General features: G+C 59.0%; 34 protein-coding genes (1 of these 34 only partly in view). 17 read left to right on the forward strand and 17 right to left on the reverse strand.

The genetic code is table 11. The annotated features are described in order from the left end of the window. The 3 genes from OQ248_RS23545 to OQ248_RS23555 form a co-directional block, all read left to right on the forward strand. Window positions 1-150, forward strand: partial view of a hypothetical protein gene (locus OQ248_RS23545; RefSeq protein ID WP_007941320.1) — the 3' portion only. 30 nt of this gene lie to the left of the window's left edge; the window shows 150 of its 180 coding nt (coding positions 31-180); its start codon lies beyond the left edge, outside the window; the stop codon is at window positions 148-150. Between the two features lie 254 nt (window positions 151-404). Next, on the forward strand, window positions 405-617 hold the full coding sequence (locus OQ248_RS23550; RefSeq protein ID WP_265814186.1) for a hypothetical protein: 213 nt from the start codon (window positions 405-407) through the stop codon (window positions 615-617). Further along, window positions 614-871 (forward strand): hypothetical protein, encoded by a 258-nt coding sequence (locus OQ248_RS23555; RefSeq protein ID WP_085711324.1) that lies wholly within the window; start codon window positions 614-616, stop codon window positions 869-871. Before OQ248_RS23550 ends, OQ248_RS23555 begins: the two co-directional genes overlap by 4 nt. A 5-nt stretch (window positions 872-876) precedes the next feature. On the opposite strand, the gene OQ248_RS23560 is transcribed toward OQ248_RS23555, so the two are convergent. Genes OQ248_RS23560 through OQ248_RS23570 form a run of 3 tightly spaced genes read right to left on the reverse strand, consistent with a single transcriptional unit; the run spans window position 877 to window position 6,340 of the window. Further along, a complete protein-coding gene (locus tag OQ248_RS23560) occupies window positions 877-1,461 on the reverse strand; it encodes a glutathione S-transferase (RefSeq protein WP_265814187.1) in 585 nt (194 codons plus the stop codon). Continuing rightward, entirely contained in the window at window positions 1,458-5,099 is a 3,642-nt protein-coding gene (locus OQ248_RS23565) for an AAA family ATPase (RefSeq protein WP_265814188.1), read from the reverse strand. Before OQ248_RS23565 ends, OQ248_RS23560 begins: the two co-directional genes overlap by 4 nt. Continuing rightward, window positions 5,096-6,340 (reverse strand): exonuclease SbcCD subunit D C-terminal domain-containing protein, encoded by a 1,245-nt coding sequence (locus OQ248_RS23570; protein WP_265814189.1) that lies wholly within the window; start codon window positions 6,338-6,340, stop codon window positions 5,096-5,098. Before OQ248_RS23570 ends, OQ248_RS23565 begins: the two co-directional genes overlap by 4 nt. 439 nt (window positions 6,341-6,779) lie before the next feature. Here OQ248_RS23570 and OQ248_RS23575 point away from each other — a divergent pair, with 439 nt between their 5' ends. From OQ248_RS23575 to OQ248_RS23610, 8 genes are all read left to right on the forward strand, one after another. Next, complete coding sequence (locus tag OQ248_RS23575) at window positions 6,780-16,841, forward strand: hemagglutinin repeat-containing protein (RefSeq protein ID WP_265814190.1); 10,062 nt, start codon at window positions 6,780-6,782, stop codon at window positions 16,839-16,841. 4 nt (window positions 16,842-16,845) lie between these two features. After that, window positions 16,846-17,388: an immunity 42 family protein gene (locus OQ248_RS23580; protein WP_265814191.1), complete on the forward strand. Its 543-nt coding sequence runs from the start codon at window positions 16,846-16,848 to the stop codon at window positions 17,386-17,388. Between the two features lie 221 nt (window positions 17,389-17,609). After that, window positions 17,610-17,972, forward strand: coding sequence for a ribonuclease toxin immunity protein CdiI (gene cdiI, locus OQ248_RS23585; protein ID WP_265814192.1), 363 nt, complete (start codon window positions 17,610-17,612; stop codon window positions 17,970-17,972). Window positions 17,973-18,464: 492 nt separating this feature from the next. Next, entirely contained in the window at window positions 18,465-18,770 is a 306-nt protein-coding gene (locus OQ248_RS23590; protein ID WP_265814193.1) for a hypothetical protein, read from the forward strand. A 141-nt stretch (window positions 18,771-18,911) separates the two neighbouring features. Further along, on the forward strand, window positions 18,912-19,442 hold the full coding sequence (locus OQ248_RS23595) for a hypothetical protein (RefSeq protein ID WP_265814194.1): 531 nt from the start codon (window positions 18,912-18,914) through the stop codon (window positions 19,440-19,442). A gap of 96 nt (window positions 19,443-19,538) precedes the next feature. After that, the gene (locus tag OQ248_RS23600) at window positions 19,539-19,802 is read left to right on the forward strand and encodes a hypothetical protein (RefSeq protein WP_265814195.1); all 264 of its coding nucleotides are present in this window, start codon (window positions 19,539-19,541) and stop codon (window positions 19,800-19,802) included. 98 nt (window positions 19,803-19,900) lie between these two features. Next, window positions 19,901-20,290, forward strand: coding sequence for a contact-dependent growth inhibition system immunity protein (locus OQ248_RS23605; RefSeq protein ID WP_265814196.1), 390 nt, complete (start codon window positions 19,901-19,903; stop codon window positions 20,288-20,290). Window positions 20,291-20,308: 18 nt separating this feature from the next. Beyond that, window positions 20,309-20,782: a hypothetical protein gene (locus OQ248_RS23610; protein WP_265814197.1), complete on the forward strand. Its 474-nt coding sequence runs from the start codon at window positions 20,309-20,311 to the stop codon at window positions 20,780-20,782. Between the two features lie 344 nt (window positions 20,783-21,126). Here the strand turns inward: OQ248_RS23610 and OQ248_RS23615 are convergent, their stop codons facing one another. The 7 genes from OQ248_RS23615 to OQ248_RS23645 form a co-directional block, all read right to left on the reverse strand. Further along, window positions 21,127-22,767, reverse strand: coding sequence for a protein BatD (locus OQ248_RS23615; protein ID WP_265814198.1), 1,641 nt, complete (start codon window positions 22,765-22,767; stop codon window positions 21,127-21,129). Beyond that, window positions 22,764-24,500 (reverse strand): tetratricopeptide repeat protein, encoded by a 1,737-nt coding sequence (locus tag OQ248_RS23620; protein ID WP_265814199.1) that lies wholly within the window; start codon window positions 24,498-24,500, stop codon window positions 22,764-22,766. The genes OQ248_RS23615 and OQ248_RS23620 overlap by 4 nt, the downstream gene beginning before the upstream one ends. After that, complete coding sequence (locus tag OQ248_RS23625; protein WP_114883579.1) at window positions 24,497-25,576, reverse strand: VWA domain-containing protein; 1,080 nt, start codon at window positions 25,574-25,576, stop codon at window positions 24,497-24,499. The genes OQ248_RS23620 and OQ248_RS23625 overlap by 4 nt, the downstream gene beginning before the upstream one ends. Continuing rightward, window positions 25,569-26,066, reverse strand: coding sequence for a DUF4381 domain-containing protein (locus OQ248_RS23630; RefSeq protein WP_085734027.1), 498 nt, complete (start codon window positions 26,064-26,066; stop codon window positions 25,569-25,571). Before OQ248_RS23630 ends, OQ248_RS23625 begins: the two co-directional genes overlap by 8 nt. Beyond that, window positions 26,063-27,007, reverse strand: coding sequence for a DUF58 domain-containing protein (locus tag OQ248_RS23635; RefSeq protein WP_085711312.1), 945 nt, complete (start codon window positions 27,005-27,007; stop codon window positions 26,063-26,065). Before OQ248_RS23635 ends, OQ248_RS23630 begins: the two co-directional genes overlap by 4 nt. A 5-nt stretch (window positions 27,008-27,012) precedes the next feature. Further along, on the reverse strand, window positions 27,013-27,972 hold the full coding sequence (locus tag OQ248_RS23640) for a MoxR family ATPase (protein ID WP_007913915.1): 960 nt from the start codon (window positions 27,970-27,972) through the stop codon (window positions 27,013-27,015). Window positions 27,973-28,241: 269 nt separating this feature from the next. After that, window positions 28,242-28,595 carry a hypothetical protein gene (locus tag OQ248_RS23645; protein ID WP_085711311.1) on the reverse strand — a complete coding sequence of 118 codons (354 nt, stop codon included), beginning with the start codon at window positions 28,593-28,595 and terminating at the stop codon, window positions 28,242-28,244. Window positions 28,596-29,099: 504 nt separating this feature from the next. Here OQ248_RS23645 and OQ248_RS23650 point away from each other — a divergent pair. Beyond that, window positions 29,100-33,986, forward strand: a complete 4,887-nt coding sequence (locus OQ248_RS23650) for an NAD-glutamate dehydrogenase (protein WP_265814201.1) — start codon at window positions 29,100-29,102, stop codon at window positions 33,984-33,986. 269 nt (window positions 33,987-34,255) lie between these two features. Here OQ248_RS23650 and OQ248_RS23655 read toward each other — a convergent pair whose 3' ends face one another. The 4 genes from OQ248_RS23655 to OQ248_RS23670 all read right to left on the reverse strand — a co-directional run bounded on the left by OQ248_RS23655 (window position 34,256) and on the right by OQ248_RS23670 (window position 37,691). Then, complete coding sequence (locus OQ248_RS23655; RefSeq protein ID WP_265814202.1) at window positions 34,256-34,969, reverse strand: ATPase; 714 nt, start codon at window positions 34,967-34,969, stop codon at window positions 34,256-34,258. A 241-nt stretch (window positions 34,970-35,210) separates the two neighbouring features. Continuing rightward, the gene (locus OQ248_RS23660; protein ID WP_265814203.1) at window positions 35,211-35,612 is read right to left on the reverse strand and encodes a cupin domain-containing protein; all 402 of its coding nucleotides are present in this window, start codon (window positions 35,610-35,612) and stop codon (window positions 35,211-35,213) included. 228 nt (window positions 35,613-35,840) lie between these two features. Next, window positions 35,841-36,134: a putative quinol monooxygenase gene (locus OQ248_RS23665; RefSeq protein WP_085711307.1), complete on the reverse strand. Its 294-nt coding sequence runs from the start codon at window positions 36,132-36,134 to the stop codon at window positions 35,841-35,843. 120 nt (window positions 36,135-36,254) lie between these two features. After that, on the reverse strand, window positions 36,255-37,691 hold the full coding sequence (locus OQ248_RS23670) for a PLP-dependent aminotransferase family protein (RefSeq protein ID WP_265814204.1): 1,437 nt from the start codon (window positions 37,689-37,691) through the stop codon (window positions 36,255-36,257). Between the two features lie 321 nt (window positions 37,692-38,012). Between OQ248_RS23670 and OQ248_RS23675 the strand changes: the two genes are divergently transcribed. Further along, window positions 38,013-38,456: a carboxymuconolactone decarboxylase family protein gene (locus OQ248_RS23675; protein ID WP_265814205.1), complete on the forward strand. Its 444-nt coding sequence runs from the start codon at window positions 38,013-38,015 to the stop codon at window positions 38,454-38,456. A 46-nt stretch (window positions 38,457-38,502) separates the two neighbouring features. Here OQ248_RS23675 and OQ248_RS23680 read toward each other — a convergent pair whose 3' ends face one another. Further along, on the reverse strand, window positions 38,503-38,817 hold the full coding sequence (locus OQ248_RS23680; RefSeq protein ID WP_265814206.1) for a hypothetical protein: 315 nt from the start codon (window positions 38,815-38,817) through the stop codon (window positions 38,503-38,505). A gap of 123 nt (window positions 38,818-38,940) precedes the next feature. Between OQ248_RS23680 and OQ248_RS23685 the strand changes: the two genes are divergently transcribed. The 3 genes from OQ248_RS23685 to OQ248_RS23695 are packed head-to-tail and all read left to right on the forward strand — an operon-like array spanning window position 38,941 to window position 41,219. Next, window positions 38,941-39,687 (forward strand): secretin and TonB N-terminal domain-containing protein, encoded by a 747-nt coding sequence (locus OQ248_RS23685; protein ID WP_265814207.1) that lies wholly within the window; start codon window positions 38,941-38,943, stop codon window positions 39,685-39,687. Further along, entirely contained in the window at window positions 39,684-40,235 is a 552-nt protein-coding gene (locus tag OQ248_RS23690; protein WP_011334580.1) for an RNA polymerase sigma factor, read from the forward strand. The genes OQ248_RS23685 and OQ248_RS23690 overlap by 4 nt, the downstream gene beginning before the upstream one ends. A gap of 45 nt (window positions 40,236-40,280) precedes the next feature. Further along, a complete protein-coding gene (locus tag OQ248_RS23695; RefSeq protein WP_265815138.1) occupies window positions 40,281-41,219 on the forward strand; it encodes a DUF4880 domain-containing protein in 939 nt (312 codons plus the stop codon). Between the two features lie 141 nt (window positions 41,220-41,360). On the opposite strand, the gene OQ248_RS23700 is transcribed toward OQ248_RS23695, so the two are convergent. Then, the gene (locus OQ248_RS23700; protein WP_265814208.1) at window positions 41,361-41,969 is read right to left on the reverse strand and encodes a prepilin-type N-terminal cleavage/methylation domain-containing protein; all 609 of its coding nucleotides are present in this window, start codon (window positions 41,967-41,969) and stop codon (window positions 41,361-41,363) included. Next, window positions 41,966-42,418 (reverse strand): type II secretion system minor pseudopilin GspH, encoded by a 453-nt coding sequence (gene gspH, locus OQ248_RS23705; protein WP_011334577.1) that lies wholly within the window; start codon window positions 42,416-42,418, stop codon window positions 41,966-41,968. Before gspH ends, OQ248_RS23700 begins: the two co-directional genes overlap by 4 nt. A gap of 133 nt (window positions 42,419-42,551) precedes the next feature. Here gspH and OQ248_RS23710 point away from each other — a divergent pair. After that, a partial coding sequence (locus OQ248_RS23710; RefSeq protein WP_265814209.1) for a general secretion pathway protein GspC occupies window positions 42,552-42,864 on the forward strand: 313 nt, incomplete at its 3' end.

The raw sequence follows: 42,864 nt of genomic DNA on the forward strand, positions 1-42,864 counted from the left end.
GCTTCTGCCATCTCCGCCACCGTTGCTCTGCCAGCCAGCGCCAACGTTGAAATCAGCGACAAAAAATCCCACACCCAGAGCTACACCCAGAAATACCTGCAACAGAGCGCCAACTTCTACGCCGCGCTGGATCACAAAGCCCAACACTGAAATTTCCGTCACGCCCTGGAACTGCCCAAGGCTGCGATCCTTTGATCTTGTTTATCAAAAGCAAAATCAAAAGATCGCAGCCTTGGGCAGTTTTTTACGTGCGCGGTATCAAGCGATAGGTATTTTCAAACGGCGAGATAGACCGGCTAAATAATCAACGAAGCTGATGGTTACTATGGCAAACGCTGAGTGGTTACCCCGGCTTTTTTGATTGATTCTGTGGGCGTCGAAACATTGTCCACGGAGCACACATCATGGCCAGTTCAATCATCACTTCCGCTAAACGCGGCGCCTACCTGGCCATCGGTCTGTACCTGGTCATGGTGCTGTTCGTCAGCCTCGCGTCCCAGTCGCAACACAGCTTCGATGCGCCGATCCAGGTCGCGCATCCCGGCGTCCAGTTCGAACTTCGCTCGCAAAGCGCAGCGGTGGATTCAGTCGAACTCGCGGGAGCCGTCGGAGCATGAAAGGCTACAGATTCTGGGTCATCGCCGGTCTGGCGATCATGACCAATGGCGCCTCCCTGCTGGGATTCGGCCAGGGCTCGGTCGGCGGGCTGGCCCGCGCCATAGAGGCCAACCACACCATCGCGCACAACATCGAACGGGCCAATGCGCTGGGGCTGCTGGCCGGCAATCCACCGGTGAAAACCGAAGTGAGTTTTCTCGGACCATTCCAAGTGGATTGCTCGGCCATCGGCATGTGCCAGGTACTGGCGTAAGGCGCTTACTTTTTCATGACGCTGGTAAACAGCTCCGATTCCAGAAACCGCTGCAACCAGGTCTGCAATCGCTGATAGGGCGTCGTCGCAAACCACTCGCGATCGACATGGGCGAACTGGCGGACGAAGGGCAGCAACGCGATATCGGCCAGGCAGGGATGATCGGTCAACAAGTTGTCGCGGCCCTCGAGTAATTCATCGAGTTGCTGCAGGAACCGCGCACCTTCCGCGCGATAAACCTCCATCGGCTGTTCCGGATAACGCTCGGCGTACTTGTAGCGATTCAAGTGCACCTTGAACACTTGATCGTTGGCTTCGATCAACTGGGCAATCCTTGAATCGCCACCCAGCAACCAGTCCTGCGGATCATTCTGCGCCAAGGCCCAGCGCATGATTTCCAGGCTCTCATCGATTACCTGACCACCGGCATCCAGCACCGGCACCGTACCCTTGGGCGAGATCGCCAGCATCTCCGCCGGTTTGGCCTTGAGGCTGACTTCGATGATCTCCACCGGCACGCCCGAATAACGCAGAGCCATCCGTGCCCGCATCGCGTACGGGCAGCGGCGGAACGAATACAGCGTGTTCATTTCACCTCCAGTGTGCTTAAACCATTGCCCTGGCGCTGCACCTGAATCTGCACCGGAATCCGCTCGTGCATTTCCTGCACGTGGGAAATCACCGCGACCTTGCGGCCCTGTGCCTGCAAGCCGTCGAGGGCGTCCATGGCCAGTTGCAGGGATTCCGGATCGAGGCTGCCGAAACCTTCGTCGATGAACAGCGATTCGATCTTCAGCGTGCTCGAGGCCATCGAGGCCAGACCCAATGCAAGAGCCAGCGACACCAGGAAGGTTTCGCCGCCGGACAGCGAATGCACCGAGCGCAGTTCGTCGCCCATTTCCGTGTCCATCACCAGCAGACCGAGCATGCTGCCGCCCCGTTTGAGGCGATAGCGCTTGACCAGTTGGCGCAGTTGCGCGTTGGCGTGATGCACCAGCAAGTCGAGGTTGTAGGCCTGGGCGATCTTGCGGAAGGTGTCGCCGGTGGCCGAACCGATCAAGGCATTGAGGCGCGCCCAGCGCTGATATTCGGCATAGGCATCGGCGATCTGCTGCGCCAGCGCGGAGTTGGCGTTCTGTCGGCGCTGATCTTCGACTTGCTCCGCACGCAGTTCGGCGCAGAGCTGTTCACTGGCGTCGCACTGGTTCTGCAAGTCGGCGAGGGCAGCGGCGAGTTGTTCGGCTTCGAGGTTGCCGTTGTGTTGCGCCTGATGTTCAAGCAACTGCCGATCGCGTTCCTGCAACAGCACTTTGGCGTGTTCCAGGGCTTTTTCGTTGCGCTGCAAACGCTCGCGCAGCTCGCCGACCTGCGCGTCATCGACCCGCAACAGATCTTCGAGACCGCCGTCATCCAGTTCCGGGTGCCGAGCTCGCCAGTCGGCAATCTTGCCCGCCAGATCGCGGTCTTCGGTTTCCAGCGCCTGCAAACGCTCTTGCTGCGCTTTAAGTTCGGCGGCGATTTGCACGAGTTGCGTGCGCACGCCTTGCAGGGCCTGAGTCGTGGTGGATTCGGCGTTGCGCGCCTGTTCTACCGCGAGTTCAAGCTGCTGCTGCCAGTGCTCGGCACAGTTGTGATCGCCCAACAATTGCGCCAGTTTCTCCTGGCTGGCCTGTTGTTGAGCGGTCAGCGCGTTGAGCTGTTGCTCAGCGGTTTGCAACTGCTGGACACGGCTCTGCTGACGATCCTGCTCCTTCTCGAGCGTCTGCTGGCGTTGCTGTTGTTCGGCCAGCTCTTCCTTCTGCTGATCGACTTGCGCCAGACGCTCGGCAATCTGCCGGTCGAGCTGCATGAAGGTCGCGGCCGGTTCGGCGCGCAGGGCTTCAAGGGTCTCGCTCGGTAACAGCGTGGCGAAGGCTGCGAGTTCTTCGTCCAGACGCTGGCGGTCAGCGCTCAACTCGCGCTGCTGATTGTTCAGGTGCTGGGCCGCTTGCTGGTGCGCGGTTTCGGCGTGACGCAATTGCTGGGTCAGGCGCGCCGCGTCCTGTTGCAGTGTGAGCAGGGCGGTCTGACGCTGTTCGTCCTGGGTGATGCTCTGGTTCAGTTGATCGTTCTGGCGCGTCAGCCAGGCACCGCGCTTGTCGCTGTCCTGATTCATCAATTGCGCGGCCAGCGGATGAGACTCAATGCTCGGCGTCAGCGCTTGCTGTTGTACCGCCAGTTGTTCCTGCTGTTGCAGCAGCTCTTTCTGTTGGGCAATCACGCCCCCGACGCTGGTACGCAGCTCGGTGAGTTTTTCCTTCAGTTGATCGACCGCTTGCTGCGCGCTGGCCTGCTCGCTTTCATCGTGACGGCCGAGGCTTTGCAGCAGGGCTTCCGGCTGGTGATACGGGTGTTCGTTGCTGCCGCAGACCGGACACGGCTGGTCATCCTGCAATTGCGCACGCAGTTCTTCGACACTGGCGCTGCGAGCCAGACGCTGGCGTTCGAGCAGTTCGCGGGTGACGTTGAGGGTCTGTTCGGCGACGGTCAGCTCGGACTTGGTTTTCACCCCGTCCTGGGTCAGGCGCTCGCGCTCCTGTTGCGCATCGAGCTGGCGCTGTTGCAACTCGGCACTGCGTTTGTCCAATTCCTGTTGACTGGCCCACAGGCGCGTCAGGTCTTCGACGGCGCGCAGTTGTTTGCGGTTGTCCTGCAACAGGGTGCCAAGGATGCCGATCTGTTCGGCGACGGCATCCGGTTCGGCGCCGGCCTCCTTGAACAGCACTTCAAGCTGCTGCTTTTGCGTGGCCAGTTCTTCGGTGGCGCGCGTGGCGTTCTGTTCGAGACTCGCCAGTTCGCTTTCGCCCTTGTTCAACCGGTTGCCGATCAGCATCAGTTGCTGCAAGCGGTCACGGTAGGCATTCCAGGCTTCACTCAACGGTGCCAGATGAGCGCTTTGCTCCAGATCGGCGGCGATGCGTTGCAGGCGTTCCTCGACCTGCTTTTGCTGGTCGAGCAGGGTCTGGATCGTGCTTTGGCCCTCAGTGCTGGCCTGTTCGGTGGCCTGCTTTGCCTCGGTGCCGGAAGCAACATCCTTGGCCAGACGGGCGAGGGTGCTTTGCTCATCGAAGGCCTGACGCAGCAGCGGAGCACTGTCGCTCTGTTGCTTCTGCGCTTCGGTCAGGGCGATTTGTGCAGCACTCAGCGCTTGTTCAAGTTGAGCCTGGCGTTCAGTCAGCTCGGCTTGTTGCTGAGTGTGCGCGCTGATTTGCGCCGCCAGCGGTGTCAGCTGTGCATCGATTTCAGCCTTGCGGGCGAACTGGTGCCGTTGCGGGGCGAGTTGTTCCAGGCGTGTCAGGCGCAAGCGTTCGCCGGCCAGCGTTTCGCGCTCCTGTTCGGCGTTCTGCAGTTGCTCGGCGGCTGCCTGCTGCGCGTCCTGCAACAGGTGCAGATCCTTGAGCCAGGTGTGCTGCTGCTCAAGCTGTTTGAGCTGTGCCTGTTGCAACTTCAATTGCTGCTGGGCAGCGTTGAAGCGTTCGTCGAGTTCGGCGCGGGCCTCGGGCGGCAGCGGGGTCACGCCGGTGGCCTGATCCTGCAACTGCTTGTGGGCTTCGCGGGCTTCTTTGGTCTTGTCGAACGCGCGTCGGCCAAGGCGGGTGTAGAGCGCCGTGTCGGTGAGTTTTTCCAGCAGCTCGCTGCGGTCGTTGTCATCGGCCTTGAGGAACGCACTGAACTCGCTCTGGGCCAGCAACACGGCGCGGGTGAACTGTTCGAAGTTCAGGCCCAGCGCGGCTTCGAGTTGAACCTTGTACTCGCCTTTCTGGCTGGCGAGCAGTTGATCCTGATCGATGTCGCGCAGGCTCTGACGGCTGGCCTGCAACTTGCCGCCGGCCTTTTCCCGGGCACGGTTGGCTTCCCAGCGCGCGCGATAACGGCGGCCATCGACGCCGACAAAATCCACTTCGGCGAACCCCTCGCCCGTACCGCGACGCAGCAGGGTGCGCGGGTCGCCGGTGGCGATTTCGCCGTCGGCGTCCGGCACCTTGGCGTCACGCCCGGTGTTGTTCAAACGCGGCACGGCGCCGAACAGCGCCAGGCACAAGGCATCGAGCAGGGTGCTTTTGCCGGCGCCGGTGGGGCCGGTGATGGCGAACAGACCGGCGCTGGCCAGCGGTTCAGCGGTGAAGTCGATCTCGAACGGGCCGGCCAGTGAGGCGAGGTTCTTCAGGCGAATGGCGAGAATCTTCATGGCTGCTCGCCCTCCATTTGTACGTCTTGCAGCAGTTCGGCGAAGTCCTTGAGGGTTTGCTCGTCGACCTCGTTGCCGTAATTGTCGAGCCAGGCGCGGCTGAACAATTCCTGTGGCGTGAGCTGGTCCAGTTCGATCAGTGCGCTGCCGTCCTCGGCGCCGTCAGCGCCACGGTTGCCGGCGTATTCGGCGGCGATTCGCACCAGTCGCACAGCCTTGCCTTGCAGGGCACTTTCGACCTGATGGCGCAGATCCGGTTGCGGCTCGTCGAGGGTCACGCGCACTTCCAGCCACGGCTGGCGCTGGGTTTCGGCCAGCAGATCAATGTTCGGCAGGTCGGCCAGTTGCAACAGGATTTCCGCCAGCGGCGCAGGGCCGAGGCGTTGCAGGTTGACGGAACGGGGGATCAGTATCGGCTCGACGCTGACCAGGGTTTCGCCGTCCAGAACGACGTCGAGAATCTGATGCTGATAACTGATTTCCGAGAACGACAACGGAATCGGCGAGCCGCTGTAGCGAATCCGCTCTTCGCCATTGACCTTCTGCGGTTTGTGCAAATGGCCGAGGGCGACATAGCTGATGCTCGGCCCGAACAGGCTGGCGGGCAGGGCTTCGGCGTTGCCGATGATCAGGCTGCGTTCGGAGTCTTCCGACACCGACCCGCCAGCCATGTGCGCGTGGCTGATGGCGATCAGCGCCTGGCCCGGCTGGCGCCTGGCGTTGGCCGCTTCGATCAGCCATTCATGCACCTGGCCAATGCCACGCAAATAGTTGTCGCCCAGATGTGCGCCGGTCACTTCGGCCGGGCGCAGGAACGGCAGCGCCAGACACCACGCGGCGATCTCGCCGGACGCATTCGGCAACGGCAACAAAAGACGCTCTGAATCGAGCTGGCCATCGTCCAGCCACAACACCCGGCCCAACGCATGGGTACGCAAACGCCGCATCAACGGCGCGGGCAGCTCGATCCGCGAGCCGGAATCGTGGTTGCCGGCAATCATCACGATGGTCAGCAACGGCTGCTGCTCGTGGGCACTGACGATGAAATCGTAGAGGCGTTCCTGGGCTTTGACCGGCGGATTCACCGTATCGAAGATGTCGCCGGCGATCAGCAGCACGTCCGGCTGCGCCAGCTTCAATTGACGCAGCAGCCACTCGAGAAAACAGCTGTGTTCGAAATCGCGCTCCTGGCCGTGCAGGTTCTGCCCAAGGTGCCAGTCGGAGGTGTGAAACAGACGCAAGGCTGACTCCGCAATATAAAGAGGTGATGGCCGCGTGGAAGGAGAGGGCGGCGAAAGAGGGGGAGTTTACAGATTATTGGGACAGGCGGGCTTATGCGGATGGGGCGGATTCCTGTTGGCTGAAAGTTCCTGCGCAATTACCTGTCAGTCATTTCTCTTTCGGAAGCGTCGACGGCGTGTTTGTCGGATTTCGCTACTTGATCTGCGAAATATCCTGCGCGTCTGCCGGAGTCGGACGATTTTCCGGATGCCGTTGATCGATAACACTGTTTCGGTGAAACCATTAATTGACGCCAAAATGATGGCTATCTAGTATCGCGCCACTATTTTGATGTCACTTTTCTGGTCGAGTGATCGGGTGTGTTTACCCGGTGCAATACCTGGTCCTGTTGACGCCCGGAATGTACTTCCGGTTCATGCCTGCTCCCGAGATTCTGAAATGGATATTCGCCTCCTGACCTTCATGGCTGGCCAGCCTTCTGCGGCCGTAAAAAATCGCGAAACCTTTTTGGGCATGCCCAAACGTGGTCTGGCGTTCCTGCTGGCCAACGTCATGTTCTGGCAACCGATGTGGGCGCAGGCGGACGGCATTGTGGTAGCCAATCCGGGCACGAGCCTGGGCCAGGCGGGCAACGGCGTGCCGGTCATCAATATCGCCACGCCCAACGGCGCGGGGCTGTCGCACAACCAGTTCCACGATTACAACGTCGGAGCGCAGGGCGTCATCCTCAACAACGTGGCGGCGCAGACCGGGCAGACGCAACTGGGCGGGATCATTGTCGGCAACCCCAACCTGAGCAACCGGGCCGCGGCCCAGGCGATCCTCAACGAAGTCATCAGCGGCAACCCGAGCCAGTTACGTGGCTACACCGAGGTGGCGGGACAGTCGGCGCGAGTGATCGTCGCCAACCCGTACGGCATCACCTGCAACGGGTGCGGTTTCATCAACTCGCCGCGTGTGACCTTGACCACCGGTAAACCGGTGCTTGATGGCTCGGGTCGACTGGACCGTTTTCAGGTCGATCAGGGCAGCATCGCGATCGAAGGCGCGGGGCTGAACGCCAACAACGTCGACCGTTTCGAGATCATCACCCGCAGCGCGAAAATCAACGCCGAGATCCAGGCGAAAAACCTCGACATCATCGCCGGTCGCAACGACGTCAACGCCGACAACCTCAATGCCACGGCCCGCGCCGACGACGGCAGTGCCAAACCGCAACTGGCCATCGATTCTTCGGCGCTCGGCGGGATGTACGCCGGGGCGATCAAGCTGGTCGGGACCGAGGCCGGTGTCGGGGTGAAACTGGCGGGCAACGTCGCGGCCAGCGGCGGTGATATCCAGATCGATGCCAACGGCCAACTGACCCTGGCACAGACCTCCGCCGCGAACAACGTGAACATCACGGCGGCCAGCCTCGACGCTCAAGGACCGGTGTATGCCGGTGTGAACGTCAATGTGCAGACCCAGGGCAACCTGACCAACCGCCAGACCCTCGCCGCGCGGGACAACATCAGCCTGACCGCCGGTGGCCAGTTGACCAACAGCGGCATCATCGAAGCCGGGGTCAATGCGGACAACAGCCGCAACGCGGCAGGCAACGTCGCCATCAGGGCGCACAACATCGACAACACCGGCAAAAGCGTGATTGCCAGTCGCAACCTGACGGTCAACGCAACACAGACCGTGAGCAACCAGGGCGGCACGCTGACTTCGCAGAACACGCGGGTCACGGCCGCCACCCTTGATAACCAGAACAAGGGGCGGGTGCTGAGTACGGGCTCTCTCAGTCTCGATGCGAGTCAGGTACTCAACACCAACGGTCTGATCAATAGTGCCGGGCGTCTCGATGGCAGCGTCGGCCAGTTGAATAACCGCGGCGGCGAAGTGTCGAGCCTGCAAGATGTGACCTTGCGCATGGCAACGCTGGACAACGTGGCGGGTCTGGTGAATGCCGGCAAGGCCTTGAGCATCACCACCACCGGGTCGATCAATAACCAAAACGGCAAACTGACCTCACTCGGCAGTCTGTCGCTCAAGGCGGGTCACATCAATAACAGCGATAAGGGCAGGATCGCCAGCAACGGAGCCTTGTCGGTCAATGCCGCCAGCCTCGATCAGCACGATGGCGGGCAACTCACGAGCGACACGTCGCTGACGGTGGATCTGAACAATGGCGCCTTGAACAATCAGAAGGGGCTGATAAACGCACCGTTATTGGTGCTGAAAAACCTGCAACAGGTCGATAACCGTAGCGGTGAAATCTCCAGTGCCCAGGCGTTCACTCTGGCTGCCGACAGCCTCGACAACAGCAATGGCAAACTGTTGAGCAATCAGGCGTTGACCCTGCAGGTGCAGCACGCACTGACCAATATCAAGGGACTCATCGGCGCGAGCCGCATCGATGCCCGAGTGGGCAGCCTGAACAACAATGGCGGTACTTTTACCAGTCGCGCCGACCTGGATCTGCATGCTGACGGTCAGCTCGACAATCAGGACAAGGGCCTGATCAACGCCACGCAAAATCTCACCATCACCGCCGCCAATGTGAACAATCAGAATGGCGGCTCGCTGCTCGGTAGCGCCATCGCCATTGATTTCAGCGGTTCGATGGGCGACCTCAATAACAGCAATGGCCTGATTACAACCAAGGGCCAGTTGAGCATCAATCATCTGCGGGATCTGAACAACCAGGGCGGTGAACTCTCCAGCGACCTGAGTTACACCCTTGTCGCGCGAAATCTGGACAACAGTGACGGCAAGCTTTTCAGTCGTCAGCGGCTGGATCTGAACGCTGACAGCACACGCAATCTCAATGGCCTGATTTCCGGGTGGCAAAACCTGAGTTTGCTTGGCGGCAGTCTCGATAACCGTAATCACGGCACGTTGTCCAGCCGTGATGGCGACCTGTTGGTCGACCTCACGGGCGACATCCGCAACAGCAATACCGGCGCGCTGGCCAGCAAAGGCATCTTGAAGATCACTGCGGCCAACATCGATAACTCGGACCAAGGTGCGCTCTCAAGCGAGGGTGCGCAGACCCTGACGGTCACCGGCACATTGAACAACGCACAAGGTGGCCAGATCGACAGCGGCGCGGCTCTGGATATCACCGCCAAACGTCTCGACAACACCCGTGCGACCATCAACGCCAAACAGGACATCCGTTTCACCGGTACTGACCTGGACAACACTGAAGGTGTGCTGGCCAGTGAAATGGCCGTCAATCTGGACCTTCTCGGCACGCTGACCAATACCAAGGGCCAATTGGTCGGTGTTGGCCCGCTAGTGATTGCCCGTGCCACACAAATCAATAACCAGGGTGGCAAACTGGTCAGCCAGAAATTGCTCAGTCTGTCGACCGGCGGCCTCGACAACCGCGATGGCGGCACCGTCGCTGCCAACGACACCCTGACGATCGCCGCCAGCGGCGTAGTGCAAAACAGTGGCGGCCTGATCTACAGCGACACCGCTGATTTGCAACTGGCCGCTGCCAGCCTCGATAACGTCAAGGGAACCCTGCAAAGCGAAGGCGCGCTCACCGCCAATGTCGGCGGCGCCATCGATAACCAGAGCGGTCGTTTCGTTGCCAAAACCGGCGTTCTCAACATCACCGCTGCCAGCCTCGACAGCCGTGGCGGTGTGCTCTCCAGCCTCAAAAGTGCGTTCACTGCTCAGGTTACGGGCGTGTTGCGCAATGGCCAGGGCGGCGTGATTCAGGCGCAGTATCTGACACTCAAGGCCTTGGCAGGTCTAGAGAACGAGGGAGGCCGGATCACGGCGCAAAGCGGTGATGCGATCATCGATCTGGGCGGCAGCGGCAATTTCAGTAACCGCAACGGCGCACTGGTTGCCAAGCAATGCGTCAGTGTCACCGGCAAGGATTTTGACAACGCCGGCGACAGCGGCGGGCAGATCGCCGGGCAACAAATCGACCTAAGCCTGCGCGGCGCCCTGAACAACCGCAAAGGCATTATCGAAAGCGCCAGCATTTTGAGCATAGGTGCTGCCAGCATCGACAACCAGACCGGCCAGTTGCGCGCACTTGGCAGCTCCGGAAAGACCACATTCAGCCTTGCAGGCCTGTTCGATAACCGCAACGGCACTGTGGAAAGCGCCAACAATGACCTCAGTCTCGGCGCAGGTGGCTTGTTGAACGTTGGCGGTAATGTGTTGCACGTCGGTACGGGGATTTTCGACATCGCCACCGGACAGCTCGGCAGCGCCGGCGGCAGCTTCGTCACACGCGGTGGACTGACGCTGACTGCGGATGGCTGGACCAACAGCAGCCTGATCCAGGCCGATCGTCTGACGGTCAACATCAACAACCTCAACCAGACGGCGAGCGGGCAGTTGCTGGCCGCCAGCAAACTGATCGGTAACGGTGGCAACTGGAACAACGACGGGCTGATCGCCAGCGACGGCTCGCTCGACATGACTTTGTGGGGCGATTATTCCGGCAACGGTCGTACCAGCAGTCTTGGCGATTTGACGCTCAAGGCCAACCAACTGACCCTCAACGCTGCGACCAGCATTGCCGGCGGCGGCAACACCACCATCAATGTAATTGGTCTGTTGACCAATCAGGGGCGACTGACCTCCAGCGGCGACATGACCCTCACCGCCGCCAACGTCAACAACTACGGCACCCTCGGTTCCGGCAAAGACCTGACCTTGACCACCGGTGCACTCCTCAATGACAGGGGCCTGATTACCAGCGGCGGCGACATGCGCCTGTTGTTGGCCAGTTTCACCAACGCCTACGGCAATGTGTATGGGCTGAACAACGTACACATCGGCCGGGATCGTGACAGCGGCAAGGCTGATTTGCTGGACAACCGTTCCGGCGAGATCTACAGCGCACAGGACCTGACCATCAATGCGCTGACCGTGAATAACGTCAGGGACATTCTTGAATACACCGCGCATGAAAAAAGCTCGGTGGTGATCACGCAACTGGACTGCAACCTGATTCCGATTGCCGGGTGTGATTTTCGCAGTGGCGGTCGACGCAACGGACATTGGGAGATCGCCGAGACCGATAGCCTGAAAGTCGGCAACAGCAGCGCAGCCGCAAGCCTGACGAGCGGCGGCGACATGTCGCTCAACGTCCAGGCCTTGAACAACAGCAGCAGTACCATTGCCGCCACCGGTGATATAGCTGTCCACGCCGGCACCATCACCAACAAGGGCGTGCAAGAACAGGAAATCATCACCAAGCGTACCTACTGGAACTACGTCGACCAGATCTATGCGACAGAGCCGGCAGCAGCTGCTTTCAACAAGAAAAACAGTCCGGCGCCATCTGCGACCGTCGAATCGGACTTGAGCAGCTTCATCAGCATGTTGGGCGGTGGCAAGCTCACGGAAAGCACGACCACTGTCGCGGGTTCCAGCAATTCCTATGACGCCGTGATCCAGGCCGGTGGCAACATCGAACTGAACGCGACCCAGACCATCGACAACAGCGTCGTGCGGCCTTACTACAGTTACGTCGCGGCGGGCAAAACCAACACCGATACGGGCGTCGGCAGTGGCTACTCCACGGTGGTCAAAATCAACCCGCAACTGCCGCCGGATCTGGCCCAGCAGCAGGTCAGCCCGATCGACCTGCCAGGTTTCAGCTTGCCGACGGGCCAGAACGGCCTGTTCCGCCTGAGCTCCGAAGGCAGCAGCAATCCGACCGCCACTGGCCCGCAAAGCTGGACGCTAAGCGGTGGCAAAGTCACCGCCGATCCATCGGCAACCCCGATAACCATCAATCGGGTACAAGGCATGCCGAGCAACACTGGCAAGTCCCAGCCGCACAAATACCTGATCGAAACCAACCCGGTACTCACCGATCTCAAGCAGTTCATGAGCTCGGATTATCTGCTCAAGGGGCTGGGCTACGACGCCGACCAGAGCGCCAAGCGACTGGGCGACGGCCTCTTCGAACAGAAGCTGGTCCAGCAAGCCGTCGTGGCTCGCACGGGGCAGCGTTTCATCGATGGACAGACCTCCGACGAGGCGGTCTACAAGTATCTGATGGACAACGCCATCGCCAGCAAGAACGCGTTGAATCTGAGTGTAGGCGTCACCCTCAGTGCACAGCAGGTCGCGGCGTTGACCCACGACATCGTCTGGCTCGAAGAGCGTGAAGTGAACGGCGAAAAGGTCTTGGTGCCGGTGCTGTACCTGGCCAATGCCAACAACCGTCTCGCATCCACGGGCGCGTTGATTCAGGGCAAGGACGTCACGCTGATTGCCGGCGAAAACCTGGAGAACTCCGGCACGTTGCGCGCCAGTCAAAATCTCGATGCAACAGCCAAGAAGGATCTGGTGAGCAGCGGACTGGTCGAGGCCGGCAATCTCCTGAAGATGACGGCGACCGACAACCTGACGAACAAGGCAGGCGGGATCATTTCCGGTCGCGACGTCACGCTCACCGCCGAACACGGCGACGTGATCAACGAACGCACCGTCACGACTCACCGAAGCACTGACGGACGCCTCAGCGAAACCACCGACTTTGTCGACAACGCTGCGCGTATCGAAGCGGCAAATGCACTGGTTATCGGCGCCGGTCGTGACATCAGTAACAGTGGCAGCGTGTTGAAGAGTGGTGGCGATACGACGCTTAGTGCCGGGCGCGATGTGCATATCGACTCGACTGAACAGAACGCGACCAACAGCAATACCAATTATTTGAATTCGTCGGTCAAGCAGTATGGTTCGGATGTCGATTCTGGAGGCGCGTTGAAAGTAACGGCTGGGGGAGACATCAACGTTGTCGCCAGTCAACTGAATGTCAAGAGTGATGCCGAACTGTTGGCACTAGGGGATGTGACCTTGACTTCGGCGGCCAATGAGTCACATCGGGGGGGATGGAATAAGAAGTTCCGCGCACAAGATGACTCTGTCCAGCAGCAGTCGAGCAGTCTCACAGCGGGCGGCAAAGTTACAGTGAATGCTGGTAAGGACTTGAGTCTGATTGCCAGTCAAGTCAGCGCTGGTTCCGAAGCTTACCTAGTTGCGGGGGAAAACCTGCTGCTGGGCAGTGCGCGAGACGATGAATACAGTTTTCTCAGCAAAACCAAGAAGAACTCCTCTGGAAAAAAGAGTCAGCTGAACGAGACATCCAGTACAACTAATGTCGGCAGTTCTGTTACCTCAGGTGGAAATAGCCTATTGGCAGCAGGTCGTGATTTGTCGATCGAGGGCAGCAATGTTATTTCGGAAAACGGAGGCGTCAGTCTAGGGGCAGGAAATGATGTAAAGATTATCGCAGTCACTGACTCCAGCAGCAATCGACATGAAAGCAGCTCAAGTAAAAGCAGTTGGGGAGGGCTTAAGTCGAGTAAGGTTCAGGATCAGATTTCTGAATTCCAGACGACGGCTGTGGGTAGTCTGGTATCCGGTAATACGATTGCAATTTCTGCCAAGCGTGATGTGAACATCGCGGGTTCTGCTGTAGTCAGCACCGAAGACATGACAATTCGCGCCGTGCGAGATCTGACGATCACAGCGGCAGAGAACACGTTGACACGAACCGAGGCACACAAGGAAAAAAACCGAGACTTCACAGGTGTACTGACGGCGAACAAGCTTGGTGTCGACGATATTACGGGAAATCAACATTTGTCCGTCGGTGGCGTGAAGCATAACGGCACAATGTCGCAGACCACTCTGACCGGTAGTACGATCGGCTCCAGTCAAGGCAATGTAAGCCTGGTGGCTGGCGGTGATTTAAGCGTAATCGCCAGTGATTTGTTCAGTATCAAAAATATGACGCTGATGGGCTCGAATGTGAGCATCGCAGCAGGCAAAGAAACACTAAATCAAACTGTTCAGGATCAAAGCAACAATCTGGGGGTCGGACGAGTTATAGGCGGCGCAATCGTCGACACTGCCAATGCGATCCGCACGGCAGTAAAAACTGTAAAGGATGCTGATGATCCTCGTCTTAAAGCGATCAAGATCGCTCAAGCAGCATTGGCAATGTATAACCTGGGCGGTGCCGACGATCCAACAAAGGCTTATAAAGCGAAAGAAGGTGGAGCTGCCAGTAATGGCTCGCTGATTAAAATCGGTACCGAACTCTCTAACACCCATAGCAAAAGCACGAGTACGTATAGCAGTCAGACCGCAAAGCAAAGCACAGTTAATGCTGGTACCGGGCTCACTATTATCGCTAATGGTGCCGCCGCGGGATCCCAAGGCGACATCCACGTCGCGGGAAGCAGTTTGAACACAGCAGGCATTGCTGTGTTGGATGCCAAACGGGATGTCGTCCTGGAAAGCGCGCAAAACACCACAGAGTGGAGCAATAAAAACACTGGCAACAAAACCGCGATTGGCGCCAGTTTCAATTTGGGCCAACAAAATGGATTCACTCTTGACCTTGGAGCATCAGGCTCAAAAGCTACGGGTAATGGCCATTCCGTTACTCAGGTCAATACCACGCTGGGGGCTGGGTCTCTGGTGCTTCGCAGTGGTGGAGACACTACATTGGCGGGTGCGCAGGTCAGTTCCGAAACTATCAACGCGAATATTGGTGGCAATCTAAATATCGTTTCTCGCCAAGACGTCGAGACTCAAGAAAATAAACAAAGCAGCGGTGGTTTTGGAGCGAGTATCTGTATCCCTCCGTTCTGTTTCGGTGCCCCGGTAACCGGATCGGCTAATCTCGCATTCGGCAACATGGACAGCGAGTATAGGGCTGTCACTGATCAGACGGGGTTCTTTGCAGGGGGCGGTGGATACAACATTGAAGTAGGGAAAACTACGACCCTTGAAGGCGGCGTGATCGCCAGTGATGCCACAGCCGACAAAAACCGCTTAAGCACAGATCGATTAATTGTCAGCGACATAAAGAACATCAGTGAGATCAATGCTCAATCGGGAGGTGTCAGTGTCTCTGGCAGTTATGGAGGTGGCGCCGTCAATGCTTCGGTTGGTGGGCTGTACGGTGTGTCGCTCACTGACTCTGATAGCAGCAAGACACGCAGCGCTGTCAGTGATGGAACCATCGTTGTGCGTAATGCAGATGGAGCCAATGATCTGGTCGGGTTGAATCGCGATACAAAAAATGCCAATCAGCAGCTCGACAGGCCAGATGAAGCGGCGATGAAGGAGCGCGTCGAGCTTGTAAAAAGTGCAATTGAGCTAAGCAAAGGTATTAGCGACGCGATAGCCGCCGCAAAAATGAAGGAGGCGAACGATCCTCAAAGTGAAACCGCGAAAGTTGCTGTCCAAAAGCTCAAAGAACAGGGGTTCGAAAATCCGACGCCTGAGCAAATCAGTCAGCAGGTACAACGCGACTTTGGGATGGGTAGCAGCTTCCAGAAGGCTGCTCAAGCGATCACATCCATAGTTCAAGGCGTTTTGGGAGGCAATATTTCAGGTGCGCTGACTGGGGCGGCTGCGCCATACGTCGCGCAAGCTATCAGGGATGCCACTGAAGGAGATAAGACAGCAAACCTGATGGCTCATGCGGTGCTGGGGGCATTGATTGCGAAAGTGAATGGTAACTCTGTCCTTACGGGGGCGGTCGGCGCAGTGGTGGCAGAAGAAGTTGCCAGAATACTCAAAGAACAACTATATGGGGATATTAGTAATGACCGACTAACATCGGAGCAAAAACAGACTATTTCCAGCCTTGCTACGCTCGTCGCGGGAATTGGGGGGGCATTTACCGGCACTGATTCGTTAGATGCCGTCACCGCGGCTCTCGTTGGAAAGAATGCTGTCGAAAACAACGGGCTCAGCTCTAAGGATGTTTTGAACTGGGCCAGTGAGCTTCGCGAAGCAAAAAACAAAGGTGAGTCCACTGAAGTTATCTGGGAAAAGTACAAGGGGCTAAGTGCGCAAAAACGTGCCGAGATGCTCGCGGATTGTGGTGGAACTGCTGGGGCATGCACGATCTACTATCAAGAAGATTTGGTAAGCGGAATCTCCGTTGCTGACGGTGTCAGCTCACTCAGTTGGTTTCTTGGACTGAATGATGCCGATGCGCAGAGCCTCAGAGCATTCGTGACTGAAGAAAATCAGTACGATATGGGGCTTCTGTTCAACTCACTGCCACCTTACATGAAGGCTGCCCTCGCGTTGAAAGGTGCGATCGAGGCAGGAGGAACAGGGTTTGGCGGACGTGATAAAACGTCTGTTGCATCGATAGTTGGCAAAAATCGCGGCAGTCCGATACCGTATCCGGATCGTACTCCAGCTAATAATGGTTTAACGTATAAGTCTAACCCCAAGCATACTTACAATATGCCGGGAAATAACACAAATGCAGGTATTGAGCCGAAAAATTCGCTAGCGCTATTTGAGACGTCCATACAGGAAGGTAAAAAAAGGTACTCGCTGGATGATAAGGGTAATGTTCATCAGTTTACAGACGGTAATGATGGTACTTGGCACTGGGCAGGAAGCACCGGTGATGTTAAAGCCCCGCTGAATAAAGCCAACATTCCAACAGCGGTAAAGAAAGCATTTGGACTGAAAGGGAAGTGGAGGTGAGTATATGATTTTTGGTGAACCAACAAAATTTGCAATTTTAATGGACTGTGTAACGCCGTGGAACGTTGAAGGTAGCTGTCAGAATGGTATATTTCACTACATTATAAATTCCAATTTTTTTCCAGGGGCGGCACAAGTTGCAACTTTGGGAGGTGATGTTCACTGTTTGCAGACGGAGAATGCGCTCACAAATCCGGTAGAGGATTTAAGTATTTTCAATATGGACTCAAAAAAAGCTTTCATCCTTATGCTGGAAAAAATGTTACCTGAGAAGCTAGGGGGGGAGGTTCAAGATGGGTTCGTTGAAGATTATAGGTTTAACGCAGGGACCTATAATTTAGAAGGCTTTGAGTGTTTTGTTTTTGCTGTTGCTTGTGGGTCAAAAGTTAGGCTGCTGGCTGCGGATCTAAGTTGTATTAGTTATGAGGGTGATGAGGTGCTTGGGATTGATGCAATAACGATATCTGAAGTTGTTTTGGAAAGGTCGTGGGTTGCTGGGGTTGTCAAAAATGTTATTGATAAGTATGAGTCTGATAAGATGGTGTAGTAAGTTTTGTGGGCCGGTGTTTGGTAAGTATAGGGGGGTTGAAATAAATAACACATGATGATCTAGGGCAGCAGGCCGCAGCAGCTGGTTTCAAGGATGCGCAATCCAAAGGACTGAGCCAATATACCTCTTTTGCCGGCGGCATCTCGTTCAGGGTGTATTTAGATAAGGTCACAGGTAGGGTGAATAATGTCCACCCGAACTAAAAATGTGAGGTGCATATGAGAGAGTTGTTCGGTCAGCCATATAGCCAGTCAGACCCTAATTGGATTGTTAAAGGGTATTTTGACAGGATGTATGATGACGGCCGTTTTATCGAGGCGGTTGGCTATCTTGTGAAAAGATGGGGGTTCAGTGTGGATGGGGCATACTGTAACTTTCCTGATGAAAGCAGCCCGCTCGACGAAGAACACTTCGAAGGGGTGGAATTTTCCTATGGCTATCCCCCGAGTGATGAGGACACCATTGTCGTCAGCGAATCGGTTTTTACTGAGTATCTTCGGCTAGCTTGTGAGAAGTACCTTCAGCGTCATCCTGAAGATAAGGCGAAAATAGAAGAGCTCTTGCGGGTTATCTCTTTTTGAATTGAAGAAAGAAAGGGGGCAGATTTGTTTATTGAAAGGGTGCTATTAAAAGTATTGAAAGTATTGAAAGGGGACGGATTTATTTAATTAAATAAATCTGTCTGTCTCCTTTTGATTGTCCCATTTTTATTTGTAATAAATCTGTCCCTTTTGATTCCGGGCGTCGGAAAATAGGGATTTTAATGTTGTCCTTCCGTTGAAGATAATTCTTTTAAATGGGGTTATCGCTCTTGAAGTGCAATTGCTTGTTTATTCAAGATTGTTGATGGTTTTGAATAAGCTCTGTGGGCGGCAATAGCGTATGAATAATTCCAATTTTCAAAATTCAGAAAGCGGAGACGCCCATTAGCCGGCTTCAAGTCAAGGTTAATGGGTGTCCCCTTTTTTCTTTTTTATTCTTTTTTATTTGAATGAGCAATGGAAGCGCCTGCTCGAGATGCCAGAAGACTCCCAAGAAGTTTTGATGCTGAGTTTGCCGTAAGGAGGCATGGAGTGATCACTGAAGACGTAAAAATTATCCAGGAGATTTTTCACCTGATCGAAGCTGGAATAGTTCACGGTTACGATGCCTTTCACTATGGTGTGGAGTGGGGAGAGGGCTACATCGAGACCGAGTTGGCTGTAGAGAAGGATGGGGTGGAGAGCTGGGATGCGGAAGTCGATTACAACGGTGCAATAATGCTCGATCTGGTTGATCAGCTAAAAACAAATGCTGACGAACGCGGAGAACCATGGAGGTCTTTTGTCCTTTCCTATCGAGAAGGCGAGCAAGTCACAACCAAGTTTAAGTATGACTGATGCAGGAGATTGAACTGAGTTGGTTTGCTCTGTTGGTTGTGTGTTGAGTGTAGTGTCGTTAATTTTTCGCTTCAGGTGTTCGTGTTTATTGATTGTTTTCTCTTTTAAAGGATGATTATGCGCTGTTTCGGAATCTCGTTATTGCTGGGCATTACTCTGCTGACGTCAGGCTGCAATACCACGCCCGTAGACAAGGCGACGGTTTACTATGATCGGGCCCAATTTTCTTCGCAGATCGTAAAAGATGACCCTGCTCTTAGTGATCCAATTCTTCAGCACGGGCGCTGCTCATTGATTATCTCCACGCCAGGGTCGAACACGGGCACCTACCAATTCTGTACTTTTGCGCTGACTGTCAATGGGCTTTATGTCCAGGGGTGGGATGCGAAAGCGTTGAAGTACGTCGAGGTCGTGCACGTTGACTTGTCGAGCATCAAGGAAATGTCGCTTCATACTTTCTTCCGTACCAAGCAATTACAGTTGACTGAGGAACGGCGACAGCTGGCATTGAGTGTTTCGATTGATGAGGGTGGCTACATTGATGCTGCAGCGACTGAGCGATTGTTTGAAACCATCAAGAAGAAGGGCGTTCTTGTGGTGGAAAGCAAGGGGATGATCAACCCACCTGTACCGCCGGCACCGATGATTATTCCTGTCATTATTCGGAGATAAAGCTATTGAAATGGGGGGGCAGGTCTATTTGATTAAATAGTTCTGTCCTCTGTTAATTGACAGTGTGAGTAGTTACATGGCGCGAAGCGAGGGACTATGCCGAAATTTGCTTGTGTTTGCGGTTATATAATAAATCTGTCCAAAGGTACGTCTGAAGCTGAGCTCTCTCTGGTCTCGGAACAGAAGAAAGATGATATCGATAATGCGCTCTCGAGCCGTGGTTTGACTGAAGAAGAGTTTTATCAGTTTTTCGAAACCGGGGCTGTCACCGTCTATCGCTGCCCCCAATGTTGTCGATTGCACGTGGATGAAGGGGGAGGGGGGATTTCTGCTTACATTAAAGAAGTGCGGAATATTTGATCGTTTGTTCTATGGCTTTAAAATGTAGCGCGTTTTTGACCTGAATTTGTTTTGTTTAATAAATCTGTCCCCTTTTAGTGCTTGGGAGTGAGCCGGACATGAAGTTTCGAGATTTGGAACAAGAGCTGGATTCTTACGAGACTTCGAGACCGCTCTCGTCTTTGGATGAGTGGTATTTGTCCGTGCGCGATACGCCCTTGGATTGCCTGAGTGTGGGAGATGTGTGTCGTGCATTGAGGCAGGATTTGTATGTTCGGGAAATATTGCCCATCGGAATCGCTTTATTTATCGATGACGTTTTGGAAGGCGAGAGATATGACGGTGAGTTGCTGGTTGCGCTTGCGGGCTTGAGAGACATGTATTGGCATGAGAATGTCGAAACGTCCCGCAAGGTTGCTGTTGCTCTGGCTGAAGTGAGTCGCTTGAGTGCTGACACCGAACTCTTAAGGGCTGCTTCAGCCCTGAGCAGGGTGCTTGACGCCGTATAGTGATGTTGAGGGGGATGTGTGAAATTTAACAGCGAAATGGAGAAAATGCTCCGTCGAACGGGACGTGCTTCTCTGGCCGGTGACTTGGTGGATATTGCACGGTCCGGTTTCGTAGAACGGGATGGCTGTGTTTTTCTGGCGAACCTGGATGGTTTCCAGAGGAATGCAAGCCTGAAGAACTTCCCAGATAGAACGGGGTATGAGTGTTTCGTTAATTCGATCCATATCGATGATTACGTAAACACCGATTTTTTGGCATGCGCGCTCTCGTACTTGTCTTCAGTGTTTGAAACGTGGAATGAATCCAGTCTGCCGGGTGTTCTGCAGGGAGCCATTTCAGCTGACAAATTCGATGCGACGGTGAAGTTTCATCTGCTACGACCTGGAGAAGCCTGGCTGAGCGATGATCTTGAGCGGTACGGGGAAGCAGTGCTTGCCGTTGAATCGAGTGATAAAGAGTTTCTTGAGGCATACGGGTTTCGGGAAACATAACCGCAGGAGCTTCATTTTGTTTTCAAATTCGATGGCGAGAATAGCTTGCCCAAGGTGTGAGCAGGATTACATCGCGCATATCAGAATCAAGGCTACTGGCACAGAACTGCTCCTGTGCCCTGAATGTGATGCCACCTGGTTTGCAATTGAAGATATTGGGGTCAAGCCTTTCTTTGATTATGGGACCTACGTGAAAGGCCTCGGTCTTTCAGTTCTCTGGAACGAACTGGAGGTTATTTCTGAAGTGGTCTGGGCCCCTGACCTGCGATGAGGCGAGGTCAGCATTTGAAGCCCTTTTTTATGAGTCTTTTCAAATGCCGCCCTAAGCGATGCTTATCGCGATTCTACTTCGGATAAAGCGGCGGCAACCCACTATCCCCAACCGGATCCTGCACCCGCTCCGCCGTCGGAATCGTGCGAATCGCCCGCCACAGATCCTCACCTTGCCAATGCTGCCCGGTCTCGCTGTACAGCGCGCCGTTCAAACCGTCGAGCGCATCCGACAGCGGCACAAAACGCGCTGCCATGTCCGCCAGCGTCTCCGGCTGCTGACGGGCCCAGGCGTCGAGGGCCTGGCGGGTGGCTTGCGGGTCGTTGGCCTGGCTGGCGCGTTTGATGTCGTCGAGCAGGGTGCGCGGGCTCGGGCCGGTTTGGGTGGCGCGCAGGATTGCCGGTTGCCAGCGGGCGCGCCACCAGAGGCCGAAGCCGAGGAGGGTGGTGCAGGCCAGGATCAGTGTGCTGAGTTTCCACCACCACAGCGCTTCGCTGTCGGCGGTGTTGAAGGATTGCGAACTGCCGGCCGGGGTGTCGACCTGCAGGCTCGGGTTGTTCACCACTTGCAGGGTGCGGGCCGGCAGGCTGGTGTGTTCCAGGTGATCTTCGAAGGTGTTCCACCACACCACGTCCACGGTCGGCAGTTCGATCGAACCGCTGCGGCTCGGCACCAGTGCTTCGCGTTCTTCACGGCTGCCGATCAGGCCACGCTCGCTGCTCTGGTTGTTGAGCACCGGTTGGTCCGGGTAGCGCCGCAGGCCGTTGGCCTCGGTGGCCGGCAGGGCGGGCAGTTGCGAACTGGCGAGGCCTTCGACCTTGAGGGTCAGGCTGCGGGTCAGGGAGTCGCCGACCTGGGTGTGATCCGGTTCCGGGTTCCAGCTCTCGCTCAGGCTCAGGCTGCGGGCCGGCAGCCACGGCGCGTCGGCCGGATAAGTGATGGGTTTGGGTTTGACCGTCAGCGGGATTTCCGTAGAGGTCACTCGCAACACTTTGCCCGGTTTCGGACCCTGTGCGTTGGCGTCCTTGGCAGGCTGGGTGTCCACCCGTGTGGCGCTGAAGGTTTGCGGGGTGATGGTCAGCAAACCGCTGTGCTGCGGGAAGATCGCGTAGCGCATTTCGATCACGCCATGCCGCACGCCGTTGATGTCTTTCTCGTAGGTGCGTGTATCGCCCAGCTGTTCAACCCGTGCATCGGTGATCTGCAACGGGGTGACGCTGCTGTCGTCGTACAGCGACACCGAATGGTAGATGCGCAGGGTCAGGACGGCCTGGGCCTGCACGTAGACGCTGCTCTGGTCGAGGCTGGACTCGATGAACACCGGGTCGAGCGCGTTCTTTTCTTCGGTGACGTCGCTTTCCACCACCTGCACGGTGATCGGCTGGCTCTGGGTTTCGCCCAGTTTCAATGACGGAATTTCAACGCTGCCGTTCTGTTTCGGCAACAGGGTGATGATCCAGCGGGTGGTGGCGCGGTTCTCGTTGTTGAGGGTGTTCAGCTGGTTGACCTGCCGCGTGCCGCGCACTTCGAACAGCGGCTCCAGCGGGGTCAGGTCGGGTTTGCCGAACTGCGTGACGTCGTTGGATTCGAGGGTGAGTTCCACCGTCTCGCCGGAGTTCAGGCGACTGCGATCCACACTGGCCGTCAGCTCGGCCGCCTGAGCGGTGGCCGTGCAGATCAGCAGGGGTAGCAAGAGAGCGGTGAAACGGGTCATCGAGTGTTTTCCTGATCCTGATGTTGTTGCTGTTCGTACCAGAATTTGCGTCGCAGCAATTCGCCCGGATCGTCCGGGATCTTGCCCAGCCATTGTTCCAGTGCCTGACGCTGCTCGCCTTCGAGGTTGTCCTCGCCGGGACTCAGCGTCGGGGCTGTATTCTGTTCCGCGTCCGGCGCGCTGTCCGGCAATTCGTTGGGGCCTGGCTGTGGCGGAGTGGTCGGCGGCGGTTCGCTGGCTGCCTCCGCAGGCTGGGCCTCGCTTTGCGCGTCATTCTTGATCGCCGGTGGCGGCGCGGTGACGGGCGGTGGTTCGTCGCCCGGCACGTTCTGCTGCGTCGGTTGCTTCTCGGGCTCGGCGGGCGGCGGGGTGTTTTTCTGCTTGAGCAGGTTCTCCACCAGTGCCTTGTTGGTCAGCGCCGGGCGCAAGTCCGGCTGCAATTCCAGGGCCTGTTCATAGGCGTCGATCGCCGCTTCCAGCTCACCGCTTTTCGCCAGGGCGTTGCCACGATTGTAGTGGGCACGGGCATCGCTGCCCTCGGCGAAACGCTCGGCGGCGCCACTGTAATCGCCGGCCTCGTACAACGCCAGCCCCTGCCACTGGTGGTCTTCGAAGTGTTGCGCGGCCTCGGCCGGGCGCTTCTGTTTCAACAGATGCAAACCCTGCTGGTCGGGGCGCAGCCACAAGTCTTCGAAATTGAAAGCGTAGCTCGGTTGCGGCAGACAGAAGAGCAGCGGCAGGCAGAACAACCAGCCACGGCGCCCGGCACAGGCGGCAAGTAGCAACAGCGGCAACAGCAGCCAATAACCCTGATCGGCCCAAGTGTCGAGGCGCAGGGTCTGGCCATCGTTGCGCAGGCTGCGCGGGCCATCGAGCAGGCCGAGGCTGCGCAAGTCCGATTCATCCAGGCGCGCGCTGTGGTACTCGCCACCCACCGAATTGAGGAAGGCACCGAGGCCGGGGCTGTCGAGTTGCGGCACGCGGATCGCACCTTGGGCGTCCTTGAGGAAACTGCCGTCCTCCTGAGCAATCGGCGCGCCCTCGGCGGTGCCGATGCCAAGCATCAGTAACTGCGCCGATTGCCCGCTCAGTGCGCGGCGAATACCCTGGCGCTCTTCATCGGACAGCGAAGAACCGATCAGCAGAATACGGCCCTGACCCAGCGCCCCTTGCTCCAGTAATGCCAGCGCTTTGCTCACGGCAAGATCAGCGCGATGGCCGCTCTCCGGCATCAGCGACGGCTTGAGGGCATCGAGCAGATTGCGGCTGGTCGCCAGATCATCCGACAGCGGCACCAGCGTGTGGGCGCTGCCGGCGTAAACGACGATGGCGGTCTGCGCATCGCTGCGTGCTTTGAGCAGATCGAACAGCTTGCGTCGGGCTTGTTCCAGACGTGTGGGCGGCGAGTCGGTGGCGAGCATTTCCGGGGTCAGTTCCAGCACCACCACCAACGGATCCGCCGGTTTCTGGCTGGTCTGTTCGACCCGTTCCCAGCTCGGCCCGAGCAGCGCCAGGATCGTCAGCAACCACGCAACACCCAATGCAACCCACGGCAGTTTGCTGTCGCGACCGCTGCCGCCACTGAGCAATGTGGCATGGAACGCCGGCGGCAGAATCATCTGCCAGCGCCCGGCGCGTTTCTGCCGGTGCCAGAGCTGCCAGATCAACCAGCCGAGCAGCGGCAACAGCAGCAACCACCAAGGACGGAACCAGTGCGGCCAGAGGGCGATCATCGGCGCCTCCGCAAACGCAGGCGCTTGAGGCGCTCGCGCCAGTCAGGCAGGGGGCTTTGCAGATACAGCTCCTTGGTGAACAGGCGTTGCAGCGGGTTGTCCGGCCACAATTCACGGGCCACCAGCAACATGCTCAGCAGCAACGCCAGTGCCAGCGGCCATTGATACAAGGCCTGGGCCGGGCGCGCCTGGGTCGGCTGCTGGGCCACCGGTTCCAGTTGGTCGAGGGTGTCCTTGATCGCTTGCAGTTCCTTGCCGTCGCGGGCGCGGAAGTAGCGTCCGCCGGTAGCGTCGGCGATGGCCTTGAGTGCCGGCTCGTCGAGGTCGAGGGTCGGATTACCGCCGAGCAGTGCCGTGGCGCCGCTTTCTTCGGGGTCGGCACCGATGCCGATCGGATAGATTTTCACGCCTTCATTGGCCGCCAGTTTTGCGGCGGTCAGCGGCTCGATTTCGCCGCCGTTGTTGGCGCCGTCGGTGACCAGAATCAGCACGCGGCTCTGCGCCGGGCGCATGCGCAGGCGTTTCAGCGCCAGACCGATGGCGTCGCCGATGGCGGTGTTCTTGCCGGCAATGCCGATCCGCGCTTCGTCAAGCCACACGCGCACGGTGCGCCGGTCAAACGTCAGCGGTGCTTGCAGGTAAGCCTGGCTGCCGAACAGGATCAAACCGACCCGGTCACCATCGCGGCTTTCCAGAAAGTCACCGAGCAAATGCTGGACCAGCGACAGGCGACTGACGTCTTCGTCGTTCCATTGCATGTCGGGAAAGTCCATCGAACCGGACACGTCCACCGCCACCAGCAGATCGCGACCGCTCGCAGCAATCGGCAACGGCTCGCCCAGCCATTGTGGGCGGGCGGCAGCGATCAGCAGCAACAACCACAGCAGCATGAACGGCGCCTGCTGACGCCATGCCGGCAGATTGGCGCGGGCGCGGCGGCGGGCGAGGCCTTCCAGATCACCGAGGAAGCTAACCTTCAACGCCGGCTCGCCACTGTCGGCCACCGGCAGCACGAGGCGCATCAGCCACGGCAGCGGCAACAGCACAAAGATCCACGGCCAGGCGAACTCAAACATGCTTGCGGATCCACGTATCGACGGCTTGCGTCAGACCGGCGATGGCCTTGTCGTCGAGTTTGCATTCGGGCTTGTAGGCGCCTTCCACCAGCACCATCCAGCGAGTCAGGCCGGCGGCAGGGCAACGGTTGTCGAGGAACGCCAGCCACTTGCGCCCGTTGAGCGTATGGCTCTGGCTGTAGGGGTAATGGTTGCGGCACAGGCGTTTGAGCAGGCCATTGAGCTGTTGCAGCCAGGCGCCCGCCGGTGCGCCGTCGTAGGGTTTGACCATTTGCGCCAGTTCGGCGAGTGCAGCGATGCGCACCGGATCGAGTGGAATCTCGGCGCGCACGACGGGTTTCTTCTTGATCGGAATGAAACGGCGCAGACGCCACAACGCGTAGCCGATCAGCGGCAGCAGCAAAAGCAGCAGCCACCAGCCCGGCGCTGGCGGCCAGAAGGCGATCGGTGGCGGGGAAATCAGCGGTTGCAGTTGTTCGAGGCCGTTCATCGAACGTTCCCCGGACGCTGCGGGTTGAGGAACTCGCGCATCTGCTCGACCATTTCGCTCTGCGTGCTCAACGGCATCAGCAACACCCGCAGTTTCTGCGCGAGCAATTCCCAGCGGGCGATGCGCGCTTCGGCTTGGGCGCGATAGGTCTGGCGCAGATCGAAATTCAGTGTGTCGAGTTCCAGTTGCGCGCCACGCTCGGCGAATCGCAGCAGACCGGCGGCGGGCAGGGCGTGGTCCAGCGGATCGGACAGCGGCAGCATCAGCAGGTCGCAATGGCGCGACAGCAGGCTCAGTTGCTGCTCGGCGCTGTCGCTCAAGGCGCGCTCGTCACAGATGACGATCACCAGACTGCCCGGACGCAATACTTCACGGGCCCGGCGCAGGGCGACGCCAAACGCATCGCGATCCGGCTCCCGCTCGCTGTGCAGCGACTGATTGACTTTCACCAGCCGGTTGAGCAGTTGCAGCAAGCTCTGCTTGCTGCGGCGCGGCTTGATCTCGTAATGCTCGTTGTCGCCGAACACCAGTCCGCCGACCCGATCGTTGTGGCCCAGCGCGGCCCAGCCGATCAGCGCCGCCGCTTGCGCCGCAAGCACCGATTTGAACATCAGCCCGGAACCGAAGAACAGCCGCGTGCTTTGCTCGACCATGATGAAAATCGGCCGTTCGCGTTCTTCATGGAACAGCTTGGTGTGCGGCTCCTGAGTCCGTGCGGTCACACGCCAGTCGATGGTGCGCACGTCGTCGCCGGCCTGATAGACCCGCACCTGATCGAAGTCGACGCCACGACCGCGGAATTTCGAGTGGTGCAGGCCGATCAGCGGGCTGCGCTGGCTCGGCGTGGAAAACAGCTGCACTTCGCGCACGCGGTGGCGCATCTCGATCAATTCGGCGAGGGAGATGCGGATACCGGGTTCGGACGGCAGGGAGGCGTTCATGGGGGTCAAGCGACGGCTACGACGTCGAGAATCCGTTGCACCACCCGATCCTGGTCGATGCCGGCGGCTTCGGCCTCGAACGATAGAATGATGCGGTGACGCAATACGTCGAACAGCACAGCCTGGATGTCTTCCGGGCTGACGAAGTCGCGACCGGCCAGCCAGGCGTGGGCGCGGGCGCAGCGGTCGAGGGCGATGGAACCACGGGGGCTGGCGCCGTAGGCAATCCATTCGGCCATTTCCGGGTCGAACTTGGCCGGGTTGCGCGTGGCCATGACCAGTTGCACGAGGTATTCCTCCACGGCGTCCGCCATGTACAGGCCAAGGATTTCCTTGCGGGCGGCGAAGATCGCCTGCTGGCTGACCCGACGTTCGGGTTTGGTTTCGCCGTTCAGGGCTTCGCCCCGGGCCTGTTGCAGGATCCGCCGTTCGACGGCGGCGTCCGGGAAACCGATTTTCACGTGCATCAGAAAGCGGTCGAGCTGCGCTTCAGGCAGCGGATAGGTGCCTTCCTGCTCGATCGGGTTCTGCGTGGCCATCACCAGAAACAGCGGCGACAGCTCATAGGTGCTGCGCCCGACACTGACTTGGCGCTCGGCCATCGCTTCAAGCAAGGCCGATTGCACTTTGGCGGGGGCACGGTTGATTTCGTCCGCCAACACCAGGTTGTGGAAGATCGGGCCTTGCTGGAACACGAAACTGCCGGTTTCCGGGCGATAGATCTCGGTGCCGGTGATGTCGGCCGGCAGCAGGTCCGGGGTGAACTGGATGCGATGGAACTGGGCTTCGATGCCCTCGGCGAGCTCTTTGATCGCTTTGGTCTTGGCCAGACCCGGAGCGCCCTCGACCAGCATGTGGCCGTCGGCGAGCAGGGCGATGAGCAAGCGCTCGATGAGTTTTTCCTGGCCGAGAATCTGCGTTGAAAGAAAGGTTCGCAGCGCCAGCAGCGCTTCACGATGTTCCATCGATGACTGTTCCTGGAAAGGGTGGCCACAGGCGTTCGGATAACGCCGGGGCTGGGGGCGTTACTTTAATCCATCGCAGGGGGTGGCGACTAACGGCATTTTGCGCAAAGTGCGGGAAATGACCGGGGCAATTGTTGGAAATTTGTAGGGCGGGGGAGGTGCGGGGTTCTTTCGGGCCTCATCGCGAGCAGGCTCGCTCCCACATTTGAACGGCGTACACCCGTCAGTGTGGGAGCGAGCCTGCTCGCGAAAGGGCCGTCAAGCCAACATCAAATCTGGCTGATAAAGGTGCCAGTACCATCAAGAATGTTCTTCAGGGTTTCCTCGACCTCGGCCAGATCCACCATGTCCGGGTTGTAAGTGATTTCCAGCACGTCATCGCCATTCAGCGCATCGGCATCCGCCGCGGCGATTTCGATCTTCAGCAGGGTCTTGGTCAGGGTGACTTTCACGCCGTCGAGGGTGGACGGCTCGCCATCCAGGGTGATCTCCAGCTCATCCTCGTCCGGATAGCGGCTCATCAGAAACATTTCGCCCTTGTCGCTGTGGCAGCAGAGCATGGCCATGTTGTCTTCTTCGTCGTCGCACGGGTTGACGATCAAAAGGGCGGTGGTCATTTGCATGGGGAATTCCTGCCTCGGCGGGCTTGTTGGTCGCAATTGGGCGCGATTCTGCCAGCCCCCGGGAATTTCTGCTTGTGAGAGTGTCAGAGGATGTGTCGTGAACGCGACACAGGTCAATGGTCATTTCTGGCACGCCTGTACCGTAAAGCCGGGGATTCAGACCGGCGTTTCGCCCCATGAATGCTAGTGTTTACCGATGCGCCTGCCCGGGTTTACGTGCCAATGACCGAATATGTCGCAGCACCGCAAGCAGACACATTGTCGCACCCATTAAGCTGCGCAACGGATGAGCACCCGTAAAGGCATTGTCGGCATGCCGGACAGTCGTTTTTGCAGATGCCCATTCATGGAAGGTGAATGTGACCTGAGTGTCTCGTCCAGCTTCACCCACCTGTCACCCTGTTTCCTCTGCCCGAGATTCAGGAACAGGGCGACGGAACGCCCCGAAAGGGGTTTTGTACGCGACGCTTTCCATCAATAACAAGCCCAAGCGGAGTACCACAGATGGCGTTCTTCACCGCAGCCAGCAAAGCCGACTTCCAGCACCAACTGCAAGCGGCACTGGCGCAGCACATCAGTGAACAGGCACTGCCACAAGTGGCGCTGTTCGCTGAACAATTCTTCGGCATCATTTCCCTGGACGAGCTGACCCAACGTCGCCTCTCCGACCTCGCTGGCTGTACTCTTTCTGCGTGGCGCCTGCTTGAGCGCTTCGATCACGCGCAACCGCAAGTGCGCGTCTACAACCCCGATTACGAACGTCACGGCTGGCAGTCGACCCACACCGCGGTCGAAGTGCTGCACCACGACCTGCCATTCCTGGTGGACTCGGTGCGTACCGAGCTGAACCGCCGCGGCTACAGCATCCACACCCTGCAGACCACCGTGCTCAGCGTGCGTCGTGGCAGCAAGGGCGAACTGCTGGAAATCCTGCCGAAGGGCACCACCGGCGAAGGTATCCTGCACGAGTCGCTGATGTACCTGGAAATCGACCGCTGCGCCAACGCGGCCGAACTGAATGTGCTGAGCAAGGAACTGGAACAGGTTCTGGGTGAAGTCCGCGTCGCGGTCGCCGATTTCGAGCCGATGAAGGCCAAGGTGCAGGAAATCCTCACCAAGCTCGACAACAGCGCATTTGCCGTCGATGCCGGCGAGAAGAACGAAATCAAGAGCTTCCTGGAATGGCTGGTGGGCAACCACTTCACCTTCCTCGGCTATGAAGAATTCACCGTGGTCGATCAGGCCGATGGCGGCCACATCGAATACGACCAGAATTCGTTCCTCGGCCTGACCAAGATGCTGCGCACCGGTCTGACCAACGAAGACCGCCACATCGAAGACTACGCCGTGAACTACCTGCGCGAACCGACGCTGCTGTCGTTCGCCAAGGCTGCACACCCGAGCCGCGTCCACCGTCCGGCCTACCCGGACTACGTGTCGATCCGTGAAATCGACGCCGACGGCAAGGTCATCAAGGAACACCGCTTCATGGGCCTGTACACCTCGTCGGTGTATGGCGAAAGCGTACGTGTCATCCCGTTCATCCGCCGCAAGGTCGAAGAGATCGAGCGTCGCTCCGGCTTCCAGGCCAAGGCTCACCTGGGCAAGGAACTGGCCCAGGTTCTGGAAGTGCTGCCGCGTGACGACCTGTTCCAGACCCCGGTCGACGAACTGTTCAGCACCGTGATGTCGATCGTGCAGATCCAGGAACGCAACAAGATCCGCGTGTTCCTGCGCAAAGACCCGTACGGTCGTTTCTGCTACTGCCTGGCCTACGTGCCGCGCGACATCTATTCCACCGAAGTTCGCCAGAAAATCCAGCAAGTGTTGATGGAGCGCCTGAAGGCGACCGACTGCGAGTTCTGGACCTTCTTCTCCGAGTCCGTGCTGGCCCGCGTGCAACTGATCCTGCGCGTCGACCCGAAAAACCGCATCGACATCGACCCGCTGCAACTGGAAAACGAAGTCATCCAGGCTTGCCGCAGCTGGCAGGACGATTACGCCGCACTGACCGTCGAAACCTTCGGCGAAGCCAACGGCACCAACGTGCTGGCTGACTTCCCTAAAGGCTTCCCGGCTGGTTACCGCGAGCGTTTCGCCGCGCATTCGGCCGTGGTCGACATGCAGCACCTGCTCAACCTGAGCGAGAAGAAGCCGCTGGCCATGAGCTTCTACCAGCCGCTGGCTTCCGGCCCGCGCGAGCTGCACTGCAAGCTGTATCACGCCGATACCCCGCTGGCGCTGTCCGACGTGCTGCCGATCCTGGAAAACCTCGGCCTGCGCGTGCTGGGCGAGTTCCCGTATCGCCTGCGTCACAACAATGGCCGCGAGTTCTGGATCCACGACTTCGCGTTCACTGCCGCCGAAGGCATGGACCTGGACATCCAGCAGCTCAATGACACCCTGCAGGACGCGTTCGTCCACATCGTGCGCGGCGACGCCGAAAACGATGCGTTCAACCGTCTGGTACTGACCGCCGGCCTGCCATGGCGCGACGTCGCGCTGCTGCGTGCCTACGCTCGCTACCTGAAGCAGATCCGCCTGGGCTTCGACCTCGGCTACATCGCCAGCACCCTGAACAACCACACCGACATCGCTCGTGAACTGACCCGGTTGTTCAAGACCCGCTTCTACCTGGCGCGCAAACTGGGCAGCGATGATCTGGACGACAAGCAACTGCGTCTGGAACAGGCAATCCTGACCGCGCTGGACGACGTTCAAGTCCTCAACGAAGACCGCATCCTGCGTCGTTATCTGGACCTGATCAAAGCGACCCTGCGTACCAACTTCTACCAGACCGACGCCAACGGCCAGAACAAGTCGTACTTCAGCTTCAAGTTCAACCCGCACTTGATCCCTGAGCTGCCGAAGCCGGTTCCGAAGTTCGAAATCTTCGTTTACTCGCCTCGCGTCGAAGGCGTGCACCTGCGCTTCGGCAACGTCGCGCGTGGTGGTCTGCGCTGGTCCGACCGTGAAGAAGACTTCCGTACCGAAGTCCTCGGTCTGGTAAAAGCCCAGCAAGTGAAGAACTCGGTCATCGTGCCGGTGGGGGCGAAGGGCGGTTTCCTGCCGCGTCGCCTGCCACTGGGCGGCAGCCGTGACGAGATCGCGGCCGAAGGCATCGCCTGCTACCGTATCTTCATCTCGGGCCTGTTGGACATCACCGACAACCTGAAGGACGGCAAGCTGGTTCCGCCGGTCAACGTCGTGCGTCATGACGACGATGACCCGTACCTGGTGGTCGCGGCGGACAAGGGCACTGCAACCTTCTCCGACATCGCCAACGGCATCGCTATTGACTACGGGTTCTGGCTGGGTGACGCGTTTGCGTCCGGTGGTTCGGCCGGTTACGACCACAAGAAAATGGGCATCACCGCCAAGGGCGCGTGGGTCGGCGTACAGCGCCACTTCCGCGAGCGCGGCATCAATGTCCAGGAAGACAGCGTGACCGTGGTCGGCATCGGCGACATGGCCGGCGACGTATTCGGTAACGGCCTGTTGATGTCCGACAAGCTGCAACTGGTTGCCGCGTTCAACCACATGCACATCTTCATCGACCCGAACCCGAACCCGGCCACCAGCTTCGTCGAGCGTCAGCGCATGTTCGACCTGCCGCGTTCGGCATGGTCCGACTACGACACCAGCATCATGTCCGAAGGCGGCGGTATCTTCTCGCGCAGCGCGAAGAGCATTGCCATCTCGCCACAGATGAAAGAGCGCTTCGACATCCAGGCCGACAAGCTGACCCCGACCGAGCTGCTGAACGCCTTGCTCAAGGCGCCGGTGGATCTGCTGTGGAACGGCGGTATCGGTACTTACGTCAAAGCCAGCAGCGAAAGCCACGCCGATGTCGGCGACAAAGCCAACGATGCACTGCGCGTGAACGGCAACGAGCTGCGCTGCAAGGTTGTGGGCGAGGGCGGTAACCTCGGCATGACCCAACTGGGTCGTGTGGAATTCGGTCTCAATGGCGGCGGTTCCAACACCGACTTCATCGACAACGCCGGTGGCGTGGACTGCTCCGACCACGAAGTGAACATCAAGATCCTGCTGAACGAAGTGGTTCAGGCTGGCGACATGACGGGCAAGCAACGCGATCAGTTGCTGGCAAGCATGACCGACGAAGTCGGTGGTCTGGTGCTGGGCAACAACTACAAGCAGACTCAGGCCCTGTCCCTGGCTGCCCGCCGTGCCTACGAGCGTGCCGCCGAGTACAAACGCCTGATGAGCGATCTGGAAGGCCGTGGCAAGCTGGACCGCGCCATCGAGTACCTGCCGACCGAGGAGCAGCTCACCGAGCGCGCCGCGACCGGCAAGGGCCTGACGCGTCCGGAACTGTCGGTACTGATCTCGTACAGCAAGATCGACCTCAAGCAGCAGCTGCTGGATTCGCTGGTGCCGGACGACGACTACCTGACCCGCGACATGGAAACCGCGTTCCCGCCGAGCCTGGTCAGCAAGTTCGCCGATGCCATGCGCCGTCACCGTCTGAAGCGCGAGATCGTCAGCACCCAGATCGCCAACGATCTGGTCAACCACATGGGCATCACTTTCGTTCAGCGACTCAAAGAGTCCACCGGCATGACCCCGGCGAACGTGGCCGGCGCTTATGTGATCGTGCGTGACATCTTCCACCTCCCGCACTGGTTCCGTCAGATTGAAGCGCTGGACTATCAGGTCTCCGCTGACGTGCAACTGGAGCTGATGGACGAGCTGATGCGTCTGGGCCGTCGCGCTACGCGCTGGTTCCTGCGTGCCCGTCGCAACGAGCAGAACGCTGCCCGTGACGTCGCGCATTTCGGTCCGCACCTGAAGGAGCTGGGTCTGAAACTGGACGAGCTGCTGAGCGGCGAAATCCGTGAAAACTGGCAAGAGCGTTATCAGGCGTACGTCGCCGCCGGTGTTCCGGAACTGCTGGCGCGTATGGTGGCGGGTACTACCCACCTCTACACGCTGCTGCCGATCATCGAGGCTGCCGACGTGACTGGCCAGGATCCGGCCGAAGTGGCCAAGGCGTACTTCGCCGTGGGCAGCGCGCTGGACATCACCTGGTACATCTCGCAGATCAGCGCCTTGCCGGTTGAAAACAACTGGCAGGCCCTGGCCCGTGAAGCGTTCCGCGACGACGTCGACTGGCAGCAACGCGCGATCACCATCGCCGTTCTGCAAGCGGGCGGCGGCAACCTGGACGTCGAAGAGCGTCTGGGGCTGTGGATGGCGCAACACGACGCGATGATCCAGCGCTGGCGCGCCATGCTGGTGGAAATCCGTGCCGCCAGCGGCACCGACTACGCCATGTACGCGGTGGCCAACCGTGAGCTGAACGACGTGGCGTTGAGCGGTCAGGCGGTCGTGCCTGCTGCGACGACGGCGGAGCTTGAGCTTGCTTGAGTAGCTGCTGAATGAAAAAGCCCCGCTCTCGAAAGAGGCGGGGCTTCTTTATGACTGGTGTTCGGCGGTATTTGTGTGGTGCTGCACAAATCCAGCCCCTCACCCCAGCCCTCTCCCCAAAGGGGCGAGGGGGAAAGGGAGCCGATTTGTGTGCTTTCCAATACTTGAGTTCGACTCAGGAATAACAGGTCGATGTATTTCGCCCAAACCACTCGGTCAGTTCCCTCTCCCTCCGGGAGAGGGCTAGGGTGAGGGCAGCGGTCTAACTATCACCGCACATTAAGACCTTGTTTAGTATCGAGCATCGACACTTTATCTGTCGGTCTGGTCAGCAAATTACTGAGCGACTGGTCAAACTTCTGCAACGCCCGAACCTGAACTTCCTGCTGCTGATTAATATCCGCAACAATCTCCTCCGAACGCTTGAAGTCCGCCCAAACCGGCGTCAATTCTTTCGCCTCAGCCCCTTTGGCTGTCCCGATATAGTTCAACTTCCCGTCATAAAAGTCCGCACTCACATCTGCCTTGATGTCCGAACTGCGCGACGTAATCAACTGGCTGTGAGTGTCGACGATCGCCACCACATCCGGGTTGGCCGCACGCAGGCTCTGCATGTCGGGATACACCGTGACCGAGCCGAACTGGCGTTGCAGCGAGGCTTTCACCCAGTCCACCGCCATGTCCGGTTTTGAGGTGGCAACGTAGGCGTCATGGATCGGCTGCACCAATAAACTCTGGCCGAAACCGGTGCCGGCATTGGCCTGATAGTCGCGCAGGTATTCGCGATTGGTCTGGGTGCTCGGGCTGTAGACGACGCCCAGCGAGACACCGGGACCGCTTTTCACCTGCGCGGCGCTGCTGCGCCCGACGGGTTGGGTGAACAGTGTGTCGAGGGAGGAAACCGCTTTGGGGGCGGTAGGAACTGAACAGGCGGACAACGCTAAAACCGATATCGCCAACGTACTGGCAAAGGCAAGTTTCATGGTGAGTCTCCCGTGAAGCAACTTCAGTCGGAAAGTAAGGAGTGTCGGGGTTCATTAAATAGAATCGGCGACAGTTGCCTCAGACTACTCCCGCCAAACTGAAAACAACCTGACAATTTGCTGAATGACTGTCATGCAATAGTTTTATTGGCTGTAAGCGTTTTTGACTAATTGCCGTGAGAAATAAAAAAGGCGCAAATCAACCATTTGCGCCTTTTATTTATGGCTGGTTAAACAACCATCAGTTTTTCAATGGGATCAACACTTGTTCGTCCGGCGACAGCACCATGAACACCAGCAACTTGGCAGGTTTGGTTTGGCTGGCGTTTTTCGACACCAGATGTTCGGAACCGGCCGGTTCGTACCAGAACTGGCCCTTCTTGTAGGTGATCGCTTGCTCGCCCTTGACCTGGGAAGTCACTTCGCCTTCGAGCACATAGGCCATGGCCGTGCCGTCGTGTTTGTGGGCGATGGAGGACTGGCCGGGTTTGTAGTCGACTTCGATCATCATGGCTTTCTTGCCGGGGACGTTTTTCAGCATCTGGTCCTGAAGGACCGAGATTTTTTCGGACGCATCGTGGGCCATGGCGGCGGCAGAAACAGACAGGGCGAGAGCGGCGGCGAAAATGGGCAGGAGTTTCATGGCGGGTCACCTGTGAAGTGGGGGAGTCGGTCTTCACAGTAGTCCGCGAATTGATGCATTCAAACGGCCAATATTCGGGAAGATCGAGTGACCAATCCGGGGGATATCAGCGCATTCAAATACGCCATCGCGAGCAGGCTCGCTCCCACGGTTTCTGTGTCGTTCATATGATTTGTGAACAACACAACACTTGTGGGAGCGAGCCTGCTCGCGATGGGGCCTTTAAGGTCAAACGATAGGAAACGAGTTGAAATCCACGCTATTGGCCAGCCGACTATCGATCAAATCAATAAACCCCTGCGCCTCAGGCCGGTTGAAATGCGCCTGCATCGCCGCCTCCGACTGCCATCGAGCACTGACCGTCCAGCGGTGGCTGTCGTCAGGGCAGCGGTCAACCAGATAGGAATCACAGCCCGGCGTTTCGCGAAGGGTTTCGACGATCTTCTGCAACTGCCTGCCCAGCTCCTCGGAGCGGCCGGCCGCAGCCTGCACCTGTACGGTGTTGATCACTTCGTTGGACATTGCTCACACTCCTGAATCAGGCCGGACGAATCCTGCTCATTGAGGGATAACGCCTGTGCAGAATAGGCCTGCACCCCCGGATCACCAATAACCAATCGGCGGGTAATCCGTTAGACCAATCTATCCGGCGACCTGTTGCAGAATGTCGCGCAGGCGATCCAGCGCGATATCGATATCCAGCGTCTCGATGGCGCCAAAACCGAAGTACATCCCGCTTCTGGCCGGCTGCTGGTAATAGAAGCCGTCGATGGCGTACAGCCCGACTTCGACCTTTTTCGCCAGTTCGATCACCAGCGGCAAGTCGATCGGCACCCGGCAGAACACCGCCATATGAAAACCTGCACTGGCCGGCACGGCCTCCAGCCATGGCGACAGGTCGGTGGCCATGCGCGCCAGGATCCGCTCGCGGCGCTGGGCGTAAACGGTGTGGCAGCGGCGGATGTGCTTGAGCAGGCAACCCTCGGCGATGAACTTGGCCAGCGCCCATTGCGGCAGGGTGGAGGCGTGCAGGTCGGTGAGCTGCTTGGCGCGGATCACTGCTTCGAGAATCGCTGGCGGCAGGATCGCGTAGCCGAGCCGCAGCTCGGGCAGCAGGGTTTTCGAGAAGGTGCCGACGTAGGCGACGATGCCGCGCTGATCGAGGTTGTGCAGCGAATCCGTCGGCCGGCCCTCGTAGCGAAATTCGCTGTCATAGTCGTCCTCGATGATGATCGCGCCCAGTTCGTAGGCCCGGGCCAGCAAGGCCTCGCGCCGCGCGTGGCTCATCGGCATGCCCAGCGGGAACTGGTGCGACGGCGTCACATAGATCAACCGGGTGCCATCGGGAATCTGCTCGACCTGAATCCCTTCCGCATCCACCGGCACCCCGACCACGGTGGCGCCGTGAGTGCCGAACAGCAGCCGCGCCGGCGGATAACCCGGATCTTCCATCGCCACCAGACTGCCGGGGCGCAGCAGCACCCGGGCGATCAGGTCCAGCGCCTGTTGCGCGCCGTTGCACACAACGATGTCTTCGTCTTGACAGTTCACGCCACGGGAAAACGCGATGTGCCGGGCAATCGCGTTGCGCAGCGCCGGCAAGCCTTCCGCCACGCTGTAAAAGCCCTTGGAACCTGCCATTTGCCGCATGGCGTGGGAGACACAGCGGCGCCAGTCATCGTGGGGGAACTGGCCCTTGCTGGTGGCGCCGCCAATGAAGTCGTAGCGCAACGAGCCTTCCAGCGTCGGATGGCGCAAGAACACCGGCAGGTTGCACCAGCTCTCGATCACCTCGGAACTGGCCAGTTCGGAATGGCTTTGCTTGCGCTGAACCGGCGTCGAGCGGGCGTTGACGTAGGTGCCTTTGCCGATGACGCCGGTGAGGAAGTTTTCGTAAGTCAGCTGCGCGTAAGTGTCGGAAATGGTCTTGCGCGAAATCCCCAGTTGCTCGGCGAGCAAGCGACTCGGCGGCAGTTGCGTGCCGGCGGCCAGACGCCCGGATTCAATGGCGCCGCGCAGTTGCTGATACAACTGACCGGCCAGATCCTTGCGGCCGTTGATCACGACATGAAGTTCCATACCGACGGGGCTCCTGGGGGCGAATGAGGCGGATTGTGCGCCCGCCAGATTACTCCCGAATGCACGCGGGGCAGAAGTTGCGTAGTGCAAATACTGAAAATTGGCGCAGAACCCTTGTGGGAGCGAGCTTGCTCGCGAAAGCGGTGTGTCATTCACCATCGACAGTTGCTGAACTGACGCTTTCGCGAGCAAGCCCGCTCCCACAGGTGCTGTGTTCGACTCGGATGCAGTGGTCTGCCGGTTTTCCGTGCAATTGGGGCTGTAACGCTGGCCTGTCAGCGCTTACCGTGAAATCACTCTTCTGCTGCCCGAGACCCGCCCATGTCCCCGCGTCTGGATTACTACAGCGCTTCACCCAAAGCCATGAAAGCAATGATTGCCCTGGAAGCGCTGACCAGCAGCCTGAGCATCGAGGCGCCGCTGCTGCACCTGATCAAGATCCGCGCCTCGCAGCTCAACGGCTGCGCATTCTGCACCGACATGCATTCGGTGGAAGCGCGGCGGGCAGGGGAGACGGACCGGCGGCTGTACGCCATCGCGGTCTGGCGCGACAGCGGCTTCTTCAACCTGCGCGAGCGGGCGGCGCTGGCCTGGACCGACGCGGTAACGCTGCTGGCGGAAAGTCATGTGCCGGACGACGTCTATGAACAAGCGCGAACACAGTTCAACGAAGGCGAACTGGTGGACCTGACCATGGCCGTCAGCACCATCAGCAGCTGGAATCGCCTGGCGGTGAGTTTCCGGCAAATCCCCAGCGATCACTAGTTGATGGTCGTTCCCACGCGGGAGCGTGGGAAGGAACAGGTAAAAACTAGTTCGGCGGCCGCTGCGGTTTCACCGACGTGCCAAAGGTGTTGCCCATCCGCGTACTGGTAGCCGCCGGCGTCGCCAGTCCCACCTGATTCGGCGGGCGCTTGTTGACCGGCACATTCATCGCGTCCTGATTCTTTTGCGCAGCCGCCGCGCCGTCGGGGTTGTTGCCCATCTGCTGGCTCAGGCAGTCGTAATTCGGCGCCTTGTAACCGCCCACGGTCACCTCGACGCAACCCACTGCCTGCTCGGCATGCACGCCGCCCGACAGGGTCAACAACAGCCCGCTCAGCGCCAATGTCCACAGTGATTTCATGTGTGCCTCCTGGCCGGCCCGAAAGGGCCGCTCTAGCTCAGGAGTCTAGTGCAACGGGCGCGCCGATCCCGTGATGGTTTTTTTGCAGTGGCCGTCACACCAGATTCATAAACAGCCCTCAGGATGACGGTTTTCAGGGGTACATCAACTGTGCTGCGAGGCCGTGCCAGGGACGATGTTGTGCGCTCAGCGCTCTTGCGCCAGCTCGGTCTGGGGCTGCTGCTTGGCTTGTTGCTGAGTCGTGCCAGCGCCGATCCGGTGCCGGCGACGATGCGCATGACGCTGCACATCCCGGCCCAGGAACTGGCCCGCGCCCTCGATCAGTTCAGCCGCGCCACCGGTATGGCGGTGCTGGTCGACAGCCAGTTGAGTCGCGGTCGACGCTCGTTGGCGGTGGACGGTGAATTCACCGCCGCCGAAGCGTTGCGCCGGATGCTCGGTGGCAGCGGCTTGATGGCCAAGTACAGCCGCGACGATGCGTTCACCCTGCAGGTGGCGCAAGTCGAGGATGTGCCGTTGCCGGCGGAGAAACCGACCTCCGCCAGCGTCGCGGTCAACCGCAGTTACGCCACGGCGGTGCAGGCCGCGATTGAGCGCAACCTGTGCCGCTCGCCGCTGACCCGGCCCGGCAGTTTTCGCGCGGTGTTGCAGTTGTGGATCGGTCGCGACGGCGTGGTGCAACACAACCGGTTGGTGACATCGACCGGCGATGTCCGGCGCGATGCCGCGCTGGTAGACAGTTTTCACACGCTCAGGATCGACCGGCCCACACCCGGCGCATTGCGCCAGCCAGTCACCTTGCTGTTGTTACCCGAATCGTCAGGAAAGCGCATGGAATGCACACAATGGGAAGGAGTTTCCGGGGGATGAAAGACGCCGGACAAAGTTCGATGGTCCAGCTGTTCCTGACGTCCTACGAGGACTTTCGGGTGCGCCTGCGACGCCGTCTCGGCTCGGAGGATCTGGCCAACGACGTGCTGCACGAAACCTACCTGCGGGTCGACCGCATGGAAGCGCCGCCGAACCTGCTGCGGCCCAACGCCTACCTCTATCGCATGGCCCTGAACATCGCCGCCGACCGCCGCCAGGCCGATGCACGGCTGCTCACCGGCAGCGAAGTCGAAGAACTGCTGCAAGTCAGCGACGAAGCGCTGGACCCGATGCGCGTGGTCGGCGGGCAAAAGGAAATCCAGTCCCTGCTCAGCGCCCTCTACGAGCTGCCAGCCCGGCGCCGCCGGATCTTCATCGCCGCGCGGCTGGAAGAAGCGCCGCACCTGGAAATCTCCCAGCGATTCGGCATCTCCACGCGCATGGTCGAGAAGGAAATCAAGGCTGCCCTCGGACACTGCGCGGCCAAACTGGAAAGAAAAGTGTTTCAGCGGTTCGGTCGCGGGGCCGGAAAACCGTCTAGTGAATGAAGCTCCGATTGAGTGTCCCGATCAACCCGTCGAGTACCTGTGCGTTTGAACATCTTCCGTCTGACACCTGCCGAGCCCACGCCTGCCGAGCGTCTGCAAAGCGAAGCCCGCGACTGGCTGATCCTGCTGACCTCCGGCCGCGCCACGGTCGCCGACGCCCGAGCGCTACGCCAGTGGTGCGCGCAAAGCCCCGAACACGCCCGCGCCTTTGAAGAGTGCAAAGCGTTGTGGCACTTGCTGCAACCGGCAGCCGAAGCAATGCAGGCGCCACGACGGTTTGGACGACGGGCCTTTCTCGGCGGCGCGATTGCCGCATCGGCGGCGTTCCTGCTGGTGCGCGGCACGATCCCGGGCGGGTTCTCCGGACTTGGCGCGGATTACATCACCGAAGTCGGCCAGCAACGCCGGGTCGAACCGGCAGATGGCCTGAGCCTGGAATTGAACACTCAGACCCGCATCAACCAGCGTTCGGTGGATGAGGGCGTGCAAGGCTTTGAACTGGTCAGCGGAGAAGTCGAAGTGCAGACCGCACGGTTGCCGATGGCGATGCAGGCCGGTGGCGGTTGGTTGCGGGCGAGCAGGGCGCGGTTCAACCTGCGCAACCTTGATCAGCAGGTATGTGTGACGTGCCTCGATGGCGCGGTGGATGTGGAAGTTGAAGGCCGCAGCCTGCGCCTGGAGCCCGGTCAGCAACTGACCTACGACGCGCAACAGGTCGGGACCGTACAAAGCGTCGACACGGCGGCGGTAACCAACTGGCGCCAACAGGTTTTGGTGTTCAACGGCACGACCCTCAGTCAGATGATCGACGAGATCAACCGCTATCGTCCGGGCATGTTGTTGCTGCTCAATCGGGAGCTCGGCCAGCGCCGCGTACAAGCACGTTTCTCCCTCGACCAACTGGCCGGCGTAGGCGCACTGATCCGTGATGCCTACGGCGTCAAATGCACCGAGTTGCCGGGCGGTGTAGTCGTTCTCAGCTAACCCAACACAACCCCCACAAACACCACAGAACCCTGTGGGAGCGGGCTTGCTCGCGAAAGCGTCGTATCAGTCAACACGCTCGCAACTGATCCACCGCCTTCGCGAGCAAGCCCGCTCCCACACAAACCTCAGTGAACCCAGTTATTGGAGTGGCCCCATCACCTGCCGGTACTTCTCCACCCCTTGCGGTGTCTCCCGAGTCAACCGCACCTCCAACCCCAACGGATCCTCCCGCCGATTCCCGCTCAACTGCCGCCACCCCTTGTCCATCTCCCAAACCCGCACCTGCAAATCACTCACCTCACCCAAAACCGCCACCCCAGCCGTCGGCGCCGGCAACGGATAACGACTGCGCGCAGGCGCCACCGCGCGATACAGCGTGCCCCCCTTGAGCCACCAGCGCACCCGCTGCAGCTCCCCCGGCTGATCCGCCGCACTCCGAATGATGTCCAGCCGAAACCCCTTGCTGTCACTGCTGCGCACCGTAACGGCAGGCGGGGCCGTCGCCGGTTCATCCTCGGTGCCGACCTTCTTCGGCTCCGTCAGCTCGATCCCGGCGCGCATTTCCACATCCCGCTGCATCTGATTCAACGCCCGCGACAGGCTGTCACTCTGCTCACCACTGGCCTGCAAATGGCTGTCGGCGCGGGTGACACTGTCCAGCCCCTTCCAGGCAATCAGACTGACCACCGCCATCAACAGAATCGCGACCATCACCTCGATCAGCGTAAAACCTTGTTGTCTGTTCATTGCACGCTAATCCGGCCCGAAGCATCGCGCAGCACACTCAACCGATTGAGCCCGTCAGACAGCGTCAACTGCAGCGGCGGATTGATCCACTCCGCGTTCAGCACCACTTTCTGCTTCGGCTCGACCCGCACCTCCAGCTTCGGACTCTGCCAGGGACGGGGCCGCAACTGCGGGTCCCGATCGAAATGATCAAAACCCTTGCCACTGTCACTGCGCCGACTGAACCGAAACCCCTTGCCATCGCTCAACCACGCAATCGGCCGACCATCGGCGCGTGCCTCAGCCTGGGCAATCTGCAGCAACTGCGCCACGCGCTCGGCGTCCTTGCGCAACAACTGCAACGGATCGGGCTTGATACTCAGACTGATCGCCGCACTGGCGATGCCGATGATCACCAGCACCACCATCAACTCGATCAGCGTAAAACCCTGCTGCCTGCACCGGTTCATCGAATGAGCACTCCCTTGCGTCCAGCCCCGTCCCAAAAAACCATCCTGCACGGCCAACATGTAAGGCGTGTGAAATAAAACCGTGAGAATTGCCGCGTAGTCTGGAAACCGGGACTAAAAGGAGATTCAGCCCATGAGATTCACCGCACGCTTTTCACCCCCCCAAATCATCCAGGCCGCCGCACTGCTGACCGCCCTGGTCGGCATCGCCACCTGGTCATCCCTGCTCCTGACCACCGCCGAATCCCACACCCCGGCGGCCACGCCGCAACTGCTCGCTGCGCGTAGTGATAACCCGGCGTTGCAGTGGTTTTCCAACCGCACGGCGCCGGTGGAGATCAAGGTCAGCGGCGTGATGGCGGGGAGTCGCGGGGCGGTGGCGATTTTGAGTTTGAACGACGGGCCGCCGAGGAGTTTTTTGCAGGGGGAGCGGGTGAGTCCTGGGG

The organism is Pseudomonas sp. COW5 (assembly GCF_026240005.1).
GTDB lineage: Bacteria > Pseudomonadota > Gammaproteobacteria > Pseudomonadales > Pseudomonadaceae > Aquipseudomonas > Aquipseudomonas kribbensis.

Excerpts from the sequence above, each read along its gene's own strand:
- OQ248_RS23680 (WP_265814206.1), bottom strand. The coding sequence starts at position 38,817 with ATGAAATCACTGTGGACATTGGCGCTGAGCGGGCTGTTGTTGACCCTG.
- OQ248_RS23560 (WP_265814187.1), bottom strand. The coding sequence starts at position 1,461 with ATGAACACGCTGTATTCGTTCCGCCGCTGCCCGTACGCGATGCGGGCA.
- OQ248_RS23670 (WP_265814204.1), bottom strand. The coding sequence starts at position 37,691 with ATGGAACTTCATGTCGTGATCAACGGCCGCAAGGATCTGGCCGGTCAG.
- OQ248_RS23690 (WP_011334580.1), top strand. The coding sequence starts at position 39,684 with ATGAAAGACGCCGGACAAAGTTCGATGGTCCAGCTGTTCCTGACGTCC.
- OQ248_RS23685 (WP_265814207.1), top strand. The coding sequence starts at position 38,941 with ATGACGGTTTTCAGGGGTACATCAACTGTGCTGCGAGGCCGTGCCAGG.
- OQ248_RS23565 (WP_265814188.1), bottom strand. The coding sequence starts at position 5,099 with ATGAAGATTCTCGCCATTCGCCTGAAGAACCTCGCCTCACTGGCCGGC.
- OQ248_RS23575 (WP_265814190.1), top strand. The coding sequence starts at position 6,780 with ATGGATATTCGCCTCCTGACCTTCATGGCTGGCCAGCCTTCTGCGGCC.
- gspH (WP_011334577.1), bottom strand. The coding sequence starts at position 42,418 with ATGAACCGGTGCAGGCAGCAGGGTTTTACGCTGATCGAGTTGATGGTG.
- OQ248_RS23635 (WP_085711312.1), bottom strand. The coding sequence starts at position 27,007 with ATGAACGCCTCCCTGCCGTCCGAACCCGGTATCCGCATCTCCCTCGCC.
- OQ248_RS23550 (WP_265814186.1), top strand. The coding sequence starts at position 405 with ATGGCCAGTTCAATCATCACTTCCGCTAAACGCGGCGCCTACCTGGCC.
- OQ248_RS23630 (WP_085734027.1), bottom strand. The coding sequence starts at position 26,066 with ATGAACGGCCTCGAACAACTGCAACCGCTGATTTCCCCGCCACCGATC.
- OQ248_RS23675 (WP_265814205.1), top strand. The coding sequence starts at position 38,013 with ATGTCCCCGCGTCTGGATTACTACAGCGCTTCACCCAAAGCCATGAAA.
- OQ248_RS23650 (WP_265814201.1), top strand. The coding sequence starts at position 29,100 with ATGGCGTTCTTCACCGCAGCCAGCAAAGCCGACTTCCAGCACCAACTG.
- OQ248_RS23580 (WP_265814191.1), top strand. The coding sequence starts at position 16,846 with ATGATTTTTGGTGAACCAACAAAATTTGCAATTTTAATGGACTGTGTA.
- OQ248_RS23660 (WP_265814203.1), bottom strand. The coding sequence starts at position 35,612 with ATGAAACTCCTGCCCATTTTCGCCGCCGCTCTCGCCCTGTCTGTTTCT.
- OQ248_RS23700 (WP_265814208.1), bottom strand. The coding sequence starts at position 41,969 with ATGAACAGACAACAAGGTTTTACGCTGATCGAGGTGATGGTCGCGATT.
- OQ248_RS23645 (WP_085711311.1), bottom strand. The coding sequence starts at position 28,595 with ATGCAAATGACCACCGCCCTTTTGATCGTCAACCCGTGCGACGACGAA.
- cdiI (WP_265814192.1), top strand. The coding sequence starts at position 17,610 with ATGAGAGAGTTGTTCGGTCAGCCATATAGCCAGTCAGACCCTAATTGG.
- OQ248_RS23615 (WP_265814198.1), bottom strand. The coding sequence starts at position 22,767 with ATGACCCGTTTCACCGCTCTCTTGCTACCCCTGCTGATCTGCACGGCC.
- OQ248_RS23655 (WP_265814202.1), bottom strand. The coding sequence starts at position 34,969 with ATGAAACTTGCCTTTGCCAGTACGTTGGCGATATCGGTTTTAGCGTTG.
- OQ248_RS23665 (WP_085711307.1), bottom strand. The coding sequence starts at position 36,134 with ATGTCCAACGAAGTGATCAACACCGTACAGGTGCAGGCTGCGGCCGGC.
- OQ248_RS23600 (WP_265814195.1), top strand. The coding sequence starts at position 19,539 with ATGCCGAAATTTGCTTGTGTTTGCGGTTATATAATAAATCTGTCCAAA.
- OQ248_RS23605 (WP_265814196.1), top strand. The coding sequence starts at position 19,901 with ATGAAGTTTCGAGATTTGGAACAAGAGCTGGATTCTTACGAGACTTCG.
- OQ248_RS23640 (WP_007913915.1), bottom strand. The coding sequence starts at position 27,972 with ATGGAACATCGTGAAGCGCTGCTGGCGCTGCGAACCTTTCTTTCAACG.
- OQ248_RS23625 (WP_114883579.1), bottom strand. The coding sequence starts at position 25,576 with ATGTTTGAGTTCGCCTGGCCGTGGATCTTTGTGCTGTTGCCGCTGCCG.
- OQ248_RS23555 (WP_085711324.1), top strand. The coding sequence starts at position 614 with ATGAAAGGCTACAGATTCTGGGTCATCGCCGGTCTGGCGATCATGACC.
- OQ248_RS23620 (WP_265814199.1), bottom strand. The coding sequence starts at position 24,500 with ATGATCGCCCTCTGGCCGCACTGGTTCCGTCCTTGGTGGTTGCTGCTG.